This is a genomic window from Streptomyces tibetensis (assembly GCF_040647715.1).
Taxonomy (GTDB): Bacteria; Actinomycetota; Actinomycetes; order Streptomycetales; family Streptomycetaceae; genus Streptomyces; species Streptomyces tibetensis_A.
The window spans coordinates 1-55,903 of sequence record NZ_JBEZCR010000003.1; the positions used below are offsets into that span (position 1 = coordinate 1).

The following is a 55,903-nucleotide window of genomic DNA, read 5'->3' on the forward strand; positions in this document are numbered from 1 at the left end:
GGTACTGCAGGGGGGACCCTGTGGGAGAGTAGGACGCCGCCGAACAATTTTTGGGAAAACCCCCGCATCTTCGGATGCGGGGGTTTTCTGCGTTTCAGGGCCTTTTACGACGGCTGAACCAGCTTCGTGTCGTACGCCAGAATGACTGCCTGAATGCGGTCACGGGAACCGGTCTTCGCGAGAATGCGACCCACATGGGTCTTCACCGTCGACTCGGCGAGATGAAGACGCGTGGCTATCTCCGTGTTCGTCCAGCCCTGGCCGATGACCGTGAGGATTTCGCGCTCCCGGTCGGTGAGGGACGCGAGGCGGGCGTCCTCCCGTGTACCGGTCTCCGTGTCGGGGCCGGCCGGGAGGTGATGGACGTAGGCGTCCAGGAGGCGGCGGGTCAGGCTGGGGGCGACGACCGCGTCGCCGGTGGCCACCGCGCGGATGCCGGCGAGGAGCTCCTCGGGCTGGGCATCCTTGACGAGGAAACCGGAGGCGCCCGCACGGAGGCCGGCGTAGGCGTACTCGTCCAGGTCGAAGGTGGTGACGATCAGGATGCGGGTGCGGTCGCCGGCGGCGGTGATGCGACGGGTCGCCTCGATGCCGTCGAGGCCGGGCATGCGGATGTCCATGAGGACGACATCGGGGCTGAGCTCGGCGGCCATGCGGACCGCTTCGCTGCCGTTCGCCGCCTCGCCCACGACCGTCATGTCGTCCTGGCTCTCCAGCAGCATGCGGGAGCCGAAACGCTGAAGGGGCTGGTCGTCGGCGATCAGGACCGTGGTCACTGCGGGGATTCCTCCGGGAGGTGTAGACGGACGCGCCAGCCCTGCTCGGGGCGGGGGCGCGGGCCGGCCTCAAGTGTGCCGCCGTACAGGGCCGTTCGCTCGCGCATTCCGGGAAGTCCCCGGCCCCCTCGGTCGGGGCCGGGACCGGTGGCGGGGCCGTGGCCGGTGTCCGTGATCGTGACGGTGACGGAGGCCTTCTCCTCGTAGGAGAGCTCTATCGTGGCGGTGGCGTCGGGGCCGCCGTGCTTGAGGGTGTTCGTGAGGGCTTCCTGGATGACGCGGTAGACGGTGAGCTGGCGGCCCGCGGGGAGGTCGGGGACGCCGAGGGTGGTGATGCTGACGGGGAGGCCTGCGGAGCGGACGCCGTCGATGAGCCGGTCGAGGTCGGTGAGGCCCGGCTGGGGGGACAGGTCGGGCTGGTTCGTCTCCTGCTCGCGCAGGACGTCGAGGAGACGGCGGAGTTCGGTGAGGGCCTGGCGGCTGGTGCCGGCGATGGCGTCGAGGGCCTGGGCGGCGCGTTCCGGTGACTTGGCGGCGGCGTAGCGGCCGCCGTCGGCGAGGCCGGTGATGACGGAGAGGTTGTGGCCGATGATGTCGTGCATCTCACGGGCGATGCGGGCACGTTCGGCGGCGGTGGCCAGCTGGGCCTGCTGGTCGCGTTCGGTCTCCAGGCGGCGGGCCCGGTCCTCCAGCGCCTCGGTGTAGTTGCGGCGGGTGCGGACCGTGACGCCGATGAGGACGGCCACCGTGACGGACATCAGGTGGGAGCCGATCTGCTGGTCCCAGGTGCCCTCCCCGTGGCGGACGGCCGACACCAGGACGGGGGTGAGCACGAGGGCCGTCGCCCACCACAGGTCGCGCAGGGGGCGGCGCAGGGCGAGGTGGTAGACGAGGACCAGCTGCAGCAGGGCCGCTTGGAGGGCCGCGCCGGACCAGGCGTTGGCGACGGCGAAGGGGATCGTGACCGCCAGGGCGGCCCCGGGGTGCGTGCGGCGCCATAAGAGCGGGACCGAGAGGCCGAGGCTCATCGTCAGGAGCAGCCAGCCTGGGACGTCGAGGTTGTGGGCGTTGTGACGCCAGCCGCCGCCGGCGTAGTCGATCAGAGCGGCTGTCACCCAGAAGCCGGCGACGTGCAGGTCCCACAGGAGGGGGTGGCGTCGGTCGAAGGCGCGCACCCTGCGGGTGAAGCGGTGGGCGTACTCGGTGAGGGGCTCCGGCGCCCGGTCTTCCGTCACGGGGTCCATGGTGGGGGTTCCGGTGCCCGCGTCACACGTCCCGGCGGCGCAGGACCGCCGAGGCGAGCGTGAGGACGGCCGTCGTCCACAGGGCCATGGCCAGGAGGGCGGTGCCGGAGGTCACCGTGCCGGGCGTCGACTGTGCGGTGGTGAGGGCCTCCAGGGCCTTGCCGGGGAAGTAGCGGGCGGCGTCGTCGACGAACGCGTAGGGGAGTGCGGCCAGTACCTCCGGGAGGATCATGACGAGGCCGATGAAGGCGCCGACGGCCATCGGGACCGAGCGGGCCGGGGCGCCGATGCCGAGGGCGAGGACGCGGGCCTCCAACAGGGCGCCGACCTCGGTGAGGGGCGCGGGGTGGGTGGCGTAGGAGTGGCCGGCGACGGTGGCGTGGCCGCGGGTGGGGGCGTCGAGGCCGAGGAGCATGCGCATGGTCGTGGACTTGCCGGCGCCGTTCGGCCCGAGGAAGCCGGTGACGGTACCGGGGCGGACGGTGAAGGAGAGGTCGGTGACGACCGTCCGGTCGCCGTAGCGTTCGGTGAGTTCGTGTGCCGTCAGCATGCCTCGATGCTCGTGCGGGCGGGGGCGGCGGGCGTCGGACCGGCGGGGTAATCGGGGTGAGGGGTGTCGTACTCGGGTACTACCGTGGCCCGCATGAGCTATGTGATCCGGTCCGTGCGTGCGGATGAGTGGCCTGCGGCGAAGGAGCTGCGGCTGGTGGCGCTGCGGGACCCGGTGGCCCATCTGGCCTTCCTGGAGACGTACGAGGAGGCCGTGGCCCGGCCGGACTCCTTCTGGCAGGAGCGGACGGCGGGGGCCGCCGAGGGGGCGGACGCGGCGCAGCAGATCATCGCCGAGGGGCCGGACGGGCGGTGGGTGGCCACGCTGACCGTGCTCGTGGAGGAGCCCGGGACGACCGACTGGGCCGGGTTTCCGGTGGAGCGGAAGCAGGGGCATGTGGTCGGCGTGTTCGTGCGGCCGGAGGAGCGGGGGAGCGGGCTGACCGAGGTGCTGTTCGACGCGGCGCTGGAGTGGTCGTGGGCTCAGGGGCTCGAGCGGGTGCGGCTCATCGTGCACGAGGAGAACGGACGGGCGCAGCGGTTCTATCGGCGGGTGGGGTTCCTGCCGAGTGGAGTGATCGTGCCGCTCGGGGACGCGGGGGAGCGGGAGTTGGAGTTCGTGCTCGAGAGGGAGTGAGCCTGTCGGGGCGGGGCTTTTCGGGGTTGTTCGGGGTTGGCCTCTCCGCGGAGTCGGGTTGTTCGGGGTGCGCCTGTTCGGAGGCGGGCTGTTCGGGATGAGCCTGCGCGGGGTGGGCCTGTGCGGGGGTTGGCCTCAGGCCGGGAGTTCGTCGTGCGGCCAGCGGGCTCGGCCCTGTTCGCGGGACCGGAGCAGGGCCAGGGTCGGCATGCCCCGGTCCGCTCCGGTGGCCAGCAGCTCCGGTAGCTGGGGAAGCGGGGCCACGGCCGCGACGTCGTCCAGGACGAGCGTCATTGGTGGGTCGAGGCGACCGGCCGATGACCGTTCGGCCATGTGCCGGCCGCGCTCGACCACGCTCGAGACGAGGGCCGTCAGGAAGGGCATCGCGCCCGGGTTGGTCCTGGGGTCCTCGATGGATTCCCCCACCACATAAAGCGTGCCCCCTTCGTGGACGAAGGAATCCAAGGCGAGGGCATCATTTCGGTTGGGAGTGCAGGCTTCGCGGATGTTGACCGTGGAGAGGGCGGCGAGGGCACGGGTCGTCAGCTGCTGGGCCATGTCGCGGCGTTCGGGGTGGGCCGTGAGGGTGCCTTCGAGTTCGCCCGCGGAGCCGGGGGCCGCTTTGGGGTTGGTGCGGAGGATGCGTACGGCGTCCTGGATCTGAGTGCCCTGGGACCAGCGGTGGACGTGGCGGATGGTGCGGCCGTCGATCGCCGCGGCGTGCAGGTAGCTCCGCAGGAGGGTGGCGGCCGTGTCGCTGAGGGCCTGGTCGAGTTTGGCCGCGGGGCGGACGGGGGTGAGCAGGGCGGTGGCGCGTTCGGTTGCCGTCGCCTTGTCCTCGCAGCCGGTGGTGGGGGACCAGTGGAGGCGGGAAGGGGTGTCGCAGAGGTGGGTGGGGTCGTAGAGGTGGGTGGGGCCCAGTTTGGCCCTGGCGTCCTTGGTTTCCTGCCAGAGGGTGGGGTTCGATGTGACGACGAGGGCGGGGCCTTCCGCGTCGCGTACGGCCTGGGTGGCGGTGGCTTGGCGGGTTTCCCTCGGGGCTACGAGGATTTTTTCCCACCCGCCCACCCGTTCCCGCCCGAACACAGATGCCGGGGTCGTCGCTGGGACGATCGCCGGCTGGGGGGAGCCGGCCGGGCTCGCCGCGGAGACCAAGGGGCTTGTCGCGGAGTCCAACGGGCTCGTCGCGGAGTGCAGGGCGCTTGTCGCGGAGTCCAACGGGCTCGTCGTGGAGGCCAGGGGGCTCGCCGCCGGGTCGGAGGGCGAGCGGCGGGGGGTCGGGACCTCGTGTTGTGCCGCGGGGGAGCCGTGGTGCTGTCCCGGGGGCGGGGCCTCGTGTGGCGTCGACGTGGGGCCATGGTGTGGCGCCGGGGTCGGGGACGCGTGTCGTGCCGACGTGGGGGCATGGTTCTGGGCCGGGGACGGGACCTCATGCCGTACGGGTTCGTGTGTCTCGTACGCGGTGGCTCCCCGGGCCGGTGTGCCGTACGTCGTCGGCCCCTCCGGCGCCGCCGTCCTTCGCTCCCGGTTTCTCGACCGGACCGCCCGCCACCGGGCCAGGGTGCCCATCACGAACACGGCCAGGACGACGAGGATCATCAGCTGGCCGATGAGCAGGCCCCAGAACAGGCCGTAGCCGGAGAGTTCGCCGGGGGGTGTGTCGGGCCAGGCGCCGGGGATGTCGTGGGGCCGGGCGACGAGGTCGCGCATGGCCAGGGGCGTGCGGGTGAAGGTGACGCCGGACGGCCAGGATCCGTGGGCGAACCAGGCGGCGAGGCCGGTGGCCGTCCACACCAGCAGGGTCATGCCGAGGAGGAACGCGAGTATGCCGATCAGCAGGCCGTCGGGGATGCCTCCCTGGCCGTTCCGCTGGGTGTGGCGGTCGTCGTCCGGTCTCACGCGTCCTCCCTGCCGTCTACGCCACCGTTGATTCGGAGTCGCCCAGATGGTGCTCCACGAAGGCCGCGGCCCGTTCCTCCGCCTCGAGTTCGGCGGCGTGCAGGGCGTCGTCGGCGAGGTCGCGGGAGGACTCGGTCATCGCGCGGTCGGTGAAGACCAGGGGGCGTTCGGTCTCGGTGATCAGGTGTTTGACGACCTGGACGTTGCCGTTGACGTCCCAGACGGCGATGCCGGGGGTGAGGGTCGGGATGATCTCGACCGCCCAGCGGGGCAGGCCGAGGACCCGGCCGGTCGCCCTCGCCTCGTCGGCTTTCTGGGCGTAGATCGTCCTGGTGGAGGCCATCTTGAGGATCGCCGCCGCTTCCTTGGCGGCGGCCCCGTCCACGACGTCGGACAGGTGGTGGACGACCGCCACGAAGGACAGGCCCAGGCGTCGGCCGAACTTCAGCAGGCGCTGGAACAGCTGGGCGACGAAGGGGCTGTTGATGATGTGCCAGGCCTCCTCGACGAGGAAGATGCGCTTCTTCCGGTCGGGGCGGATCCAGGTGTGCTCCAGCCACACGCCGACGATCGCCATGAGGATGGGCATGGCGATGGAGTTGCGGTCGATGTGGGACAGGTCGAAGACGATGAGCGGGGCGTCGAGGTCGATGCCGACCGTGGTGGGGCCGTCGAACATGCCGCGCAGGTCACCGTCGACCAGGCGGTCCAGGACGAGGGCGACGTCGAGGCCCCAGGCCCGTACGTCGTCTATGGCGACGTTCATCGCCTCGGCCGACTCGGGTTCGGGGTGGCGCAGCTGCTCGACGATGTCGGTCAGGACCGGCTGGCGGTCGACGATGGTCTCGTTGACGTAGGCGTGGGCGACCTTGAGGGCGAAGCCGGCGCGTTCGTCGAGGCCGTGGCCCATCGCGACCTCGATGATCGTGCGGAGCAGCGCGAGCTGGCCCGTGGTGGTGATCGCGGGGTCGAGCGGGTTGAGGCGGATGCCCATGTCCAGGGCCGCCGTCGGGTCCAGGCGGATGGGGGTTATGCCCAGCTCCTGCGCGATGAGGTTCCACTCGCCCACGCCGTCCTCGCCCTGGGCGTCCAGGACGACGACCTGGCGGTCGCGGAAGCGGAGCTGGCGCAGCACGTACGTCTTCTCCAGCGCCGACTTGCCGTTGCCGGACTCGCCGAGGACGAGCCAGTGGGGGGCCGGGAGCTGCTGGCCGTAGAGCTGGAAGGGGTCGTAGATGTAGCCCTTTCCGGAGTACACCTCGCGGCCGATGATGACGCCGGAGTCGCCGAGGCCGGGGGCGGCGGTCGGGAGGTAGACCGCCTGCGCCTGGCCCGTGGACGTGCGCACCGGGAGCCTGGTCGTCTCCACCTTCCCGAAGAGGAAGGAGGTGAAGGCGTCGGTGAGGACGGACAGCGGATCCCGCATCAGGTCCTACCTCCGAATGCCGGTGGCGAAGGGAAGGGTGTTCACGAAGGCGCGGTGGTGCTCGCGGTCGCACCATTCCAGCTTGAGGTACGACTTTCCCGCCGAGGCCCTGATCGTCCGCTTGTCGCGGGCGAGGGCGTCGGGGGAGCGGGAGCTGACGGTGATGTAGCCGACGAGGTTGACGCCGGCGGCGCCGCTGGCGAGGTCCTCGCCGCGCTGGTCGAGCCGGGAGTGCGCGGCGACGTCGCGCGGGTCGACGGTGCGGTTCATCTTGGCGGCGCGGGACGCCTCGGCCTCGTCGTTGGTCTTCTCGGTGAGCATGCGCTCGATGGCGACCTCGGTGGGTTCGAGGTCCATGGTGACGGCGACCGTGCGGATGACGTCCGGGGTGTGGACGAGGAGCGGGGCGAGGAAGTTGACGCCGACGGGGGTCATCGGCCACTCCTTCACCCAGGCGGTGGCGTGGCACCAGGGGGCGCGGGTGGAGGACTCGCGGGTCTTGGCCTGGAGGTAGGTGGGCTCCATGGCGTCCAGTTCGGCCGGCCAGGCGTTGCGCTTGGTCATCGCCTGGATGTGGTCGATGGGGTGGTCCGGGTCGTACATGGAGTGGATCAGGGAGGACAGTCGTCCCTGGCCGAGGGGCTGGCGGACGCGGATGTCGGCTTCCTGCAGGCGTGAGCAGATGTCGGTGAGTTCGCGGGCCATGACGACGGCGAGTCCGGCGTCCCGGTCGACCTTGCCGCCGTGGGCGCGGGCGGCCCGGGCCATGGCGTTGGCCTCGGCGGCGAGTTCGCGGGTGTAGTGCATGCAGGCGACGAGGTAGGCGCGGTGCTGCTCGCTGCTGGTGGACACCATCGACTGGAGCTGGTCGTAGGACTCCTGGAGCCAGGGCAGGGCCTTGTCGTCGCCGCGGACGGCGACGTCCTTGGCGTGGGCGTCCGGGTCGGCCGGGAGGGTGCGGGCCAGCATCTGCAGGCGGGTGACGAAGCCGTCGCCGTTGGCCACGTGCTTGAGCAGGGTGCCGAAGCGGTCGACCAGTGCTTCCTGGTCCTCGCTGTCGCGCAGGCCGACGCCGGGGCCCTCGATCTCGATGGCGGCGGTGACGGTCTTGCGGTCGGCGTGCAGGAGCACGGCGATCTCGTCGGGGCCGAAGGGGGCGGCCAGCCAGGTGATGCGGCCGATGCCCGGGGGCGGGCCGACCTCGATCTCCTTGCCGTCCAGCCGGGTGCCGGCCTCGATCGCGGCGGAGCGGTAGGTGGTGCCCTGCTTCAGGGTCCGCTTGTAGCTGCGGTTGATCTCGAACCACTTGTAGAAGGTGCGGTGCTTGTACGGCACGTACACCGCGGCCAGCGCCAGCATCGGGAACCCGGCGAGCAGCACGATGCGCAGCGACAGGACCGGGACGAGGAGACCGCACATCATGCCGAGGAACGCGCCCACGACGATCAGGGCGATCTCGCCGGTCTCGCGGTTGCGGCCGATGATCGCGTTCGGCCTTGCGCGGCCGATCAGATACGTCCGGCGGGGCGTGACCGGATGGGACACGTGGGACTCGGTCGTCAACGCCCTTCACCTCCCGTGCGGTTGGTACTGCTGTTGCGGGTGTTGCTGGCGTGGGGAGTGTTGACGGGGCTGCTCGAACGGGGGGCGGGAGCGGCGGAGGGGACGGATCCGCCGCCGCCGTTCGAGGTGCGCGCGCTGTGCGCGGCGACTCCGCCGGAGGCGGGGTTGCTGGGCCGGGATGCGGAGGACTGGCCGCCTCCGCCGTTGTTGTCGGCGCGGGAGCTGTGGGTCTTGATGCCCTGCGCGACGAGGGTGGCGGGGGAGCTGATGACCGCGGCGGCCTTGCTCTCGGCGCCCTGCATGAGGCGGTTGTTGCGGGAGCCGGCGATCTCGTCGCCGAAGCCGGGGACGAAGCGGTAGATCATCGCGCTGGCGAAGATGGCGAGCAGGATGATGGCGAGGCCGGAGACGACGGCGGAGAAGGCGTTGGGTCCGTCGTCGGCGGAGAGTGCGCCGGCGAGGCCGAGGACGATGACGATCACCGGTTTGATGAGGATGACCGCGATCATGATGCCGGCCCAGCGGCGGACGTGGCCCCACAGGTTCTTGTCGACGAGGCCGGCGTAGACGACGGTGCCGAGGAGGGCGCCGACGTAGAGGAGCGCGGCGCGGATGACGAGCTCCAGCCAGAGGACTCCGGCGGCGAGGATGCTGACCAGGGAGACGACGATCAGCATGATCGGACCGCCGCCGATGTCCTCGCCCTTCTTGAGGGCTTCGGAGAACGTGCCGAAGAACGCGTCGGTCTGGTCGCCGGTGGCTTTGGCGAGGACCTCGGTGATGCCGTCGGTGGCGGACACGACGGTGTAGAGGATGAGCGGGGTGAAGGCGGAGGCCAGCACCGTGAGCCACAGGAAGCCGATGGCTTCGGACAGGGCGGTGGTCAGGGGGACGCCGCGGACGGCTCGCTTGGCGACGGCCAGGAGCCAGAGCAGGAGCGTGAGGATCGTCGAGGCGGCGAAGACGACGGCGTACTGCTGGAGGAACTTGGGGTTGGTGAAGTCGACGTTGGCGGTCTCCTTCACGGCGTCGCTGAGCTTGTCGACGGTCCAGGCGGCGGCGTCGGCGCAGCCCTTGGCGAGGGAGGAGAGGGGGTCGAGGGTGGAGGTGGGGTCGAGCCGGGAGGTACCGCTGCCGGTGCGGTCGCCGGTGTCGCCCTCGCAGATTTCCAGGGCCCGGCCGGAGAGCAGGGAGCAGTTGTCGTTGCTGGGGCTGGGCGAGGGCGTGGGAGCGGCTGTCGCCCGGGTGGCGAACAGGACCAGTGCGGTCTGCACGGCGGTGAGGGTTGCGGCGACCTTGACTGAGCGGTGCGGGCTACCGGGCATAAGTGAACCCTCCGAACTCCTCGACGGCCTTCGAGATGGCCTCCGACGTCGACACCCTGTTGTCGCCGTTGACCGGCGCGGGGCCTTCCTTCTGGGAGAAGCTGTCCACCTTCCAGTCGCCGTCGGTCCAGCGCAGCTGGAGGGTCATGGTGAACCAGTCGTTGGTGACCGGGTCCTGTGAGCTCTCCCCCGTCATCCCGAACACGCCCGTGCACCAGACCTCGACCGTGGCGGTGTTGCCCGAGTAGTCGGTGACCTTGGTGCCGACCGGCATCGTGCGGGAGACGTAGGTACTGCCCTTGGGTGCCTCGCCGTTCGCGTCGAGCCCGACCTTCTCCAGGAACGCCTTGCTGTAGACCTGGTCGAGGTTCCGCTCCAGCTCGGAGGCCTTGTCGGCGTCGAACACCTGGCGGACGATCTCGGGCCGCCGCGCCGGCTTGAGGATGTCGGCCGAGACCAGCGCGACGGCGTAGTTCGCCGCGGCGCTCTCGGCTCCCTCCTGGTCCTGGGCGAAGCCCGAGGGGATGCCGGCGGCGGACTTGGACTTGACGGGGCGCTGGCCGGAGGGGGCGGTCGCCGTCGAGTCCGGTTTGCCCGAGGAGCTGTCCGTCGAAGCGGACGAGCCGCCGTCCCCCCGGTTGGCGAAGGCGATCGCTGCGATCAGGAGGACCACCACGCCGACGACCGTGACGAGGCTGCGGGACGAGGAGCGGCGGCGGGGGTCGGCGAAGGCGTCGCCGGAGTCGGGCAGGCGGGTGCGGGTCTGGCCCGTGCCGGCGTAGCCGCCGGAGGCTTCGTGGTCGTCACCGAGACTCATGCCGCGTACGCCCCCTCGACGTCGTGCGGAAACACTTCGTACCGGTCGTACTTCTCATACTCCTCGTACGACGGTAGCCGTGCTGGTTCCCGCGCGGGCGCGGTGTGGTGACTCGACATCAGGGAAACGCAACCTCAGCCGGTGGGCACGACGGGCGGGTGGGATGGAGGAGAGGGAGAGCGAACCGGGCGTCCCGGCGGGCGTACGGGTGCGCCCGGGCTACACGGCCATGCCGTACACGATGGTGAAGAGGGTGCCGAGGGAGCCGATGATGAAGACTCCTGTGAGGCCGGCGATGATGAGGCCCTTGCCCTGTTCCGCGCTGAAGGTGTCGCGCAGGGCGGTGGCTCCGATGCGCTGCTTGGCGGCGCCCCAGATGGCGATGCCGAGGCAGAGCAGGATGGCCACCGCCATCACGACCTCGATCATCACCTTCGCCTCGTTGCCCAGGCTGCCGAAGGGGCCCCAGTCCGGAGCGATCCCGCCGATGATGGTGTTGATGTCTCCCTTGTCGGCCGCAAAGAGCATGTAAGTCACCGCCCCTGTTGGGTAGTTCCGCACCCTCTGCGGTCATGCAGAGGTCAGGCCTCATTGTCGCCGACAATGATGCTGTCGGATGTCGACTTGGCGTCATTGATTGGCGGGTTTCGTACGAATACCTTGCCACCGTTCCGCTCCGGGCCCTAGGGGAGGAGACGGGCGGTGCACGATGGATCGTATGGTCACTCTGTGTATCACGGCAGGTCACGCCGGGCAATGAGGCCTGAGCGGAACCTGGTGTGCGGTTCCGTCGTTGTGCCCTCTCGCGGCCTTTCCCACCTTTGGGGGCCGTTTCTGACGGCTGGTCGGGTGAGGGGTCGCGCCGGTGTTCCCCGGGTGAAGGCTACCTGGCACGGCGAAAGGGCCGCGGCTGGGATGCCGCGGCCCCTTCGTTTCCCCGCCGTCCCGGGCCCCCACGGCGCCGGGCGGCGTCCCCCGGTGACGGCCTGTCACCGGGGGGAGGTGCGTCAGCCGGTGAAGGCGCCGAGTCCCTCCGGGGTGCCCAGACCGGTCGGGCCGTCGTAGCCCGTCCGGGCGGTGCAGAAGTAGCTGGTGGTGCAGCTGCCGTTGCTGCCGCTGGTGACGTCGTTCAGGGCGGTGGTCTGCGCGTAGGGGAACTTGGCCGGGTAGGAGCCGGTGGACGGGGTGCCCGCGAGGGCGTAGACGCTCGCGATGATCGGGGCGGAGGCGCTGGTGCCGCCGTAGGTGGCCCAGCCCTGGCCGTCGGCGCCGTAGGTGTCGTAGACGGAGACGCCGGTCGCCGGGTCGGCGACGGCCGAGACGTCGGCGATCATGCGCTTGGTGCAGCCGGTGTCGGTCTGCCAGGTGGGCTTGGTGTCGTAGGCGGAGCAACCGGAGCCGGTGCCTTCGGTGCTGCTGGTCCGCCAGACGCTCTCGGTCCAGCCGCGGGGGGTGGAGGACGTGGAGAGCCTGGTGCCGCCGACGGCCGTCACGTACTTGGAGGCCGCCGGGTACTCGGCGCCGTAGCCCGCGTCGCCCGCGCTGACGGTGATGGCGACGCCCGGGTGGTTGAAGTAGGCGGAGTCGTAGGAGGCGTCGGAGGAGGACTCGCCGCCGCCGTAGCTGTTGGAGACGTACTTGGCGCCGAGGGCGACGGCCTCGTTGACGGCGGTGCCGAGGTTGGCCATGGACGCCGACTTCGCCTCGACGAGGGTGATGTGGCAGTTCGGGCAGACGGCGCTCGCCATGTCGAGGTCGAGGGATATCTCGCCGGCCCAGCCGCTGTCGGGGGCGGGGAGGGCGGTGGTGGAGCCGGTCTGGCTCACCTTCTTGAAGCAGCCGTTCGCGGTGGTGCAGGCGGGCAGGCCGTAGTGGGAGCGGTAGGCGGCGAGGTCGGACTCGGCGTTGGGGTCGTCGTAGGCGTCGACGATGGCGATGGTCCGGCCGGAGCCGTTGCTCGCGGCGGCGGAGGTCAGGCCGTAGGCGCTGCGGAGGTCGGAGGGGCCGTAGCCGGAGGGGGAGGAGGCGTCGGCGGCTTTGGCGGAGATGCCGTGCTGCTGCTGGAAGGCGGTGCGGCCGCCGGTGACGCGCAGGGCGTTGCAGGCCATCTCGCCCTGGTGGCGGGGCAGGGCGCAGGAGCGGGTCCAGGTGACCTTCGCGGTGCTCGGGTCCGCGGCCTGGGCGTGGGCGGCGGTGGTGAGGCCGGTGAGGAGGAGTGCGGCGGTGGCGGTGACGGCGGACGCCACGCGGTGCCATCTGAGACGGGACGTGGGGGAGTTGAGGGGTGTCGTGCGCAAGGTACAGCCTCCTGGCAGTGGTGGGCAGAGGCCTGCGGGTGGGGGAACCGCCGGTGTGTTTCCCGGCGGGGGCGGCGACCCGCGACGACGATCGCTTGTTGAGTACGTGACAACAAGACGGTGATCGGAACCCTGACTTCCGCCTTACTGAAGAGGGTGCGGGGCTTACCTGTCGCTGACGGCTCGATGGCCCTGTGATGGGGGCGGCTTGACTGATGCTCCTCTCACCTTCGTCGGGCACAGTCGCTCGGATGAAGCGCGTCCTGACCGTCGCCGTGGTCCTCGTCGCCCTCGTCACCGCGTCCACCGCGACCGCCGACGACGGGGCCGGGCCCTTCGGTGTGACCGTCACCGTGCGCGACGCGCGGGTCGGGGTGCTCCAGAGGGCCGCGGGGGGAGGGCACTTCTGTACGGCGTCCGTGGTGGACGCGCCGCACCGGAACCTGATCGTCACCGCGGCGCACTGCCTGGGCGGCGACGGGGGGCTGGTGTTCGTGCCGGGTTACCGGGACGGGCGTGCGCCCTACGGGGAGTGGAAGGTGGAGCGGCGGTTCCTGCCGCACGGGTGGGTCGAGGGACGGCACGAGGACAGTGACGTGGGATTCGCCGTGCTCGCGCCGCGGGGCGGCAGGGAGGTCCAGGACGTCGTCGGCGGGAACCGGTTCGTGACCGGTACGGCGACGGGGGCCACCGGAGTGACCGTCACCGGGTACCCCGACGCCCGCGAGACGCCCGTCCGCTGCACCGACAAGCCGTCCGCGCTCGGCCGCACCCAGCAGCGCATCGCGTGCCCCGGCTTCAGCGGGGGCACCAGCGGCAGCCCCTGGGTGAACGGGGACGGAGAGGTCGTCGGGGTCCTCGGCGGGCACGACCAGGGCGGGACGACTCCCGGGGTCTCCTACAGCGCGGTGCTCGGCGCGGAGGCCCGACGGCTGTACGGGCAAGCGGCGGGGCATCCGTGACGCGCCACGGTCCCGTGCGCCGGCCGGAGTACGGCAAGCGGCGGGGCATCCGTGACGCGGCGCGACGCCGTGCGCCGGGCGGAGTCGTCGTGCTCTCGCCGTGCTGCCCGTGCGCGCCCGGTTCGCCCGTCCGCTCCGACTCTTCTCCCCGTGATCATTCCCGGGCGTACCGGCCGCCTCTACACTGGCCCACGGACTCCTGGGCGGCGAGGGGCGGTTGACGGTGCGTAAGGCGTGGATCGTGGCGAGCGTTGCGATCAGCTCCGCCCTGGCCTTCGTGATGCTGCTCGTCGTCGGGGTCTATCTCGTCGCCGGGAACCTGGTCAACGGCGTGGGCGGCGGGGCGAAATCGCTGGCCAAGGGGTCGGTGCCCGCAGCGTACGCGGCCCTCGTGCAGAAGTGGGGCAACCACTGTCCCGCCATCAGCCCGGCCCTGCTCGCCGCGCAGCTCTACCAGGAGAGCGGCTTCAACCCCAGGGCCCAGAGCCAGGCCGCCGCGCAGGGCATAGCGCAGTTCATCCCCGGCACCTGGGCCAGTCACGGCATCGACGGTGACGGCGACGGCGACCGTGACGTGTGGGACCCGAAGGACGCGATCCCCTCGGCCGCCTCCTACGACTGCGAACTCGCCTCGTACGTGAGGAAGGTTGGCGGGAATCCGACCGAGAACATGCTGGCCGCCTACAACGCCGGGGCGTACGCGGTGATCAAGTACGGGGGCGTGCCGCCGTACACGGAGACCCGCAACTACGTGAAGCGGATCACGACGCTCGCCGAGAGCTTCGCCGCGCCGGTCGGGCGGGTCGACCCCTCCGAGCAGGCCGCGGCCGCGATCGAGTACGCGCAGAAGAAGCTCGGCACGCCCTATCTGTGGGGCGGCACCGGCACCGCTGAGCAGGGCGGACGCTTCGACTGCTCGGGACTGACCCAGGCCGCCTACGACACCGTGGGCATCAAGCTGCCGCGCGTGGCCAACGACCAGTACAACGCCGGCCCGCACCCCTCGCGGGACGAACTGCTCCCCGGCGACCTGGTGTTCTTCTCGGACGACCTCACCAATTCCCGTGCCATCCGGCATGTCGGCATTTATGTCGGAGGCGGGTACATGATCGACGCGCCCCGGACCGGTGCCGTCATCCGGTTCGACCCGATCGACACCCCTGACTACTTCGGTGCCACCCGTGTCACCGAAGATGGCGCGAAAGCACTGCCCACGACCGTGTGAACCGTGCGTGAACCCACCCCCTGAGCTGCGAAGACTTGTCTCTCTTAGATAACGTCTGCGTGATCATTCGGTGGAGTGTGGAACGTATCAACGGGGACCATGCGTTCCTGTTGACGTAGCCGAGCGGACGTCCATTCGGCACGCGTCACGCACGCGTGCGGCGGAAGCGGATCTACAACCACGGGGGTGGCAGCAGCGGCGCACGCACGGGTGCGCCGGGACAGACGACGAAGGGGCCGCAGCACCATGGCTGGACTCGCCGATTCCGGGTCGAACCCTGACGTCGACCTGCTCTACGACATCAATGGCCTGGCCAAGGACGCACCGCAGTGGTTCGACCGCGTCATGGAGTACGTCGGCGAGTACGGCCTGTTGCTCGCCATCGTCCTGCTCGTGGTGTGGTGCTGGTGGTCCGTCAGGCGGCGTGGCGACGAGGACGCGGCGTCCACCGTCGCGGCGCTGGTCTGGGCACCGCTGGCCGCCGGCGTCGCCGTCCTGGTCAACGTGCCCATCCGGGGGTTCGTGGAGCGGCCCCGGCCGTTCCTGGACCACCAGGGTCTCGAGGTGCTGGTCCAGGGCAAGACCGACTACTCGTTCGTCAGCGACCACGCGACGATCGTCATGGCTCTGGCGGTCGGACTGTTCGTCGCCAACCGGAAGTTCGGGCTCGTCGGGCTCGTGCTGGCGTTGTTCGGCGGGTTCATCCGCGTCTACATGGGTGTGCACTACCCGACGGACGTCGTGGGCGGGTTCGCGCTGGGCACCGCCGTGGCGCTGCTGCTGTCGCCGCTCGCCATGGCCCTGCTGACGCCACTGGTGAAGGCCGTCGAGCGCTCGCCCCGGCTGGGGTGGCTGGTGCGCAGCAGAGGGCGTGCCGAGGGGGAGGACACGGTGCTCCCCGAGGCCCGCAGCGAACGGGCCTCGGAGCGGGATCTCGCCGCGTAAAGGGCCTGAGTGAAAGGACCCCTCACAGCGCCTGGGGATACGTGAAGAAGCGGTCGGGGTCGTACTGCTTCTTCAGCTTCGCCAGGCGCGTCGCCGCATCCCCGTAGTACGCCTTGCGCCAGTCGGTCAGGGTCGGGTCCGTGTAGTTCTGGTAGGCCGCCCCCGAGGCGTGCGGACGCATGGCCTTGTGGGCCGAGGCCAGCCAGTCGCGGGCCGTCGCACCGCTCGTGCCGGCCCGCCAGGCGCCGATGTACTGGGCCAGCATGCGCGAGCGGCGGTGCACGAACGCCGTGGCGGTGGGGGAGACACGGTTCACCGCGCCGCCCAGGGCCGTGAGGGCGATGCTGCCGGTGCCGCCGCGCACCGAGGCGATCTGGGCCAGCAGGGTGCGGATTCCGGCCGTGGACAGGGAGCGGTCGAAGAAGTCCGACGCCGCGGCGTACGTCTCGCGGCCCAGCGCGCCCTTCGGCGACCGGCCCGGGGTCGAGCCGGGCAGATGGCACTGCGCGTCCGTCGGAAACGAGGAGCAGCCCGCGTACACCTCCATCGACTCCTCGTACGAACGGCGCTTCAGGGAGACGCTGCGGGCCGGGGCGCCGACGCGGTCGGCCAGGCGGTCGACGGCGTTCTTCAGCTCGCCGTAGGTGCCCAGGGAGAACGCCGAGACCGAGACGGTCGGGGTGCCGCCCGCGGCGTTCGCCAGGTGCAGGGACGACCAGATCTCGTCGGGCTGCGACGGGCCCCACTCCTGCCAGGCCTTCACCACCGCGGCCGCCTTCGACCAGGGCCAGGACAGGTACGCCGAGACACCCTGCGGCGCCGGGTGGGTCTTGAAGTGCAGCTCCGTGACGACGCCGAAGTTGCCGTTGCCGGCGCCGCGCAGGGCCCAGAAGAGGTCCTTGTTCTCGCGGGCGTCGGCGGTGAGCTGCTTGCCGTCGGCGGTGATCAGGGTGGCCCGGGTGAGGCTGTCGCAGGTCAGGCCGTAGGCACGGGAGACCACGCCGTGGCCGCCGCCGAGGGTGAGGCCCGAGACGCCGACGGTCGGGCAGGAGCCGGCCGGGATCGTGACGCCCTTCGCGGCGAGTGCCCGGTAGACGTCGATGAGTTTGGCGCCGGCGCCGACCACGGCGGTCGTGCCGGAGGCCCGGACGCGGTTGAGCTTCGAGACGTCGACGATGAGACGGCCGTCGCCGGAGGACCAGCCGGCGTAGGAGTGGCCGCCGTTGCGGATCGCCACGCGCAGGGCGTGGGCGCGGGCGTAGGACAGGGTGGTGCGGATGTCGTCCGCGTGGGAGACGTACGCGACCGCGGCGGGCTTCAGGTTGTCGAAGCGGGTGTTGTAGAGCTGCCGGGCCGCGGCCCAGTCGGCGTCGCCCGGGCGTATCAGGGGGCCGTCGAGGTCGCGGGCCAGCGCGGACCAGTTCGCGGCGGTGGTTCTCGAGGTGGTTCTCGAGGTGGTGGAGGTGCGCACGGCGTCGTCGGCTGTGGCCGTGGCCCCGGAGCGGCTGCCCGACGGGGTGCAGGCGGTGGTGAAGGGGGTCGCGGCCGCGGCGATCGCCGCCGTGCCGGCCGTGAGTATCGTGCGCCGTTCCATGGGGCCTCCCGGTGGTTCCGTCCTGGGAGACGGGGTGACGGGGGTGAGGGTTCCATGGCCGGGGCCCCGCCGGGAAGTGTCCGCCACGGTCTCAGCCCGTCGCGTGCCGTTCCGCGTCCGTACGCGCCTGGCTTCTCGCTCTTCGGGCCGGGCCACGCCAGCCACAGATGCAGTGGGCCACGCAGAAACGGCCCTTCTCCATGGTCGTCGTGCGGTGTTCCGGGAGGTTGGGGGGAAGTTCCAGCCCGTCCTGCTGCGCCACGCCGACAACGTTACCCAGCTCAGGTAAACGGTTCGTATGGCGGTCGGTGCGGGCTCGCGTGACGGGGGCACAAAGCCGTCGTTAACCGGAACGACGAGGGGGCCCGTGACGGACGTACCCGGCTGGGGGTAGGCAGGCGATGACTGGGCGGCAGCGGGAAGGGTGGCACAGGCGGACGGGTGCGACGGTCGTCGCCGCCGTGATCCTGGCCGGGGCGGGACTGGGGTCCGCGGGGTGCTCCGGGGATGACGCGGCCGCCGGGGACTCCCGCGGCGGGGAAGCGGTCACCGTGCTGCGGCAGTCCGCCGACCGGCTCGTCGGCGCGGGGAGCTCCAAGGCCCGTACGTCGATGGAGATGGCCGCCGGCGGGACCCGGGTGACCATCCGTGGCGCCGGGGTGTACGACTACCGCGAGCGGATGGGGCGGTTGAAGGTGCTGCTGCCGCAGGATCCCGCGGGGGTGGCCGAGCGCCGGCCGATCACCGAACTGCTCGCGCCGGGTGCGCTGTTCATGAAGAACCGGGGTGCCGGTGTGCCCGCCGACAAGTGGGTACGGGTGGACACCCGGACCCTGTCCGACGGGAACCTCGTCACCGGTGGGGCCACCGACCCGTTCACGGCGGCCGAGGTTCTGCTGGGGACGCGGACGGCGACCTACGTGGGCAGGACGGAGGTCGCGGGAACCGGAGTGCGCCACTACCGGGGGACGGCGGACCTCGCCGACGCGGCCCGGCGGGCGTCGAAGGGGAACGAGGAACCCTTGAAGGCGGCGGCCAAGGGGTTCGCCACCGCCGAAGTGCCGTTCGACGCCTACCTCGACGACGAGGGACGCATCCGCAAGGTCAGGCACCGTTTCAGCTTCCTCAACGGGCAGCAGAAGAGCCCGGTCGCCGTCGCCTCGACGACGCTGCTCTTCGATTTCGGGGCCTCGGTGCGCGTACGGTTGCCCCGGACCGAGGACATCTACGCGGGCCGGATCGCCGAGGAGTGACCGGCGTGAACTAGCCCGTCCGTGCCATGCGCGGTGTGTAGGCCGCTCCCTACTCTAGGAAGTCGGCAACGGCAGAGATGAGGTGATGCACGTGGCTCCGGTCGGCGGTACGGCAGTTCAGGACCACGTGGCCCTCGCCGAGATCGAGCTGTGCGGAGAGCTGATCATCGCGGCCTCGGCCGCCCGCGAGCGGCTCAGTCTGGAAAGCATCGACGAGGTGCTGAAAGTGGCCGAGGAGCGGGATACCTCCAGGGGCTGACCACGGGCCGAGGGGCCCGGCTCACGTCCGCAGCATGCGGGCGATCGCCTGGGTCGCCTCCTTCACCTTCGCGTCGATCTCGTCACCGCCCTTGAGGGCAGCGTCCGCGACGCAGTGCCGCAGGTGTTCCTCCAGCAGCTGCAGGGCGAAGGACTGCAGGGCCTTGGTGGAGGCGGAGACCTGCGTGAGTATGTCGATGCAGTAGACGTCCTCGTCGACCATGCGCTGCAGGCCGCGGATCTGGCCCTCGATGCGGCGCAGGCGTTTGAGGTGCTCGTCCTTCTGCTTGTGGTACCCGTGCACACCGTGGTCGTGATCGGTCGTCGCGTCCGCACCGGCGGTCTCGGCGCTGCCGGTGGTGACATGTACGACATCTGTTGTGTCGGTCACGTCCGTCATCGCTTCCTCCTGGTGGGCAGTGGGCCGACATATACCCCTGGTGGGTATATGGTACCGGAGTTTGCGGGGTATACGGCCCTGGGAACCGCCCCCGTGCTCACCACTGTGCCCGATGGGCGACACTGGTGGGCGGCCCGATAGCCGTGGCCGGATGTTGCGCCTAGCATCAGCCTGACCGAAACCGAAGCACCCCGAGGACCCCACGTGCGCTTTCGTCTGACCCCCAGGGAGACGAGCTTCTACGACATGTTCGCCGCCTCCGCGGACAACATCGTCACGGGCTCCAAGCTCCTGATGGAACTGCTCGGGGCGGACTCATCCGCCCGGGCCGAGATCGCAGAGCGTATGCGGGCAGCGGAACACGCCGGTGACGACGCCACGCACGCGATCTTCCACCAGCTGAACTCCTCGTTCATCACGCCGTTCGACCGCGAGGACATCTACTCCCTCGCCTCGTCGCTCGACGACATCATGGACTTCATGGAGGAGGCCGTCGACCTGGTCGTCCTCTACAACGTCGAGGAACTGCCCAAGGGCGTCGACCAGCAGATCGAGGTACTGGCGCGCGCTGCCGAGCTGACGGCCGAGGCGATGCCGCACCTGCGGACGATGGAGAACCTCACCGAGTACTGGATCGAGGTCAACCGGCTGGAGAACCAGGCCGACCAGATCCACCGCAAGCTGCTGGCACACCTCTTCAACGGCAAGTACGACGCCATGGACGTACTGAAGCTCAAGCAGATCGTGGACGTGCTCGAGGAAGCTGCGGACGCGTTCGAGCACGTGGCGAACACGGTGGAGACCATCGCCGTCAAGGAGTCCTGAGCCCTTCATGGACACCCTCGCTCTGATCGTGACCATCGCGGTCGCGCTCTTCTTCACGTACACCAACGGCTTCCACGATTCCGCGAACGCGATCGCCACGTCCGTCTCGACGCGGGCGCTGACGCCGAAGGCCGCGCTGGCCATGGCCGCGGTGATGAACCTCGCCGGTGCGTTCATGGGCTCCGGTGTCGCCAAGACCGTCAGTGAAGGGCTGATCCAGACACCGACCGGGTCGAAGGGGATGGGCATCCTCTTCGCCGCGCTGGTGGGCGCGATCGTCTGGAACCTCGTCACCTGGTACTTCGGGCTGCCGTCCTCCTCGTCCCACGCGCTGTTCGGTGGCATGGTCGGGGCGGCGCTGGCCGGCGGGACGACCGTCTACTGGAGCGGGGTGCTGGAGAAGGTCGTCATCCCCATGTTCATCTCCCCGGTGGTCGGTCTGCTGGCCGGCTATCTGGTGATGACCGCGATCCTGTGGATCTTCCGGAAGGCCAACCCGCACAAGGCCAAGCGCGGTTTCCGGATAGCGCAGACCGTCTCGGCGGCCGGCATGGCGCTGGGGCACGGTCTGCAGGACGCGCAGAAGACCATGGGCATCGTGGTGATGGCGCTCGTCATCGCCGATGTCGAGGACTACGGCGATCCGATCCCGGTGTGGGTCAAGATCGCGTGCGCCGTGATGCTGTCGCTGGGCACGTACGCCGGTGGCTGGCGGATCATGCGGACGCTGGGCCGGAAGATCATCGAGCTGGACCCGCCGCAGGGCTTCGCCGCGGAGACCACGGGCGCGTCGATCATGTTCACGACGGCGTTCCTCTTCAAGGCGCCGATCTCCACGACGCACGTCATCACCTCCGCGATCATGGGCGTGGGCGCCACGAAGCGCGTGAACGCCGTGCGGTGGGGTGTCGCCAAGAACATCATCCTGGGGTGGTTCATCACGATGCCGGCCGCGGCGATCGTGGCTGCGGCGTCCTTCTGGATCGTGAATCTGGCGTTCCTGTAGCGCGCCGGACGCAGACGAGAGGGCCCGCCCCCGGGAGCCGGGGGCGGGCCCTTTTTCGGCCTCGCGGTGGCACCGCCATGCAGCACCGCGAGGAGACTCGGCGGACCGGATGAGGCGGCGGCTCAGCCGAAGCGGCCGGAGATGTAGTCCTCCGTGGCCTGGACCGACGGGTTGGAGAAGATGCGCTCCGTGTCGTCTATCTCGATGAGCTTGCCGGGCTGGCCGACCGCCGCGAGGTTGAAGAACGCCGTGCGGTCGGAGACGCGGGCCGCCTGCTGCATGTTGTGCGTCACGATGACGATCGTGAAGCGCTCCTTCAGCTCACCGATCAGGTCCTCGATGGCGAGCGTGGAGATCGGGTCGAGTGCCGAGCAGGGCTCGTCCATGAGCAGGACGTTCGGCTCGACCGCGATCGCCCGCGCGATGCACAGACGCTGCTGCTGGCCGCCGGACAGCCCCGAGCCGGGCTTGTTCAGGCGGTCCTTGACCTCGTTCCAGAGGTTCGCGCCCTTGAGGGAGCGCTCGACGATGTCGGACAGCTCGCTCTTCTTGTAGTTGCCGTTCAGCCGCAGTCCCGCCGCCACGTTGTCGAAGATCGACATCGTGGGGAACGGGTTCGGACGCTGGAACACCATGCCGACCTCACGGCGGACCGACACCGGGTCGATGCCCGTGCCGTAGAGGTCCTCGTCGTCGAGGAGGACCTTGCCCTCGACGCGGCCGCCCGAGGTGACCTCGTGCATGCGGTTCAGGGTGCGCAGGAACGTCGACTTGCCGCAGCCCGAGGGGCCGATGAACGCCGTCACCGAGCGCGGCTCGACGGTCATCGAGATGTCCTCGATCGCCTTGTGGGAGCCGTAGTAGGCGGTCAGTCCGCTTACGTCGATTCGCTTGGCCATGACTACTTCACTTCCAAAAAGTCCGGGGGGTCGCTGTGTGGCCCCGCGCGGCGGTAGCCGCAGAGTGTCGCGTCAGCGACCGGTCTTCGGGGCCTTCCAGCGGGCGATCCCGCGGGCCACCAGGTTCAGGAGCATCACGAAGGCGATCAGGGTGAGCGACGCCGCCCAGGCACGGTCGTACGCCGCACCGGAGCCCGCGCTGTTCGCGTACTGCTGGTAGATGTACAGCGGCAGCGAGGCCTGCGCCCCCTCGAAGGGGTTGGCGTTGATGAACGCGTTGCCCCACACCAGCAGCAGGACCGGGGCGGTCTCACCGGTGATACGGGCGATCGAGAGCATGATGCCCGTGGTGATGCCGCCGATGGAGGTCGGCAGGACCACCTTCAGGATGGTGCGCCACTTGGGGACGCCGAGCGCCAGGGAGGCCTCGCGCAGCTCGTTCGGGACGAGCTTGAGCATCTCCTCCGTGGAGCGCACGACGACCGGCATCATCAGGATGGCCAGGGCCAGCGAGCCGGCGAAGCCGAAGGGCTGCATGTCGAACATCAGCATGAGGCTGAGGATGAACAGACCCGCGACGATCGACGGGATGCCGGTCATGACGTCGACGAAGAACGTGATGGCCTTGGAGAGGTTGCCCCGGCCGTATTCGACGAGGTAGATCGCGGTCAGCACGCCGACCGGCGCGGCGATGACCGTGGCGAGTCCGACCTGCTCCAGGGTGCCGAGGATGGCGTGGTAGATGCCGCCGCCGGGCTCGGTGTCGGCGACGACGCCCATGGAGTGGGTCAGGAAGTAGACGTCGAGGACCTTCACGCCGCGCGTGACGGTCGACCAGATCAGCGAGGCCAGCGGGACGACTGCGAGCAGGAACGCGACCCACACGAAGGAGGTCGCGATGCGGTCCTTGGCCTGCCGCCCGCCCTCGACGGCCGCGGCGACGGCGTAGGTGCCGGCCACGTAGAGGATCGCGGCGATCAGGCCCCACTGGACGCGGCTGTGCAGGCCGCCGGCCAGGCCGATGACGATCGCGAGGGCGATCGAGCCGGCGGCGATGGCGTACGGGGACCACTTGGGCAGGCGGGCGCCGCGCAGGGTGCTGGGGCCCTTCGGGGTGACGGTCGCGGTGCTCATGCGTTGGCCCCCGAGTACTCCTTGCGGCGGGCGATGATCGCGCGGGCCGCGCCGTTGACCAGCAGGGTGATGACGAACAGGACCAGGCCGGAGGCGATCAGCGCGTCGCGGCCGAACTCGGTGGCCTCACCGAACTTGCTGGCGATGTTCTGGGCGAACGTGCCGCCGCCCGGGTCGAGCAGGCTGGCCTGGATGTCGAAGGTCGGGGAGAGCACGGTCGCCACGGCCATGGTCTCGCCGAGGGCGCGGCCGAGGCCGAGCATCGACGCGGAGATGACGCCGGAGCGGCCGAAGGGGATGACCGCCATGCGGATAACCTCCCAGCGTGTGGCGCCGAGCGCCAGGGCCGCCTCCTCGTGCATCTGCGGGACCTGGCGGAAGACCTCGCGGCTCACGTTGGTGATGATCGGCAGGATCATGATCGCGAGCAGGATGCCGACGGTCAGCATCGACCGGGGGGCGCCGCCCTCCCAGGAGAAGACGCCGGTCCAGCCGAAGTAGTCGTTCAGCCAGCCGAGGAGGCCGGTCATGTGCGGCACGAGGACGAGGGCGCCCCACAGGCCGTAGACGATGGACGGCACGGCGGCGAGCAGGTCGATCACGTACGCGATGGGCCCGCGCATCCGGCGCGGGGCGTAGTGCGTGAGGAACAGCGCGATGGCGACGGCGACCGGGACCGCGATGACCATGGCGACGATCGAGGAGACGACCGTGCCGAAGGCCAGGACGGCGATGCCGAAGTTCGGCGGGACGAGGTTGGTGTCCCACTGGAAGGTCGTGAGGAAGTTGCCCTGGTCCTTGCTGATCGCGAGGGAGGCGCGGTAGGTGAGGAAGACCGCGATCGCGGCCATGATCACCAGCAGCAGGATGCCCGAACCGCGGGACAGACCGAGGAAGATCCGGTCTCCGGGCCGGGTGGCCCCGCGCGCGGCGCGCTTGTCGACGGTGGGCTGCGAGGCGGGGGGAGGTGCGTCGGTTATCTGTGTGGGTGTGCCCATCGGGTTCTCCGGTCTGCGGAGCCGTACGCGGGGTACGGCCACTGGCGGCGGTGCACCGGACGGTGCGGCCCGGCCCCGGGGAGGAGGCCGGGCCGCACGCGGGTCAGCTCAGGCCCTCGATGGTGGTGCGGACCTGGGAGATGATGTCGGCCGGGATCGGCGCGTAGTCGTTCTCGGAGAGGACCTTCTGGCCGTCCTCGGAGGCGATGTAGCGCAGGAACGCCTTGGTGCCGGGCAGGGTGTCGGACTTGTTGCCCTTGTCGCAGACGATCTCGTACGTGACGAGGACCATCGGGTAGGCGCCCTCGGCCTTGGTGCCGTAGTTCAGCTGCAGGGAGAGGTCCTTGCCCGTGCCGACGACCTTGGCCTCGGAGATCGCCTTGGTGGCGTTCTCGACGGTGGCCTTGACCGGCTGGGCGGCGCCCGTGTCGAGGTCGACCGTCTTCAGGCCGTCCTTGGCGTACGACAGCTCGAAGTAGCCGATGGCGCCGTTGGTCTGCTTCACCTGCTGGGCGACACCGGAGGAGCCGGAGGCGGACTGGCCGCCCTTGGCCTGCCAGGTCTTGCCGCCGTCGTAGGGCCAGTCGCTCTTGGCGGTGGCGATCAGGTACTTGGTGAAGTTGTCCGTGGTGCCGGAGTCGTCCGAGCGGTGGAAGGCCTGGATCTTGAGGTCCGGGAGCTTCGCGTCGGGGTTCAGCTTCTTGATCGCCGCGTCGTTCCAGTTGGTGATCTTGCCGTTGAAGATCTTCGCCAGGGTCGGGGCGTCCAGGACGAGGTTGTCCACGCCGTCGACGTTGTAGCCGACCGCGATCGGGCCGCCGACCATCGGCAGGTCGATGCCCTGGCCGCCCTTGCAGACCTTCTTGGACGCGGTGACCTCGTCGGGCTTCAGCGCGGAGTCGGAGCCGGCGAAGGCGACCTGACCCTGGGTGAACGCGGTGACGCCGGCGCCGGAGCCGCCGCCCTTGTAGTTGATCTGCAGGCCCTGGCAGGCCGCGGTGAACTGCTTCACCCAGGCGTCGATGGCGTTCTTCTGCGCGGAGGAGCCGTCGGCCAGCAGCTGGCCCTTGGCGTCGTCGCACTTGACGTTGCTCGGCGCGGCGGCGTTGGAGGAACCGCCGCCGTTGGAGGCGCCGCCGGTGTCGTCGGAGCCGCACGCCGTGAGGGCCAGGGCGCCGGAGACGGCGAGAGCACCGAGAGCGAGGGCCCGCCGGTTCATGCGCTGAAGCTTCACTTGAGTTCCTTCCAGGAGCCGCCGTCCTGATCGGCGGCGTGCGAAAGACGAGATGTCGCGGACGTGGCCGCACTCAGCAGGCGCGGCTCGCGTCGGTAAGGCCGAAATTAGGCAGATCAGGTGAAGGCGTCGATGGCCGCACATGAACGAGGGGTGAACCCCTGCCTAAGGCCTGGTGAGGTCACGGAATGCTCACGGGGAGAGAACGACGGCATTCCGCTTTTGCGGACGAAACGGTACCGTCCGGTCAACCACCCGCCCGGGGCAGGTGCAGAACGGCGAGCAGCTCCTCGACCAGGGGCCGGTCGTGGGGCTGCGTGAGACGGTCGCGGGCGGCGGCGGGCGTCAGCCACAGCACCCGGTCCACCTCGTCCGTCGGCGAGAACGCACAGCTCACCGCCTCGGCCGCCCAGTAGCGGACCCGCTTGGGGCGGCCGCCCGCCAGGTAGCGCTGGGCGGACAGCTCGGGGCCCGGCACGGCCCGGCAGCCCGTCTCCTCCGCCACCTCGCGCAGTGCTCCGGCCAGTGCGTCCTCGCCACGCTTCAGTTTCCCCTTCGGCCACGACCAGTCGTCGTATTTCGGCCGGTGGACGAGACAGAGCTCCGGCTCGCCGGTGGCCGGGGACCGGCGCCACAGGACGCAGCCCGCCGCCTGGACGGTGGTGTCCTTGGGGGTGTTCACCGTGTTTCACCGCCTCCTGGTGCCGGGCGCCCGGTCATGACGCGCCCACGGTCTCCTTCTGCCAGGCCTGCTGGAACGCGAAGCGCGCCGCCTCCACCTCGTGCCGCTGGTCGGCGTGGAGCACGCCGAGGGCGTACGCCGTGGCCGGGGCGATGCGCGGGGTACGGGCCGCCTGGGCCGCCGCTGCCGCCGCCTCCGAGGCGTCGCGGTGCCGGTTCAGCGCCTGGCCCGCGGAGAGCAGGCGCAGATCCACCACGGCGTTGCCCTTCGGGCCGCTGACGGCCTCGCGGGCGTAGCGGTGCAGGCGCAGCAGCAGCCGGACCTGGTGCCACGGGGCGTCCTGCGGGTGCGGGACCGTGTCCGGGGACAGGCCGTGGACGAGGGCCGTGGCGTTGTACGGGTGCCCCGCGGTGAGCAGGGGGAGGGCGGTCACGGCGTCGGCGAGGCGGTCCTGGGCGGCACGGGCCAGGGGGCGCAGGTCGGTGGTGCCGGCGGTCCTGGTCAGGGGGACCTCGCTGGCCAGGACGGCGACCTTGTCCGCGACGGCGTGGAAGCGGCTGCTGCCCAGGGCCTCCAGCGCCGTGGAGTGGGCCCGGGTGCGGGCGAGGGTCAGCTGGCGGTCGAGCAGGGCGCCCGCCTTCGCCGCACCCACGGTCAGGTTGCCGCGTTCCGGTGCGGAGGCCGGGGCGGTGCGCGGTCCGGCGTCGCGGGGCGCCGCCCTCGGGGGGGCGGGTGCCGCCCCTGCGGCACGACCGCCCGCAGCCGCAGCGGCCTGCGGGGACGGGAGGGCCGTGGAGCCCGACAACCGGTGCAGGGCCGCCAACAGGCGTTCCAGACGGGCCGTGTAGGCGTGCTCCATCGCCAGCGTCCCCGACACCCACGCCAGTTCGGGGCGCATCGTCTCGCACCAGTCCGTGTCGAGGAGGGACTGGAACGAGTGCAGGCTGGCGCTGATGCGGCGGGCCGAGCGGCGCAGGGCGCGGGCCGCCTCGGCGGACCCCTCCAGGCCGTTCGGCCCCGACCCCGTCTCCCGGTGCAGGCGCAGCGCCCGGAGGAACTCCGTGGCCTGGGCCCGCAGATAGCCCGCGAGGGCGTCTCCGGTGGGGACGGGCCCGTCGTGCCTGGACCGGGGGTCGGTGGGGTCAAGGTGTTGCTGTGCCACGCCGGCGCCTCCGGGCGTCTATGAGCATCTCCTGGACGTTGCGCAGGGGCTGTCCGTCCGCGTCGGTCGCATGCCGGGTCCAGCCGCCGTCCGGGCCGAGGTGCCAGGAGGCGGTGGAGTCGGACATGCCGGTCTCCAGCAGCCGGTTCAGGGCCGCCCGATGGGCCGGGTCGGTGACCCGGACCAGGGCCTCTATCCGGCGGTCGAGGTTGCGGTGCATCATGTCGGCGCTGCCGAACCACACCTCGGGCTCGCCGCCGTTGCCGAAGGCGAACACCCGGGAGTGCTCCAGGAAACGGCCGAGGATCGAGCGGACCCGGATGTTCTCCGACAGCCCCGCCACGCCCGGGCGTACCGCGCAGATGCCGCGCACCCAGATGTCCACCGGCACGCCCGCCTGGGCCGCGCGGTAGCAGGCGTCGATGACGGCCTCGTCGACCATCGAGTTGACCTTGATGCGGACGTAGGCGGGCCGCCCCGCGCGGTGGTGCTGGATCTCCTTGGTGATCCGCGAGACCAGGCCGTCGCGCAGCGACTTGGGCGCCACGAGCAGCCGGCGGTAGGTCTCCCGGCGGGAGTAGCCGGACAGGCGGTTGAAGAGGTCCGAGAGGTCCGCGCCGACCTGCGGGTCGGCCGTGAGCAGGCCGAGGTCCTCGTAGAGGCGGGCCGTCTTCGGGTGGTAGTTGCCGGTGCCGACGTGGCTGTAGCGGCGCAGCGTCTCGCCCTCCTGGCGGACCACCAGCGACAGCTTGCAGTGGGTCTTCAGCCCGACCAGGCCGTAGACCACGTGGCAGCCGGCCTCCTCCAGCTTGCGCGCCCACTTGATGTTGGCGTGCTCGTCGAAACGGGCCTTGATCTCCACCAGGACCAGGACCTGCTTGCCGGTCTCGGCGGCCTCGATGAGCGCGTCGACTATCGGGGAGTCGCCCGAAGTCCGGTACAGGGTCTGCTTGATGGCGAGGACGTCCGGGTCGCCGGCGGCCTGCTCCAGGAAGGCCTGGACGGACGTGGAGAACGAGTCGTACGGGTGGTGCAGCAGGACGTCCCGCTCGCGCAGCGCGGCGAAGATGTCCGGCGCGGACGCCGACTCGACCTCGGCCAGGTCGCGGTGGGTGCCGGCGACGAACTTGCGGTACTTCAGCTCCGGCCGGTCCAGGGAGGCGATCCGGAACAGGCCCGTCAGGTCCAGCGGGCCCGGCAGCGGGTAGACCTCGGCCTCGCTGATCTTCAGCTCGCGCACGAGGAGGTCCAGGACCTCGCGGTCGATGGACTCCTCGACCTCCAGGCGCACCGGCGGCCCGAAGCGGCGCCGCATGAGCTCCTTCTCCAGGGCCTGGAGGAGGTTCTCGGCGTCGTCCTCCTCGACCTCCAGGTCCTCGTTGCGGGTGAGGCGGAAGGCGTGGTGCTCCAGGACCTCCATGCCCGGGAACAGCTCTTCCAGGTGCGCGGCGATGACGTCCTCGATGGGGACGTAGCGGCCCGGGGAGCTCTCCAGGAACCGCGACAGCAGCGGCGGCACCTTCACGCGGGCGAAGTGCTTGTGGCCGGTGACCGGGTTGCGCACGACGACGGCCAGGTTCAGGGACAGGCCGGAGATGTACGGGAAGGGGTGCGCCGGGTCGACCGCCAGGGGGGTCAGCACGGGGAAGATCTGGTGCCGGAACAGGGTGAACAGGCGGGCCTGCTCCTTCTCCTGCAGCTCGCTCCAGCGGACCAGGTGGATGCCCTCCTCCGCGAGTGCGGGGGCGACGTCCTCGTGGTAGCAGGCGGCGTGCCGGGCCATGAGTTCGCGCGAGCGGGCCCAGATCATCTCCAGCACCTCGCGCGGCTGGAGGCCGGAGGCGGAGCGGGTGGCGACGCCGGTGGCGATGCGGCGCTTCAGTCCGGCGACCCGGACCATGAAGAACTCGTCCAGGTTGCTGGCGAAGATCGCGAGGAAGTTGGCCCGCTCCAGCAGGGGGGTGTCGGGGTCCTCGGCGAGCTCGAGCACCCGCTCGTTGAACGCGAGCCAGCTGCGCTCCCGGTCGAGGAAACGACCCTGCGGCAGCTGGGGCCCGTCGTACGGCGACTCCTCGTACGCGTCGAGGTCCGCGTCGATGTCGGGTTCCAGATCGGAGACGACGGCCGCCACCGTGTGGGGGCGGTGGGCTGCTATGGAGCCCACGGAGGGCTGCGCGTGCTGGACCTGTGCCTGGGTGTTCGGCTGGCTCATGGACCCATTCTTCCGCGCCGCGAGCATCACGGGCGCGTCGGACAGCACGGGCGGGAGCGAAGACGTCACATCAGTGCTCCCGTTTCCCTCGGGACCCTCGCGGGACGGGGGAGGCTCGGGCACGGCGGGATTCATTGGCCGAGCTTCGCAAGCTCGTCTGAATCGATGGTTACGGAGACATGACGTGCGGGACACCGGGGGGCGGCCCGCGGGCGTCCACAGGGCCGCATGAGGCGCCCGGGGTGCTGCCCACAGGCTGTGGACGGTTCTGGGAGCCTGCGGACCACACGGAGTGTCACCAGAGGTCGGGCCGCGCGTCCATCCCCCCGTGGAAGGACGCGCGGACCGGGTTCAGGGGAGGCGGCGGGCCAGCAGGAGGAAGGCGGCGGCCGTCGCGGTGCCGGCCACGGCCAGCAGCAGGCCGGTCTCCACCCACTGGAGCGGCCAGAAGTGGGACTGCGGGTGGAACGTGGCGTGGCTGATCTGGACGCCGTGGGGGGCGGGGGTGTCCCAGGTGACCTGGAAGGCCGAGCGGGGCAGCTCGATGCTGCCGGGCGCGATGCGGCTGACGGTCGGCCAGAGGTCCTCGCGGTGCCGTTCCAGGAGGTTGTGGAGGAGCAGGGAGGCGGCGAGGGCCACGCCCGCGGCGGGCAGGGCGCGGCGCCACACCAGTGCCGCGAGGGCGCCGAGGGCGAGTCCGGCCAGGGCGTAGGCGACGGCCACCGGGCCCGTCGACACGAACGCGTCCGGGTAGTACCAGTCGCCGACCAGGTCGGGATCGGCGTTCCCGCGCGCCCAGACGTTCAGCAGCACGAGCGCGCCGGTGCCGGCGGTGAGCAGCGCGGCCGGGGCGGCCAGTTTCGCGGCCAGCCAGTGCAAGGGGCGGACGGACTGGGTCCAGGCCAGCTGGGCGGTGCCGCTCTCCAGTTCGCGGCCGATGAGCGCGCCGCCCGCCCAGGCGGCCACGGGGAACATCACCCAGGACAGGGCGGTGGCGAGCACGGCGATGCCGTTCGCGTACACCTCGTCGACGGTGATCGCCTCGACCGCCGCGCAGGAGGGGAGCCGGTCCGTGGGGGGCGTGGCGCAGGCGCTCACGCCCGCCCGGGCCTCGTCCCCCAGGGAGTGCAGCCAGACCAGGGCGGCGGTCGCGGCGGCCAGGGCCAGCAGCGACAGGACCAGGGCCGTGCGGTGGGTCCGCAGTACCGCCCGCAGCAGGCCGCCCCGCTGGGCTCCGGGCTCGGCGGCGGGTGCGGCGGCCGTCGTGTCGAGGACCGTCATACGGCGGCTCCCGTGCGGCGGCGCGGCAGGACGAAGCTGGTCATGCGGCGGCTCCCGTGCGGCGGCGCAGCAGGACGAAGGCGGTCGCGGCGGCCAGGGCGGCGACGGCGAGGAGGAGGCCGGTCTCCATGAGCTGGAGGGGCCAGAAGTGGGAGGCCGGGTGGTAGTCGGTGTAGTAGTCGGCGATGCCGGTCCTGGCCTCGCAGCCGGGCTCGCCCGCGCACGACGGGACCGGGACGCGGGCGCCGGAAGCGGTCAGGGCGCCGGTCTCGACGATCATGCTGTCGAGGCCGGGGGTGCCGTCCTCCAGGCCCGTCACGACCGTCTTCACCGGCCACAGGTGCGGACGCAGTTCGTCGAGGACGTAGACGAGCGACACGACGGCCACGACCGCGACGCCGAGGGCGGGCAGCGCCCGGCGCAGCAGCAGCCCCACCAGGGCGCCGAGGGCCAGGGCGGCCAGGGCCTGGGCGGCGGCGATGGTGCCGTTGATCTCGAAGATGCCGTCGTCGTGCCACGCGCGCCAGCCCATGCCGTTGAGCGGGGCACGGTCCGACGACCACAGCACGCGGTGCAGCAACGTCAGCGTGAGCGTGCCCGTCACGAGCAGCAGGGCCGGGACCGCGAGCTTGGCGGCCAGCCAGCGCAGGGGGCCCACCGACTGGGTCCAGGCGAGCTGGGCCGTGCCGTTCTCCAGTTCGCGGCCGATGAGGGCGCCGCCCGCCCAGGCACCGGTGAGCAGTGGGAGGAGCCTGACGAGGCCGATGGCGACCGCGACGGCCGTCTGGTACCGGCTGTTCGCGGGGCCGGGGAAGTCGCAGCCCAGGTCGGGGCCGCCCTGGTGGCAGCCCATGTTCGTGTACTCGGCCCAGGCGGCGTCCGCGCCCGGTCCCATCGCCCACAGCAGCGCCCCGGCGGCCACCGCCACCAACCCCAGCCAGAACAGCAGCGCCGTGCGGTGCAGCCGGAGCATGGCCAGGAGCAGGCCGCGCGACGGCGAGGTGCGCCGAGTGACGGCCGGTGTGGTCACGGTGCCGAGGGCGGTCATACGGCGGCCTCCCGCGCGTCGAGCAGGAGCGGCGGGGCTTCGGGGGAGCGCAGGTGGGCCAGGACGACTTCCTCCAGGGACGCGCGGTCGCCCTGGAATCCGTCGCCGAGGGGGCCCGTGGGCCGGACCAGGGCGGTCAGCTGGCGGCCGGTGGTGCGCGACTCGACCACCGTGTGCGGGTCGAGGGCCTCGCCCGCCCGGCCGGTGACCAGGGTGTGCGCGGCGAGCAGGTCGTCGAGCGGCCCGGCGAGCCGGACGCGGCCCGAGCCGAGCAGCAGCAGGTGGTCGCAGGAGCCCTCGAGCTCCGCGACGACGTGCGAGGACATGACAACCGTGGTGCCGTGGTCGGCGGCGTCGGCCATGAGCGTGGCCGTCAGCTGGTGGCGGGCGAGAGGGTCGAGGTCGGCCATCGGCTCGTCGAGCAGCAGCAGTTCGGGGCGTTTGCCGAGGGCGAGGGCGAGCGCGACGCGGGTGCGCTGGCCGCCGGAGAGCGTCCGGATCTTCGTGCCGGGGTCGAGGTCGCCCTCGGCGACGATCCGCTCGGCGACCCGGGCGTCCCAGCGCCGGGGGTTGAGGTCGCGGCCCAGCCGCAGGGTCCCGGCGATGGTGAGCTGGGGATACAGCGGCTTGTTCTGCGCGACGTAGGCGAGGCGCTCGCGGGCCGCGGCCGGGGTCGTGCCGAGCACGGAGACGGTGCCCTCGGTGGGGCGGATCAGCCCGGCGGCCAGGGCGAGCAGGGTGGACTTGCCGGCGCCGTTCGGGCCGGTGAGGGCGCAGACGCGGCCCGCGGGGAGCCGGAAGGTGCAGCCGTCCAGGGCCGGGGCGCGGCGTCGCCCGAACCTCCTGCCCAGCCCGGCCGCCTCGATGGCGGTGTCGGTCATGCGTCCCCCTTGAAGTCTGCGAAATGCGCGTCGAGTACGGAAGTGAAGAGGGCGGCCACGTCCTCGCGCTCCAGGCCTGCCTCGCGGGCCCGGACCGCCCAGGCGTCCAGGTCGGCGCGCAGCGGGGAGTCGGCGGGGGCGGTGCTCAGGGCCTTGCGGACGAACGTGCCCAGTCCGCGGCGGGCCTCGACCAGGCCCTCGCGCTCCAGCTCCCGGTAGGCCTTGAGGACCGTGTTCGGGTTGATGGCGGTGGCCTCCACCACCTCACGGGCCGTCGGGAGCTTGTCGCCCGGCTCCAGCAGGCCCAGGCGCAGGGCCTGTTTGGTCTGCTGGACGATCTGGACGTAGGTGGCGACACCACTGCGCCGGTCGATGCGGTACTCGACCACTGCTGCACCACCCTTTCACTAATTGAGTAGTGAAAGGGTGGTGCAGAGGGGCGGGGAAAGTCAAGGTGCTTTCGTGAACCGTTCCGGCCGGGTCGTCCGATGAGGAGACGTGAGCGATACGAGAAGCGACGGGGAGCTGCTGCGGGCCATAGCCGCGGACGCCGACCGGCGAGCCTTCGAGGAGCTGTACCGGCGCTACGCGCCGTGGCTCCGGGCCCGGTTGCGGGGGCGGTGCGCCGATCCCGGGGTCGTCGACGACGTGGTGCAGGAGACGTTCCTCGCGGTGTGGCGGGGTACGGCCCGCCACCGGCAGGAGGGCCACTCCCCGGACGCGGCCGGATGGCTGTGGCGCATCGCCTCGCGGCGGCTGGTGGACGCGCTGCGGGGTGACGGGGCGCGGGGGCGGCTGCGGCAGGCCCTGGCGCGACTGCGGCACCGGGACGAGGCGTCGGCGGAGGAACGCGTGCTCGCGGGGGTGGAGCACGGGGACCTCGCCGGGGCGCTGGTCCGGCTGTCGCCGGAGCTGCGGGCGGTGCTGCAGGCGACCGTCATCGACGGGCTGACCACCCGTGAGGCGGCCGTGCTGCTCGGCATACCGCCCGGCACGGTCAAGACACGGGCGATGCGGGCCCGGAAGCAGTTGCGGGAGGCCCTGGCATGAGCTGGCACGTGTCCGAAGAGGAACTGCGCGCGTACGCGCAGGGGGAGTTGCGGGCCCCCGCGCTCTGGTCCGCCGACACGCATCTGACGTCCTGCGCGCAGTGCCGCGCGGTGCTCGCCGAGGTCAGCGATCCCGTCGCTCTGGACGCCGGCTGGGACCGGCTCGACGCCGAACTCGACGCGCCCCGGACGGGGTTGCTGGAGAGGCTGCTGGTGCGGGCCGGGGTGGCCGGGCACACCGCGCGGCTGCTGGCGGCGACGCCGGTGCTGCGGCGCTCCTGGCTGGGGGCGGTCGTCGCCGTGCTGCTGCTGAGCGTGGCGGCCGGGCATGCCGTCGGCGGCGGGGAGTTCCCCACGCTGTTCCTGGCCCTCGCGCCGCTGCTGCCGCTGGCCGGGGTGGCGCTGTCGTACGGGCCCGCGCTGGATCCGACGTACGAGATGGCGGTCGTCGCGCCGATGCACGGGTTCCGGCTGCTGATGATCCGGACCGTGGCCGTACTGGCCGTCGTGCTCGCGCTGAACGGGCTGGCGACCCTCGCCCTGCCCGCCTACGGGCTGCGGGCGCTGGCCTGGTTGTTGCCCGGACTGGCGCTGACGGCGACCGGACTCGCGCTGATGCCCCGTCTCGGGCCGGTGCTCGCACCGTGTCTGGTGGGCGGGGCATGGGCCGGGCTGCTGCTGGCGGCCGACGCGCTGCGGGCCGGGGCGGACGTACCGCTCGCGCCGTTCACCGTGGCCGGACAGGGCGTGGCGGCGGTGGTCGCCGCGCTCGCCGCCGGGCTGCTCTTCCTGCTCCGTGACCGATTCGACCTCTTCCAGGGACGTGCCGCATGACCACGACCGTGTCCGCCTCCGGGCTGAGCCTCCGCTACGGCGGTACCCGGGCCCTCGACGACGTGTCGCTGCGGCTGACCGCCGGCGTCACCGGGCTGCTCGGCCCCAACGGCGCCGGCAAGACCACCCTGCTGAGGGTGCTCGCCACCGCCCTGCCCGCCGACCGGGGGGCCTTCACCGTGCTCGGGCACGACCCGGGCACCACCCGCGGCCGCCAGGAGGTGCGTCGCCGACTGGGTTACCTGCCGCAGACCCCGGGCTTCCACCCGGGCTTCACCGCCTTCGAGTTCGTCGACTACGTGGCGATCCTGAAGGAGATGACCGACCGGACCGTCCGGCACCGCGAGGTGCGGCGGGTGCTCGACGAGGTCGGCCTGGCGGAGGTGCGCGGCAAGCGGATCCGCAAGCTGTCCGGCGGGATGCGGCAGCGCGTCGCCCTGGGAGCGGCCCTCGTCGGCGATCCCGGGTTCCTGGTGCTCGACGAGCCGACCGTCGGACTGGACCCCGAACAGCGCATGCGCTTCAGGGAGCTGATCGCGGAAGCCGGTGAGGGCCGGACGGTGCTGCTGTCCACCCACCAGACGGAGGACGTGGCGATGCTCTGCCACCGCGTGATCGTCATGGCCGGTGGCCGCGTGCGCTTCGAGGGCACTCCGGCCGAACTGACCGCACGGGCCACGGGGCGCGTGTGGAGCAGCACCGAACGGGCCCCCGGCGCGAAGGCGGGGTGGCGCACCGGGACCGGCACCTTCCGCAACGTGGGCGACCCGCCGCCCGGGGCCGAGCTGCTCGAACCCACCCTGGAGGACGGCTACCTGCTCACGCTCGACGGCACCGGAGCGGAGGTGGCGGCGTGACCACGCTCGTGGAGAAGCCCGTCGCGTCCGCGATAGGGAACGCGCCCGGCGGTTCCTTCAAGGCCGTGCTCGCTCTGGCCCTGTTCGAGTCCCGCCGGCTGCTGACCCGGGTCCCGGTGCTGCTGGCCTTCGCCGTGTACCTCGGCTGGACCGTGTGGCGCGCCGGCAAGGCCTGGGGCGACTACCCGGCCCTCCAGGACGCCGACCGGGCCACCCAGAGCGCGCCGATGCTCGTCGGCCTCGCGGTCCTGCTGTCCGTCAACCAGGCCGCGCTGCGCTCCCGACGGCACGGCACGGAGCGGCACTTCGCGGTGCTGGTGCTCCCGCACTGGTGCCGTACGGCCGCACACGCCCTGTCGGTCGTGGCAGTGGCCCTGCTCACTGCCGTGTTCGTGGCCGGGCAGTTCGGCCGGGAGGCCCTGCGGCCCGGCGCGATCGGGCACGGGTCTGTGGGCGAACTGCTCGTCGGCCCGCTGACCGTGCTGCTGTTCGGGCTGTTCGGGCTGCTCCTGGCAGGGCTGGTGCGGTCCGCTCTGGCCGGGCCGCTGCTGGTGGTGCTCTTCCTGTTCTTCTTCCTCTTCCTCTCGGGCATGGACTACGGGGCGAGGTGGCTCCTGCCGGCGGTCGAGGAGGCGTCCCCCAACACCCTGCCGTCGGACCTGATGGGCCGGCCGGCCGCCTGGCACGCCCTGTACCTGACCGGGCTGTGCCTGTGCCTCGGACTGCTGGCGGTGCTTCTGGCCGGTGCCCGCAAGCCGGTCGTGTTCGCCGGTGTCGCCGGGGCGCTCGCCATGACGCTGGTCGGCGCGGTGGCCCAGTCGGCGGGCGACTCCCCCGAGCTGGTCAAGGCACGCGAACGCGCTACCGTGCACCCCGAGCAGGCGCAGACCTGCGTCCGCCGGGACGGATCGACGTACTGCGCGTTCCCAGAGTGGGGGCCGCGGGTGGCGGACTGGGCCGGGGTGCTGGACCGGGTCCGGTCCCTGGCCGGGGGCAGCGCCCACGCGCAGGACCTCGTCGTACGGCAGCGGATCGACGCGCGCTACGGCCTCTCCGGTGATGCCGCTCTGACCCCGCTGGAGCGTCCGCACGAGGTGACGGTGGGCACCCGGTGGGGCGGCAGCCGCGTCCCCGAGTTCTCCGCGGCCGTGGCCGGTGTGCTGATCGCGGGTGACGAGAAGGCCGCGACCTCGATCTGCGACGGCCGCATGGTCCCCCTGATGTGGCTGGCCGTGGGCTGGGAGTCCGAGCCGCTCGACGCGCTGCGCCGCGTCCGCCTCGACGACAGCGTCACCGGCTCCGCCTACGTGCTCCAGCCCACGGACGGGCTGTACATGACCGCGGCCCAGACCGAGGTGCTGCGCGCACTGCTCGACCTGCCCCGCGCCGAGGCCGGCGCACGCGTCAAGGACCACTGGGGCGAACTGACCGCACCGAAGATCACCGCGGCCCGGGCCGCCGAACTGCTGGACCTGCCCGCGCCCGAAGGGGAGGACAAGTGCGCCTGAACCGGCAACTGGTGCTGCCCGTCCACCGGACGGTGCCATGGGGTGCCCTCGGCGCGGCCGGGGCTGCGGGGCTGCTGCTCGCGGCGCTGGCCCGGACCGGCGAGACGGCGGAACGCCTCTCCCTGTACCTGCTGCGGGCGGCGATCCTCTCCTTCGCGGTGGGCCTGGCCTTCCTTCTGGACGACCCGGCCCGGCACACCACGTCCACGGTGCCGACCCGGCGCCCGGTCCGTGTCGCCCTGCGGACGGCCCTCGTCGTCCCGGCCGCGGCGGCCTGGTGGACGGTGGCCCTGCTGCTCGTGCCGCCGGAGGTACGGCCCCCGATCGCCGACATCACGCTGGAGGCGGGGGCGGCCTTCGTCCTGGCGGTGGCCGGAGCTGCGGCAGCGGTGCGCTTCAGCGAGGCCACCCGGCCCGGACTGCCGGTCACCGGCGCGCTGTTGACCACCGCCGTCCTGACCGTGCTGCTCTGGCCCGGCCGCTGGGCGCTGTTCGTGCAGGTGCAGGACGAACGGTGGGCGGCGGCACACGAGCGGTGGGCCTTGGTGCTGGGCGGGGCCGTGCTCCTCGGTGCGGCGTGCACGGCGGAGCCACTGCGGCGGCGGGTCCGGCTCTAGGAAGCCGTGTATGGCTGCGGGTGCCGTACTCGGGGCGATCTGCACGGGTGGCTGGCGCACTACTGGTGCAGGGGGCTCTACCTTGCTGTCCAGGTGCTGCGGGTCATGACGTTGTCGACGGCGCCACGTGCTCGTTCTCCTGAAGGGGGACGCTGGTGGCGTATCTCGTGCACCTCTCACATCTTGTGAGTAGATCGTGCTCGCAGTCGATCACGTGCACGAGGAATCGTTCGGCATCCTCGAGTTGAGATCGTTGCGCCCGGATCCGGTGGAGTTGCCGCTCGATCGCCCCGGCTCTCTCGGCTTCACCTCGGTGTAGAACCTGCCGGATCTCCGGCAGGCTCATGCCGACGCTCTGGCAGGCACGCAGGACCCGCAAGCGGTAGAGATGCTCCTTGCTGTAGTCGCGCTGGCCGGACGGCGTGCGGTCAGGCACCACGACACCGACATCGTCCCAGTGCCTCAGCACATGCACCGCGACTCCAAGAAGGCGAGCGGCCTCTCCGATCTTCATGCGGCCATTATCCCCGCTTGACCTCAGGTCGACCTGAGGTTCTAGCTTCATCGGATGAGCACAAAGGGATCGCAGCTTCCGGGCCCCGTCCACGTCACCGTCGACGGGGCAAGCGTCGCAACATACGTACTGGCCCCCGAGCGTCGGGCTCCGGCGGGGGACGTGGTGTTCTGCCACGGAACACCATGGTCGTCACAGGTGTGGGCGGAGGCTGCACGGCACCTGAGCAGCAGTCACCGGGTGTTCTTGTGGGACATGCCTGGCTACGGCCGATCGACGAAGGATCCAGCAGTAGCGGTCGATCTTGCCTCCCAGATGTCCCGCTTCGCCCAACTGCTCACATACTGGCGTCTGGACAGGCCGTACCTCGTCGCACACGACATCGGAGGAGCCGTGGCACTCGGGTCCCACCTGCTTCACGGCAGTGAGTACGCGGGTCTGTTTCTCTGGGACGCGGTGACACTCGATCCGTGGGGGTCGCCGTTCTTCCGTCTGGTCGCCGACCACGCCGACGTGTTCGCTGAACTCCCCGCCGCACTCCACACGGCCCTGGTCCAGGAGTACATCGCCGGTGCGGCACGTCACCGATTGACCACCGGTTGGGTGGACGCATTGAGTCAGCCGTGGTTGGGCGCATCGGGCCAGCCGGCCTTCTACCGTCAGATCGCTTCACTCCGGCCTGAACACACTCGGCCGGTCGCGGAACGCCTGCAGCAGGTGAACTGCGAGGTGGCGATCGGCTGGGGCGAGCAGGACCCTTGGATACCTGTCGACCAGGCAGCTCAGTTGCAGGATCTGCTCCCCGGAAGCCCACCCGTGATCACACTGGGCGAGGTAGGGCACCTCGCCCCTGTCGAAACGCCGTCGCGCGTGCATCGCGCTCTCGCCGACTGGCTCGCCCGATCCGGGTCGTGCGACGGCAAGGGCACGGACAGGTGAGAACTCATGCCGGCGCACCGCCGGCGATCCCACAACCTGCGGTTGTGGAAATACCCTGCCTTCGTGGACCTCAAAGCCGTACGTGCCTTCGTCGCCATCGCCGACTCCGGGCAGTTCCAGAAGGCCGCCGTGGACCTGGCCCTCACCCAGCAGGCCGTGTCCAAGCGGATCGCCGCGCTGGAGAAGGACCTCGGTGTGCGGCTGCTCGTCCGCACGCCGCGCGGGGCGGAGCTCACCATCGACGGGCAGGCGCTCCTGCCACATGCCCGCGCCCTGCTCCAGGCGGAGGAACGGGCGGTGGCCGCCGTACGGCCCGGCGACCGGGTGCTGCGGGTCGACGTCGTGGGGCGCCGGGCCGCCACGGCGGGACTGGTACGGGACTTCCACCGGGCCCATCCGGAGATCAGGCTGGACGTCGTCACCCTGTTCGGGGTCGACGCGGCGGTCGCCGCCGTGCGGGACGGGGCCGTCGATGCCACGTTCCGGGCCGTCACCATGCCCGGGCACCGGATCCCCGACGGCATCACGGCGACCCCGGTCCTCGACGAGCCGCTCCGGCTGTGCGTCGGCCCCGACCACGAGTTCGCCCGGGCCGAGTGGGTGACGCCGGCGCAACTCGCGGGGCAGCGCATCTGGATGCCGGGCAACGAGCCCGGCACGGAGTGGGCCGCCTACTACGACGAACTCGCCGCCACCTTCGGCCCGGCCATCGACACCATCGGCCCCAACTTCGGCGTCGAGGCCCTCCTCGACACCGTCGCGGACTCCCCGACCCTGGCGACGTTCCTCAGCGAACGCACCCCGCTGGTCTGGCCGACCGACCACGACCTGCGCCTCGTACCGCTGCGCGACCCGACCCCGGTCTACCCGCACTCACTGCTGTGGCGTACGGACAACCCCCACCCGGGCCTGGCAGCCCTGCGCGCCCACCTCGCGGCACAGCCCCGGCTCACAGAGGACAGGACCTGGCGCCCTTCGTGGGCGGAGTGACCGAGCCCGAGTCCTGAGTACTGCTCCGCCCTCGGCCTGTCGGACTGAAACTCTCGGGGCCGCTCGCTCGCTTCTTCCTCGTGCTGGAGCGGACTGGGTCAAGGGGCGGCCGCAGGCCGATCGGCGCAGCCGACGCGAAGCGCCCTTGAGGCAGGCCGTGGAAGCACGACACTGACAAGGAAGCGGGCGGCCCCGACAGTCAGTCGGTGACGTACGTGAGGAACGATGCCCAAGGGCTCGCGCCGAACACGAGTACCGGGCCCTGCGGCTGCTTGCTGTCGCGGACCGGGATCACGCCGGGGCAGTTGTCGGCGACCTCGACGCAGTCGTTGGCTCCCCCTTCGCTGTAGCTCGACTTGCGCCACTCGGCGGTGCTGAGGTCGGGGGTGGCCGTCATGGTCAGTGCTCCTTCACTAGGTCCCTGATGAAGGCGAGCGAGTCCGACGGGGACAGCGCCAGATCGCGGAGCCGATCGTAGGACAACCGCTGCCGCATGACTTCGTCCGGATCTTCGATCAACCGGCTGCAACCGTTGCCTTCCTTGTAGGCAACGGCAAGCCCGTCCCTCTGCCAGAGGAGCGTCAGCGACCCGCTCATATGGTGGTGCGCTCCCGCCGAGAACGGCAGTACCTGCAGCGCCACGTTCGGCCACAACGCCGCTGCCTCAAGGTGAAGCAGCTGGTCCTGCCAGGTCTTGCCCCGGGCTGCGGGGCGTCGGAGTGCGAACTCGTCGATGATGAACCGGACCTCGGGCTCCGGCTTCTGCCTCAGCAGGTACTGGCGCCCGAGCCGGGCCGCCACCTGCTCCTCGACCACTTCGTCACCGTCGGCCGTTGTCTGAGCGCCAGACAACACCTCACGGGCGAAATCCTCGGTTTGGAGCAGTCCTGGAATGCCCAGCGAGAACACGCGCATGATCCGGGCCGTCGCCTCCAGGGCCATGTATGCCTTGTACTGATCCTTGAACGCATCCAGCCGAGCCGCCTTCCAGTGGCTCAACAGCAGGTCACCCGTGCCGTAGTACCCGTCCAGGTCCTCCATGACGGTCACCTTGGAGAGCCGCTCCCCCGACTCCAGCCGGCTCAGATAGCTCTTCTCGTAGCCGGTCTCGTCGGCCAGCTGCCCCAGTGACTTCCCGGTCTTCTCCCGCAGGACCCTCAGCGTCTGCCCGAGCATCACCCGCCCGGAAACCGGCTCCGCGTCAACCTTCTCGCCCACGTCACCCCTCCCCGTTGTCTGCGCGCCAGACAACACCGGACCTCTTCCGCAGCGTACGTGCGATCAGTGACGATCGAGACACGAACGGTGATCACCGCTCGTCAGCCCCGCCTTCCCTCCCCCTACCCTGAGAAGGGACGCCTCCGTGCGCCTGCGTATCGCCGAACTCTGCGAGTCCCTGTTGCTCGCCCTCCTGCGGAGCCTGCTGCCCGCGCGGGGGCGTCATCGAGCGGTGTCGGTCCGGCGGCCGGCAGTGCCGACCCACTCCTCGCTGGTCCCCAGCCCTCGGCCCCCGGAACCGCTGCTCGTGGACAGTCCGCTCGGCCGGCCGTACCTGCGCGCCGAGGAGGTGTTCGTATGAGGCTGCTCCCCTGGACCGGGATCGACGGACGGCCCTGTTACCTCAGCACCGACGACCCCGACAGCCTCCTCTCCCGACTCGCCGATGACATCGAGGCCGCTCAACTGGCCTCCGCCGAGCAGGTGCTCGCCGGCGCCAAGGCCGTACTCGGTGATGCCGGAGCCGGTGAGCGCGCGCTGCGTTTCGCGCTGGTCAGGGCGGTGGAGTCGCTGGGCGAGGTGTTGCGCGTCGCGACGAGCCGGGGCGAGCGCATCGCCCACCGGCGACGCCCTGACCCGGAAGCTCCCGACGAGTCCGTCACGTCTCCGTGCGGTACATGAGGTCCACCTCGTGCGTGACGAACCCGAGGCGCTCGTAGACGGACACCGCCGCGGAGTTGTCGGCGTCGACGTACAGCATGGCGGTCGGCAGCCCCTGCTCCGCCAGGTGCCGCAGGCCGATCGTGGTGAGGGACTTGCCGAGGCCGCCGCCCTGCGCACCGGGGCCGACGCCGAGGACGTACACCTCGCCCAGGCCTTCCTCGGCGTGCACCTTGGTCCAGTGGAAGCCGACCAGTTCGTCGCCGCGGAAGGCGAGGAAGAAGCCCGCCGGGTCGAACCACGGCTCGGCCTTGCGGTCGTCGAGGTCGCGCTGGGTGAGGGAGCCCTGCTCGGGGTGGTGTGAGAAGGCGGCGGCGTTCACCGCGAGCCAGGCCGCGTCGTCCTTGCCCGGGACGAACGGGCGGACCGTGACGCCCTCGGGGAGTACCGGCTCGGGCGTGTCGAAGTCGGTCAACGAGCGTCGCATCTGGCGCAGTTCACGGAAGAGAGTGAGGCCGAGGACCTGCGCGAGGTGCCGGGCGGCGGAGTGCCCGCCATGTGCCCACACCCGCAGCCGCTTGCCGGAGGCGGCCAGCAGGGCCGAGCCGAGCGCCCGCCCGTGCCCGTGTCCGCGGTGCCCGGGATGTACCACCAGCTCGGCGGCCGGCGGCTCCACCGGGTCCGTGTCCTCCAGCTGGGCGTACCCGACCAGTTCCCCGCCGGCGGTGAGCAGCAGATGGGACACGCCCTCCCGCTCTCCGCCGCGCAGCTGCAACCGGCCCTGTTCGGACACCGCCTGCTGCCCGTCCGTCCGGGCCGCCTCGTCGAGCAGTCCGAGCACGGCCTCGGTCTGCTCCGCGGAGAGCGCGGCAAGGGTCTCGATCGAGCGGGGGTGGCCCGGCTTCACGGTGTCGTCGCTGGTCATGCGTACGAGGGTACGGGGCACCACCGGCAAATCGGCGGCAAAGAAGCAACCAGGCCGTAACCATGAAACACCTGTTGCGCTACGCGCGTTGACTCTAGGCTGCGCCGGACGACATCACTGTCCCAGCAGACCCAAAGGGGGGCGTATGCCAGCCACTTCACCGGCGGACCCGGACCGCCGCAGACGTCGTACGAACCGTTTCGCCGCTCTCGCCGCCGGTGTCGTCACCGTCGGCGCGCTGGCCGCCACCGGGCTGCCGGGCTCGGCCTCGGCCGGGGAGGAGCACGACAAGGGCGGGTACGGTCACGGCCGCTACCAGGACATCCAGCTGCTGTCCTTCAACGACCTGCACGGCAACCTGGAGCCGCCCGCCGGTTCCTCCGGCCGCGTCACCGAGACGCAGCCCGACGGGACGACCAAGACCATCGACGCCGGTGGTGTCGAGTACCTCGCCACGCATCTGCGGCAGGCCCGCAAGGGCGAGAAATACTCCATCACGGCCGCCGGCGGCGACATGGTCGGCGCCTCCCCGCTGCTGTCCGGGCTGTTCCACGACGAGCCGACCATCGAGGCGCTGAACAAGCTCGACCTCGACGTCACCTCCGTCGGCAACCACGAGTTCGACGAGGGCGCCAAGGAGCTGGGCCGCCTGCAGAACGGCGGCTGCCACCCGAAGGACGGCTGCTACGCGGACAAGAAGTTCAAGGGCGCCGACTTCCCCTACCTCGCGGCCAACGTCCTCGACGAGAAGACGAAGAAGCCGATCCTCAAGCCCTACTGGGTGTGGAAGAAGAACGGCGTCAAGGTCGGCTTCATCGGCGTGACCCTGGAGGGCACCCCGGACATCGTCTCCGCCGACGGCGTCAAGGGCCTGGCCTTCAAGGACGAGGTCGAGACGATCAACAAGTACGCCAAGGTGCTGCAGAAGCAGGGCGTGAAGTCGATCGTCGCGCTCATCCACGAGGGCGGCTTCCCGGCGTCGGCGTCGTACAACTACGACTGTGACTCCCCGGGCGCGGGCGACGGCATCTCCGGCCCGATCGTCGACATCGCCAAGAACGTCACGCCGCAGGTGGACGCGCTGGTCACCGGCCACACCCACAACGCGTACGTGTGCAGCATCGCCGACCCGGCGGGCAAGCCCCGCATGGTCACCTCGGCCGCCTCCTTCGGGCGCCTCTACACCGACACGACGCTGACCTACGACCGCAGGACCGGCGACATCGCCCGTACGGCCGTGAAGTCCGCGAACCGCGTGGTCACCCGGGACGTCCCCAAGGCGCCCGACATGACCGAGCTGATCGGCAAGTGGAACACCCTGGCCGCGCCCATCGGCAACCGCGCGATCGGCTACATCTCCGGCGACATCGGCAACACCGGCACCGAGTCCCCGCTCGGCGACCTCATCGCGGACGCCCAGCTCGCCCACGGCAAGCAGCTCGACCCGGAGACCGACCTGGCGCTGATGAACCCGGGTGGTATCCGCGCGCCGCTGACGTACACGGCCAAGGGCGCCGAGGGCGACGGTGTCGTCACCTATGCCGAGGGCTTCACGGTCCAGCCGTTCGCCAACACGGTGAATCTGCAGGACTTCACGGGCGCGCAGGTGATCCAGGCGCTCAAGGAGCAGGTGTCCGGCCCGAACGCGGCGGCGCCGAAGATCCTCCAGGTGTCGTCCGGCCTGACCTACACCCTGGACCTCACCAAGTCCGGTGCCGACCGGGTGGTCACGGACAGCATCAAGCTGAACGGCTCGGCCATCGACCCGGCGGCCACCTACCGCGTCGCGACGAACAGCTTCCTCGCGGGCGGCGGCGACGGCTTCCCGACCCTCGGCCAGGGCACGAACGACGTCGTCGGCAGCGACGACCTGACCGCGCTGGAGCAGTACCTGACGGCCAACTCCTCGGCGTCGAACCCGATCGCGCCGCCGAAGGCGGACCGGATCACGATCGTGAAGTAGGTCGCATACCGGGGGTTCGAGTTGCGGGTGGGGGCGGTGCGCATGGTCGGATGGATCGATGCGTACCCCCCACCACCTCGATGCGCATCCCCGTCCGAACCCGTACGAGGAGCTCGCCGCCCTCGACGACGGGCCTCTGGAGGAGACCCCTCTGGAGGAGTTCCTCCCTGAGGAACGCACTGCGGGCGCCGAGGACGCCTGGGCCCCGCCGGACCATCGCCGCGGCGGCAAGCGGCGTCGGAAGAATCGTTTCGCTGGCTTGCCGTTCGCGGTGAAGGCCGTCGTCGGCCTGGTCGTCCTCGCCTCGTTCGCCGCCCTCGGCGACCGCTGGGCGGTGCTGTACGCCGAGCACCGGGCCGCCGACACCCTCAAGGACCGCCTCGACCTGGCCGCCGCGCCCGAGGTGGAGATCGGCGGCTTCCCCTTCCTCACCCAGCTCGCCGGCAAGCGGCTGGAGTCGGTGAAGCTGACCGTCCCGGACGTCGCCGCCGACCGCGTCTCGCTCGCGAAGGTGTCGGCCACGGCCCATGACGTGCGGCTCGACGCCGACGGGCTGACGTCCGTGCGCGGCGCCGACGTCCCCCGGTTCGACGGCGACGTCATGCTGTCCTTCGAGGACCTCAACCGCGAACTCGGCGCCTCCCAGGTGACCTTCACCGGTGAGGACCGGGACCGGGTGCGGGCGCGCGGCACCCTGCCGGTCGCCGGGCACGACCTGAAGCTGCGGGCCGAGGCCCGGATCCAGCGGCAGGGGGAGCGGGGCATCGCCACCGAGATCGGCGGCATGCGCCTGGACATCGGGGACCTGGCGACCTACCGCCCCGGCAAGCGCGCCTCGGAAGGGCTGCACCTGACGCCCAAGGCGAGCGCCGACCTGGCCCGGGAGACCCGGAAGGCCAAGGCCCTGCTGTCGGTCCCGGCCATCGTGAAGCGGATGGGCGTGCCCGAGGCGACCGTGAACCAGGCCCTGGCCGACGACGGCAAGCTCGCCGAGCTGACCGGCTCCCCGCGCTTCGCCCGCCAGGCCGAGAGCCTGAACCTCATCGACCTCGCCCTGGACAACCCCGACGTGCTCAGGAGCCTGGGCCTCGACCCCGGCCTCCTCGGGGAGCTGTCGCGCCTGACCCGCCCGGTCCTGGCCGACCGGCTCGCCCTGGCCTTCGAACTGCCGAAGCCGGAGCAGGGGGACGTGAAGCTGGAGGACGTACGGGTGGAGAAGGACGGCATCCGGGTGCGGCTGTCGGGCTCGGGGCTGACGGTGGGCGGCTGAGACCTCCCTCGATGAAACTTTGTGTGCTGATGTGTTGACCTCTGTTCGAGTCTCCTTCTAGTTTCGTGCTCCACTGGGCGGTCCGACTGTGGGCTGCTCACCTTCGCACATGCTCAGAAGGGGATGTCGTGCCTCAAAAGAACCATCGCGGGACAGCTTGCGCGGGGGCGCTCCTGGCCTGCGTCACGGCATTCGGTGGAGCGTTCGCCTCCCCCGCGGCCGCCTCTCCCGCCCACCGTCCCACCCCGCCGCCCGTCAGCGACTTCAAGGGCGTCAACTGGGCGGACCCGCGCGACAACTACGCACACGACGCCGTCGTGCCCTCGGGTCTGTCCACCTCCGACAGCTACGCCACCACCTACGCCAAGTCCAAGGCGATCATCGGCGGGTTCTCCAAGCTCGGCGCCAACACCGTCCGCCTCCCGGTCAACCCGACCTCGGTGAACGGGCCGTTCTGGAAGTCGTACCGGGGCGCGATCGACGCCGCCACCGCCAAGGGCTTCAAGGTCATCCTGGGCTACTGGGAGGCCGACAACGCCAAGGACGGCAAGATCGACGACCAGGCGTCCTGGGACCGGATGTGGGCGCGGATCACCTCCGCCTACGCCCGCAACTCCAAGGTGTACTTCGAGCCGATGAACGAGCCGTTCGGCTACACCGCGCAGGAGTGGACCGACATCGCCGCGAAGTGGGTGCAGACCCACGGCAACGTGCCCCGCGACCGGATCCTCATCGGCGGCTACAAGTACAGCGAGGACGTCAAGCCGGTCTGCGCCGACCCGCGCCTCAAGGGTGTCCGCCTGGCCCTGCACAACTACGGCTTCTGGCACACCGACTGGACCAGCGTCGACCAGTGGAAGGCCGACTTCAAGAGCCGCATCGGTGACTGTGCGTCCCGCACGATCCTCGACGAGTTCGGCGCCTCGATGACCACCGGCCTGGACTACAACGGCCCGGCCGGCACCTCCAACGAGATCGCCTACATACAGGCCGCGACCGACACCATCCGGGAACTGGGCCTCGGCTCGGTCTACTGGCCCGGCCTGCGCAACGGTGACACCTACTCCCTCACCACGCTCCAGGGCACGGGGACGAACCTCAGCCTGACGGTGAACAACCAGAGCGGCCTGGACCGGCTGCACTACGCCTGGAAGCAGTAGGAACCCTCGAGGTGGTGGCCCTTCCGGGTCCGGCGCCGCTCGTCAGCCGGACCCGGAAGGGAGTCGTTCAGGACGCCGAAGGCGTCCAGCCCGCGAGCCAGTCCGCGACCTCCTGGTTCGCGGCCTGCGCGTCGGTCAGGTGGGGCCGGTTCGTGCTCGCCGGCCCTGCCCCGGCGCCGTAGTTGCCGTACTCGGCGAACCGGTCGTCCTTCCAGGAGAACCCGCTCATGTCGGTCCACGGGGTCGACTTGATCGCGTTGCTCAGGTTGGTGTTGCGGACGGTGGCCTGGGGGTCGAGGGACGCGTCCCCGCCGGCGTGCCAGGGCCGTCCGAGGTAGAAGGTGCCGGCCGACACGTCGCCGTTCACCGTGGAGTTGGCGATCAGGAAGCCCCTGCGGTTCGCTGCGGTGCTCGGTGCGGCGATGTACCCGGCCGTGCTGCCGTCCCAGCGCTTCTTCAGCGTGATCACTGACTTGTCGACGACGGCCGTGGCCCGGCCGAAGATGAAGTCGACGTTGCCGATGACGTAGGAGTTGCTCACGTACACCCGGCCCAGCCGGTCCTTCGACGCGGTGTCGAGCAGCAGGGTGTCCTGGTCCCCGCTGACGATGATCCCGTCCAAGAACACCTTGTCGGCGGCCGTGCGCAGGGCGACGGCCTGCTGGTCCTTGATGTGCTGGTTGGCCTTCTCGTCGAAGTCGTTGGAGATGGTCAGGTTGCGCGCCTGGAAGTCGTCCGCCTCGACGGCGACGGTGGCGCTGCCGCCCGTGCCGTAGGTGCCGCCGCCGGGCTTGGGGGTTCCCGACGCGTTGTTGTAGACGATCGTGGTGTCCTTGCGGCTGCCGCCGGTGCCCTGGAGGGTGACGTGCGGCTTGTTGGAGGGCACCTTCACCAGTTCCCGGTACGTCCCCGGCTTCACGGCGATCACCACGCGCGAGGGGTTGTTCGCCGGTACGGCGTTCACGGCGGCCTGGACGGTCGTGTACTGACCGCTGCCGTCCTTGGCGACGGTGAGGGTGGTGACCGCGGCGGCCTTGGTGGAGGCGGCGGTCGTACCGATGGAGGCACGGGGGCCGGCACCGGCCTTGAGGATCGACGGGAGGTCGGTTGCCTTGTCGAGGCTGTACGGGTAGTACGTCTTCGGATCGAAGGCGCTCCCGCCGCTCTCGTTGCGTCCGCTGGTGCCGGAGAAGGAGTTGCCGCGCTGGACGATGGATGCGCCACTGTCCTTGATGACAGGGTTGTTGACGCCCTGGAAGAGGGAGTTCTCCAGGACCATCCGCGTGCCGCCGCGTGAGTAGTTCCCGTACGCCGACTTGATGGCGGTGCCCGGTGCATCCTCCAGGAAGTTGTTGTACAGGTGCGCGTGGGCGGCGTTGTCCGTGGAGGGGTTGCGCTGCTCGGTCTCACGGATCCAGTTGTGGTGGATCGTGATGTCGGTCTTGACGTTCTCGGTCCAGCCGATGCCGAAGGTCTTGTTGTTGTCGCTCAGCTTGTTCCAGGAGACGGTGACGTTCGTCGAGTCCTTGCGGACGTCGATGAGCCCGTCGGCCATGTGCCGCAGATCGTTGTGGTCGATCCAGACGTGATGGGCGCCGTCCATCTGGATCGCGTCGAAGTCGTGGTCCTTGTCGTTCCAGATGCCCTGGTACGCGTCCCGGATGGTCAGGTTCCGGATGATCACGTTGTGCACGCCCTGGCCGAGGAAGAACCCGCCGCCGACGATGTGCCCGGCGGTCCCCTGACCCACGATGGTCTTGTCGGACTGCACCTTGATCTCTTTGCCGACCGGGTTCATGGCGATGGCCCCGGCGACGACGATGACGTACGGCTGGGTCGCGGTGGCGTACTTCTCCAGCTCGGCCTGCGTCCTCACGGTGACGACCTGGCCACCGCGCCCGCCGTACGTCCCGTTCTGCCCGAGGGAGTTGACGGAGGCGAACCCGTCGGCGGTGTCGGCGGCCCAGGAGGGGGCGGCGGGGGTGGCGGCGGAGGCCTGCAGTGCGGTGGAGCCCAGTACGCCGAAGTCGCCGCCGTAGGCGAAGGCACCGGCGGCGGTCAGGGCCAGGGGGACCCCGGCCGCCAGGGCGGTGCGGCTTCTGCGGTGACGGGGGCGGGCCTTGCTACGCGGCTCACTCATACGGCGATCCGTTCCGTGTGGGGGGAATGACCGCTGACCAGTCGCCACCCCACACGGAAAGGTTGCCGCCCCAACGGACTTAGTTCGTGCAGGACTTGGGGTCGAGCTTCTCCTCGATCTTGTCCTCGCGTCCGTCGGGCCGGCCGCTCGGGAGGAGCTTGTCGGAGATGCCGTCGATGTAGTAGCCGTGCGAGTAGATGGTCTGGTAGCCCCGGTCACGCCAGCTGTGCACGGTCCGGTCGCCGTCGCCCTTGTTCCACTCGTAGTCCTCGACGTGGAAGACCGGGTTCACGCGCACCACGCGCTGGTACGGCGTCCAGGTCACGGCGACCTGCCGGCACGGCGGGATGGTCTTCTCGCTGCGGGTCTCGAACCTGGACTCCTTCTCCCAGCCCCACTCGTAGCCGGCGCTGCCGCCCACGGTCCCGCTGAAGATGCTCTTGGCGAGGGAGAGGCTGATGCTGCCGCCGACGCTCTTCTTCGCGAACGTCTTGGTGCTGTAGCTGCTGACGAAGGTCTCCTTGTCGTCGGCGGACCCCTTGTTGCCGATCCACCGGGACGTGCGGACGGTGTCGCCCTTGATGGACCAGGTGGAGGCCTCGGCGTACCCGCACCAGCCGCGGAACAGCTCCCACGGCCCGGCCGGCTTCCACAGCCCGAAGACGTCCCGCAGGTACTCGTCCCGGGTCTTGAACTCACCGGTGTCGACATTCAGGGCGCCGTACACGCCCGTGAGGCTCGTTTCCTGGCTGCAGAGCCGCTCGATCATCCGGTCGGTGTCCCCGGGGTCGACACCCCGGATGTTGGTCGCCCCGGCGGGCCCGGCCGAGGCGGTCCCCGCGCCGGCCAGCAGACCGGTCACGACGAGGGCGGTGGACGTGGCAACTGTGCCGATTTTCCTGGCAGTTGACGTGCGAATGAGACGCATGTGGGGGGCTCACTCCTGCTTGTCGTTCTGTGACGGCGATGAAGATGTCAGAACAGCGGCAGGAGTTTTGCGCTACTGATGGGTATGACAGGACATCGACAGCTGGACGGGTGAGATGTCGTTCTTTGTCGGGTGGGCTGTCGTCCGGAGCGGGAATGGGGTCAGCTCGAGGCGGGAGGTTCCTCCGGTGGGGGAACCGGTGCCCCGGGCAGTCGTACCGTCGCCACCGTGCCGTCGCCCTCCGCCCGGGACAAGGAGACCTCGCCCCCCGCCTGCTGCACCGTACGCGCCACGATCGACAGGCCGAGACCGGAGCCCGGCAATGACCGTGCGCTCGGGGAGCGCCAGAAGCGGTCGAAGACGTGGGGGAGTTCGTCGGCGGGGATGCCCGGGCCGTGGTCGCGGACCGTGAGGGTGCCCGAGGTGAGGCGTACCTCGATCGTGCCGCCCTCCGGGCTGAACTTCACCGCGTTGTCCAGGATGTTGACCATCGCCCGTTCCAGGGCCGAGGGTTCCGCGCGGACGAACCAGGGCTCGAGGTCCGCCGTGATCGTCAGCTCCGGGCCCCGCAGCCGGGCCCGCCGCAGCGCCGACTCGACCGTGTCCTGCCAGGCGACGATCTGGGTCCGGCCCCCGTGCTGGCCCGTGTCGGGGCGGGACAGTTCCTGGAGGTCGCCGATGAGCGCGGCCAGTTCCGTCATCTGCGCTTTCACCGATGCGAGCAGCGCCTTGCGGTCCGCCTCGGGGATGGGCCGGCCCGTCTCCTCGCTGCGGGTGAGCAGTTCGATGTTGGTGCGCAGGGAGGTGAGGGGCGTGCGCAGTTCGTGGCCCGCGTCGGCGATCAGCTGCTGCTGCAGCTCCTGGGAGCTGGCCAGTGCCGAGGTCATCGAGTTGAAGGACCGGGACAGGCGGGCGATCTCGTCCTCGCTGTCGTCCTCCACGGGGATGCGGATGTTCAGGTCCTCCGTGCGGGCCACGTGCTCGACGGCCTCGGTCAGCTTGTCGACCGGGCGCAGGCCGGCCCGGGCGACGGCCAGGCCGGCGGCTCCCGCACCGAGGACTCCCACGCCGGAGACCAGGAGCAGGATCAGGGCCAGCTCGTTGAGCGTGGACTGGGTGCCCTTGAGCGGCAGGGCGATGACGAGGGAGTAGTCGGCGGCGACGCCCCGGGTCACGGGCCCGTCCTTGATGACGACCGCCGTCGTCAGGACGCGCAGCTTGTTGCCGTGGTCGTCCGTGCCGTCGCGGATGTGACCCTGGTTCGGGTCGGGGTCCCTGGCCACGGCCTTGTCGTCGCCGGTGATGCGCACCTGGGTCGTGGAGGTCGGGAAGAGACACAGCTTGCCGTCGGCGCGGACCAGCTGCCCGTAGGTCTTGGGCCGCGACCCCATGCCCAGCGAATCGGAAGGGCTCTGAAGGCACTCGTCGGTGAGCGCCTGGAACTCGTCCGAACGCAGCGGCGCGACCGACGACTTCAGGTCGTTGTCGATCTCGTCGTACAGCTTCCCCTGTACGATGAACCAGCAGGTCACCGACACCGCCGCCACCGCGAACGCGACCGCCGCCGCCACCAGCAGCGCCAGCCGGGAGCGGATCGGCAGCGCGCGGAACCGCCGTACGACCGTCCGCGAACTCACTCAGCGCCGCCCTGCCGCAGTACGTAGCCCACACCCCGCACCGTGTGGACGAGGCGCGGCTCGCCACCCGCCTCGGTCTTGCGGCGCAGGTACATCACGTACACGTCGAGTGAGTTCGACGACGGCTCGAAGTCGAAGCCCCAGACGGCCTTGAGGATCTGCTCCCGCGTGAGGACCTGGCGCGGGTGCGCCATGAACATCTCCAGGAGCGTGAACTCGGTGCGTGTCAGCTCCACTGGGCGCCCGGCCCGGGTGACCTCGCGGGTGGACAGGTCCATGCGCAGGTCGGCGAAGGTGAGCGCGTCCTCGTCGGCCGGGTCGGCCGCGCCCACGGCCGCCGCGTAGGAGCTGCGGCGCAGCAGGGCGCGGATACGGGCGAAGAGTTCGTCCAGCTCGAAGGGTTTGACCAGGTAGTCGTCGGCGCCCGCGTCGAGGCCGGTGACGCGGTCGCCGACCGTGTCACGGGCCGTGAGCATCAGGATCGGCGTGGTGTCGCCGGTGGCGCGGATGCGGCGTGCTGCGGTCAGGCCGTCCATGCGCGGCATCTGGATGTCGAGGACCACGAGGTCGGGCCGGTAGGCGGCCGCCTTGTCCAGGGCGTCCGCGCCGTCGACGGCGACCTCGGTCCCGTACCCCTCGAATGCGAGGCTGCGCTGGAGTGCTTCGCGTACGGCCGGCTCGTCGTCGACGATCAGGATGCGCTGGGAGTCACGGTCGCCGTCTGCGGGGCTCATGGGTCGGGGTCCTCGGGGGTGAAGGGGCACGGGGGCGCTGCTGCTCTGACGCTCTCAGCGTCGCACGCCGACGGGCGGTGCCGGGAGGAGCGCCGGCCCGGTGGTGGGCGGTGGCGGGGGAAGCGCCCTGCCCGGTGGCCGGGGGGCCGGGGAAGCGCCCCGCCGGGTGGCGGGCGGTGCACGGAGGCGTGTCAGCCCCGTGCCGCCCCGCGCCGGGCGCGCACCGACCTGCTCGTCCGGCGCGCCGCCGTGGGTGCCGCCACCTCCGCCGCCCGGCCCGTCGGCGCGTGCAGGGCGTGTGCCACTGCCAGGGCCAGCCCGACCGCCGCCGGGTCGTCGCCCGGCTCCGTGTGCACCATCCGCTGGATCATCGCCGTACTCCTCGCTGTCGGGTGCTCGGACTCAGTCGGTGGAACCCGCCCGCAGCTTCGCGAGGTCGGCCTTGACGGTGTTGATCGGGATGGCGAAGCCCAGGCCGACGCTGCCCGCGTCGGAGGACGAGGAGGCCTGGCCGGCCGGCGAGTACATCGCGGAGTTGATTCCGATGATGTTGCCGTTCATGTCGATCAGCGCGCCGCCGGAGTTGCCCGGGTTGAGGGATGCATCGGTCTGGAGCGCCTTGTACGTCGTGGTGTCGTTGCCGGTGTCGCCATTGAACTGGCGTCCGCCGAACTCGAACGGCCACTGGTCGCCCTGCCCCTGCCCCTGCCCCTGTCCCCACTGCTGCTGGCCCTGGTCCTGGCCCTCCTCGGTCGGGACGGTGACGTCACGGTCGAGGGCCGAGATGATGCCGCTGGTGACGGTGCCGGACAGCCCCTCGGGGGAGCCGATCGCCACGACCTGGTCGCCGACCTGGAGCCCGGCCGAGTCGCCGAGCGTGGCCGGCTTCAGGCCGGAGGCGTTCTCCAGCTTGATCAGCGCGAGGTCCTTCTTGCTGTCGGTGCCGACGATCTTCGCGGTGTACGACTTGCCGTCGCTGGTCGTGGCCTTGATCTGGGAGGCCCCGGCGACGACGTGGTTGTTGGTGACGATCTCGCCGCCGCTCGTGATGATCACGCCCGAGCCGGTGGAGGACCCGGCGTTGGAGTCGGCGCTGATCTCGACGATGCTCGGGCTGACCGCCTTCGCGACCCCGGCGACCGTGCCCCTCTGGCTGGAGGGGACCACGTCGGTGCTGGTGGAGCTGGAGGCGACGGTGTCGTTGCCGGTCAGTTCCTGGATGCCGTAGGCGGTGCCGCCGCCTATCGCGGCCGCGACGATCGCCACGGCGGCGATCAGGGCCAGGGGGCCGCGGTTGCGCTTCTTCGGATGCGGAGCATGTGCCGGGGCGTACGCCGGCGGGGGCGGCCACTCGGGGTTCACCGGGGCCTGGTGCTGACCCTCGTAAGGGTTCTCGTGTTCGCCGCTGCGGTGGAAGCTCTCGGTCATGGAACAGAGCTTGTCGCCCGACCATGAGAGCTTCCTGAGTGCTCCCTGAGAAGCCCGACAGAACCTCGTATGCCCGATATAAAGAGGCCGACCGGCCCGGAGCCACCGGAGTCCGGGGCCTACGGGCAGCCGCAGGACTGCCGGGTGACCAGGCGCGAGGGGAACACCTTCAGCCGCTCGCGCCGGGTACCCGCGACCCGCAGCCCGTCGTCGAGGACGAGGTCCACCGCCGCCCGGGCCATCGCCGGACGGTCGGAGGCGACCGTCGTCAGGGGCGGGTCCGCGAGGGCCGCCTCCTTGATGTCGTCGAAGCCCGCCACCGCCAGCTCGCCGGGGACGTCGATGCGCAGTTCGCGCGCCGCGCGCAGCAGGCCGATCGCCTGGTCGTCGGTGGAGCAGAAGATGGCCGGCGGGCGGTCGGGTCCGGAGAGGATCTTCAGGGCGGCCTGGTAGGCGTCGTAGCGGTTGTAGAGGGCCTCGAAGAGCCGGCCCTCCGTGGAGATCCCGGCGTCGTCCATCGCGCGGCGCCAGCCCTCGACGTGGTCGGAGACCGGGTCGCCGACCGCGGGCGTCTCGGCTATGCCGCCCATGCACGCGACGTACTCGTAGCCGTGTTCCAGCAGGTGGCGGACGGCGAGCTCGGCGCCGCCCAGGTCGTCGGTGGTGACGGCGACGTCGTCGATGGCCTCGGGCCGCTCGTGCAGCAGCACGACGCGGGCGTCCCAGGCATCGATCTCGGCGGCGGCCAGGTCGTTGAGCGCGTGGCTGACGAGGATCAGGCCGGAGACCCGCATCCCGAGGAAGGCGCGCAGGTAGTGGACCTCGCGTTCGGCCACGTAGTCCGTGTTGCCGACGAGGACCATCTTTCCGCGTTCGGAGGCGGCCTGCTCGACCGCGTGGGCCATCTCCCCGAAGAAGGGCTGGCGGGCGTCCGGGATGATCAGGCCTATGAGGTCCGTGCGCCGGGAGGCCATCGCCTGGGCCACCCGGTCGGGCCGGTACCCCAGCTCCTTGATCGCGGCGAGGACACGCTCGCGCGTGGCCGGGGCGACCGGCCGGGGTCCGTTGTTGATGACATAGCTGACCACGGCAGTGGAAGTCCCTGCCAGTCGCGCCACATCATCCCGAGTCACCTTGGCCACGCGCGGAGTCTACGCGGATATACCGGCTCCGGGCAGGGCGTAAAGGAGGTTCCGTACGATATCCCGACCGGTGTCCGGGGTGCCTGTGCGGGGAGCGATGCCCGGGTGGGCGCCGCATTACGCCTCTTTACGCCTTGGCGCGGGCGTCGGCGGCCTCAGGGGTGGCCGACTTGTCCGCACTGTCCTTCTTTGCCGTGGCCGCTTTGGCCTTCGCCTCCTCGGTGACGCGCTCCATCTTCTCCGGCTTCTCCGGCGTAACGAATCGATAACCGACGTTCCGGACGGTGCCGATCAGCGACTCGTGCTCCGGGCCGAGCTTGGCGCGCAGCCGTCGTACGTGCACGTCGACCGTGCGCGTACCGCCGAAGTAGTCGTAGCCCCAGACCTCCTGGAGCAGCTGGGCGCGGGTGAAGACCCGGCCGGGGTGCTGCGCGAGGTACTTCAGGAGCTCGAACTCCTTGAAGGTGAGGTCGAGGACGCGGCCCTTGAGCTTGGCCGAGTACGTCGCCTCGTCCACCGAGAGGTCGCCGTTGCGGATCTCCATCGGGGAGTCGTCGCTGACGATCTGCTGCCGTCCCATGGCCAGCCGCAGCCGTGCCTCGACCTCCGCCGGGCCGGCGGTGTCGAGCAGGACGTCGTCGATGCCCCAGTCGGCGGTGACGGCGGCGAGACCGCCCTCGGTGACGACCAGGACGAGCGGGCAGCCCGGTCCGGTGGAGCGCAGCAGCTGGCAGAGGCTGCGGACCTGGGGCAGATCACGCCGGCCGTCGACGAGGATGACGTCGGCGCCGGGGGTGTCGACGAGGGCGGGGCCCTCGGCGGGGGCCACACGCACGTTGTGCAGGAGCAGGCCGAGGG

General features: G+C 70.9%; 55 protein-coding genes and 1 pseudogene (1 of these 56 cut by a window edge). 20 read left to right on the forward strand and 36 right to left on the reverse strand.

The genetic code is table 11. The features are described 5' to 3' along the window. Nucleotides 1-104 precede the first annotated feature (104 nt). The 3 genes and pseudogenes from AB0B29_RS08495 to AB0B29_RS08505 all read right to left on the reverse strand — a co-directional run. Nucleotides 105-776, reverse strand: a complete 672-nt coding sequence (locus AB0B29_RS08495) for a response regulator transcription factor (protein ID WP_362235721.1) — start codon at nt 774-776, stop codon at nt 105-107. Next, nucleotides 773-2,020: a sensor histidine kinase gene (locus AB0B29_RS08500; protein ID WP_362235724.1), complete on the reverse strand. Its 1,248-nt coding sequence runs from the start codon at nt 2,018-2,020 to the stop codon at nt 773-775. The genes AB0B29_RS08495 and AB0B29_RS08500 overlap by 4 nt, the downstream gene beginning before the upstream one ends. Nucleotides 2,021-2,300: 280 nt before the next feature. After that, nucleotides 2,301-2,570: pseudogene (locus AB0B29_RS08505) on the reverse strand (ATP-binding cassette domain-containing protein); the annotation flags it as partial. A gap of 93 nt (nt 2,571-2,663) precedes the next feature. Between AB0B29_RS08505 and AB0B29_RS08510 the strand changes: the two are divergent. Further along, nucleotides 2,664-3,206 carry a GNAT family N-acetyltransferase gene (locus AB0B29_RS08510; RefSeq protein ID WP_362235727.1) on the forward strand — a complete coding sequence of 181 codons (543 nt, stop codon included), beginning with the start codon at nt 2,664-2,666 and terminating at the stop codon, nt 3,204-3,206. Nucleotides 3,207-3,341: 135 nt separating this feature from the next. On the opposite strand, the gene AB0B29_RS08515 is transcribed toward AB0B29_RS08510, so the two are convergent. The 7 genes from AB0B29_RS08515 to AB0B29_RS08545 all read right to left on the reverse strand — a co-directional run bounded on the left by AB0B29_RS08515 (nt 3,342) and on the right by AB0B29_RS08545 (nt 12,533). Further along, nucleotides 3,342-5,105 (reverse strand): TraM recognition domain-containing protein, encoded by a 1,764-nt coding sequence (locus tag AB0B29_RS08515; protein ID WP_362235729.1) that lies wholly within the window; start codon nt 5,103-5,105, stop codon nt 3,342-3,344. A 16-nt stretch (nt 5,106-5,121) separates the two neighbouring features. Continuing rightward, nucleotides 5,122-6,531, reverse strand: a complete 1,410-nt coding sequence (locus AB0B29_RS08520; RefSeq protein WP_362235732.1) for an ATP-binding protein — start codon at nt 6,529-6,531, stop codon at nt 5,122-5,124. Between the two features lie 6 nt (nt 6,532-6,537). Continuing rightward, nucleotides 6,538-8,094 carry an SCO6880 family protein gene (locus tag AB0B29_RS08525; protein ID WP_362235735.1) on the reverse strand — a complete coding sequence of 519 codons (1,557 nt, stop codon included), beginning with the start codon at nt 8,092-8,094 and terminating at the stop codon, nt 6,538-6,540. Continuing rightward, nucleotides 8,091-9,419, reverse strand: a complete 1,329-nt coding sequence (locus AB0B29_RS08530) for a hypothetical protein (protein ID WP_362235737.1) — start codon at nt 9,417-9,419, stop codon at nt 8,091-8,093. Before AB0B29_RS08530 ends, AB0B29_RS08525 begins: the two co-directional genes overlap by 4 nt. Then, entirely contained in the window at nt 9,409-10,236 is an 828-nt protein-coding gene (locus AB0B29_RS08535) for a hypothetical protein (RefSeq protein ID WP_362235740.1), read from the reverse strand. Before AB0B29_RS08535 ends, AB0B29_RS08530 begins: the two co-directional genes overlap by 11 nt. A 219-nt stretch (nt 10,237-10,455) precedes the next feature. After that, entirely contained in the window at nt 10,456-10,764 is a 309-nt protein-coding gene (locus AB0B29_RS08540) for a hypothetical protein (protein ID WP_003991275.1), read from the reverse strand. Between the two features lie 479 nt (nt 10,765-11,243). Beyond that, nucleotides 11,244-12,533: a S53 family peptidase gene (locus AB0B29_RS08545; protein WP_362235743.1), complete on the reverse strand. Its 1,290-nt coding sequence runs from the start codon at nt 12,531-12,533 to the stop codon at nt 11,244-11,246. A gap of 251 nt (nt 12,534-12,784) precedes the next feature. Between AB0B29_RS08545 and AB0B29_RS08550 the strand changes: the two genes are divergently transcribed. The 3 genes from AB0B29_RS08550 (at nt 12,785) to AB0B29_RS08560 (ending at nt 15,665) form a co-directional block, all read left to right on the forward strand. Further along, nucleotides 12,785-13,495: a trypsin-like serine peptidase gene (locus AB0B29_RS08550; RefSeq protein WP_362235746.1), complete on the forward strand. Its 711-nt coding sequence runs from the start codon at nt 12,785-12,787 to the stop codon at nt 13,493-13,495. 223 nt (nt 13,496-13,718) lie between these two features. Further along, on the forward strand, nt 13,719-14,720 hold the full coding sequence (locus tag AB0B29_RS08555; RefSeq protein WP_362235749.1) for a bifunctional lytic transglycosylase/C40 family peptidase: 1,002 nt from the start codon (nt 13,719-13,721) through the stop codon (nt 14,718-14,720). Between the two features lie 246 nt (nt 14,721-14,966). After that, nucleotides 14,967-15,665, forward strand: a complete 699-nt coding sequence (locus tag AB0B29_RS08560) for a phosphatase PAP2 family protein (protein ID WP_362235752.1) — start codon at nt 14,967-14,969, stop codon at nt 15,663-15,665. A 22-nt stretch (nt 15,666-15,687) separates the two neighbouring features. Here the strand turns inward: AB0B29_RS08560 and AB0B29_RS08565 are convergent, their stop codons facing one another. Both AB0B29_RS08565 and AB0B29_RS08570 read right to left on the reverse strand, forming a co-directional pair. Continuing rightward, the gene (locus AB0B29_RS08565) at nt 15,688-17,259 is read right to left on the reverse strand and encodes an FAD-binding oxidoreductase (RefSeq protein ID WP_362235754.1); all 1,572 of its coding nucleotides are present in this window, start codon (nt 17,257-17,259) and stop codon (nt 15,688-15,690) included. 91 nt (nt 17,260-17,350) lie between these two features. Continuing rightward, the gene (locus AB0B29_RS08570) at nt 17,351-17,521 is read right to left on the reverse strand and encodes a hypothetical protein (protein WP_362235756.1); all 171 of its coding nucleotides are present in this window, start codon (nt 17,519-17,521) and stop codon (nt 17,351-17,353) included. A gap of 139 nt (nt 17,522-17,660) precedes the next feature. Between AB0B29_RS08570 and AB0B29_RS08575 the strand changes: the two genes are divergently transcribed. Further along, nucleotides 17,661-18,512 (forward strand): hypothetical protein, encoded by an 852-nt coding sequence (locus tag AB0B29_RS08575; protein ID WP_362235759.1) that lies wholly within the window; start codon nt 17,661-17,663, stop codon nt 18,510-18,512. 85 nt (nt 18,513-18,597) lie between these two features. Then, nucleotides 18,598-18,771 (forward strand): hypothetical protein, encoded by a 174-nt coding sequence (locus AB0B29_RS08580; protein WP_362235762.1) that lies wholly within the window; start codon nt 18,598-18,600, stop codon nt 18,769-18,771. Nucleotides 18,772-18,792: 21 nt separating this feature from the next. Here the strand turns inward: AB0B29_RS08580 and AB0B29_RS08585 are convergent, their stop codons facing one another. Next, nucleotides 18,793-19,170, reverse strand: coding sequence for a metal-sensitive transcriptional regulator (locus tag AB0B29_RS08585; RefSeq protein ID WP_362235765.1), 378 nt, complete (start codon nt 19,168-19,170; stop codon nt 18,793-18,795). A 204-nt stretch (nt 19,171-19,374) separates the two neighbouring features. Between AB0B29_RS08585 and AB0B29_RS08590 the strand changes: the two genes are divergently transcribed. Then, nucleotides 19,375-19,995, forward strand: a complete 621-nt coding sequence (locus AB0B29_RS08590) for a DUF47 domain-containing protein (protein WP_362235767.1) — start codon at nt 19,375-19,377, stop codon at nt 19,993-19,995. 7 nt (nt 19,996-20,002) lie between these two features. Next, nucleotides 20,003-21,001, forward strand: coding sequence for an inorganic phosphate transporter (locus tag AB0B29_RS08595; RefSeq protein WP_362235770.1), 999 nt, complete (start codon nt 20,003-20,005; stop codon nt 20,999-21,001). A gap of 122 nt (nt 21,002-21,123) precedes the next feature. On the opposite strand, the gene pstB is transcribed toward AB0B29_RS08595, so the two are convergent. The 11 genes from pstB to AB0B29_RS08650 form a co-directional block, all read right to left on the reverse strand. Next, nucleotides 21,124-21,900, reverse strand: a complete 777-nt coding sequence (gene pstB, locus AB0B29_RS08600) for a phosphate ABC transporter ATP-binding protein PstB (protein ID WP_020269923.1) — start codon at nt 21,898-21,900, stop codon at nt 21,124-21,126. Nucleotides 21,901-21,972: 72 nt separating this feature from the next. After that, complete coding sequence (pstA, locus tag AB0B29_RS08605) at nt 21,973-23,034, reverse strand: phosphate ABC transporter permease PstA (RefSeq protein ID WP_362235772.1); 1,062 nt, start codon at nt 23,032-23,034, stop codon at nt 21,973-21,975. Beyond that, nucleotides 23,031-24,032, reverse strand: coding sequence for a phosphate ABC transporter permease subunit PstC (gene pstC, locus AB0B29_RS08610; protein ID WP_362235777.1), 1,002 nt, complete (start codon nt 24,030-24,032; stop codon nt 23,031-23,033). The genes pstA and pstC overlap by 4 nt, the downstream gene beginning before the upstream one ends. Before the next feature lie 103 nt (nt 24,033-24,135). Further along, nucleotides 24,136-25,266 carry a phosphate ABC transporter substrate-binding protein PstS gene (pstS, locus tag AB0B29_RS08615; protein WP_362235780.1) on the reverse strand — a complete coding sequence of 377 codons (1,131 nt, stop codon included), beginning with the start codon at nt 25,264-25,266 and terminating at the stop codon, nt 24,136-24,138. Nucleotides 25,267-25,513: 247 nt separating this feature from the next. Then, nucleotides 25,514-25,948, reverse strand: coding sequence for an NUDIX hydrolase (locus AB0B29_RS08620; RefSeq protein ID WP_362235783.1), 435 nt, complete (start codon nt 25,946-25,948; stop codon nt 25,514-25,516). A 34-nt stretch (nt 25,949-25,982) separates the two neighbouring features. After that, on the reverse strand, nt 25,983-27,110 hold the full coding sequence (locus AB0B29_RS08625; RefSeq protein WP_362235785.1) for a CHAD domain-containing protein: 1,128 nt from the start codon (nt 27,108-27,110) through the stop codon (nt 25,983-25,985). Then, complete coding sequence (locus tag AB0B29_RS08630; RefSeq protein ID WP_436845810.1) at nt 27,091-29,457, reverse strand: RNA degradosome polyphosphate kinase; 2,367 nt, start codon at nt 29,455-29,457, stop codon at nt 27,091-27,093. Before AB0B29_RS08630 ends, AB0B29_RS08625 begins: the two co-directional genes overlap by 20 nt. Before the next feature lie 216 nt (nt 29,458-29,673). Then, nucleotides 29,674-30,603 carry a hypothetical protein gene (locus AB0B29_RS08635; protein ID WP_362235790.1) on the reverse strand — a complete coding sequence of 310 codons (930 nt, stop codon included), beginning with the start codon at nt 30,601-30,603 and terminating at the stop codon, nt 29,674-29,676. 40 nt (nt 30,604-30,643) lie between these two features. After that, a complete protein-coding gene (locus AB0B29_RS08640; RefSeq protein WP_362235792.1) occupies nt 30,644-31,651 on the reverse strand; it encodes an ABC transporter permease in 1,008 nt (335 codons plus the stop codon). Then, nucleotides 31,648-32,532 carry an ABC transporter ATP-binding protein gene (locus tag AB0B29_RS08645; protein ID WP_362235795.1) on the reverse strand — a complete coding sequence of 295 codons (885 nt, stop codon included), beginning with the start codon at nt 32,530-32,532 and terminating at the stop codon, nt 31,648-31,650. The genes AB0B29_RS08640 and AB0B29_RS08645 overlap by 4 nt, the downstream gene beginning before the upstream one ends. Continuing rightward, nucleotides 32,529-32,921 (reverse strand): GntR family transcriptional regulator, encoded by a 393-nt coding sequence (locus AB0B29_RS08650; protein ID WP_104787686.1) that lies wholly within the window; start codon nt 32,919-32,921, stop codon nt 32,529-32,531. Before AB0B29_RS08650 ends, AB0B29_RS08645 begins: the two co-directional genes overlap by 4 nt. 109 nt (nt 32,922-33,030) lie before the next feature. On the opposite strand from AB0B29_RS08650, the gene AB0B29_RS08655 reads away from it, so the two are divergent. From AB0B29_RS08655 to AB0B29_RS08675, 5 genes are read left to right on the forward strand one after another with little or no spacing between them, the layout of a single operon-like run. Continuing rightward, entirely contained in the window at nt 33,031-33,582 is a 552-nt protein-coding gene (locus AB0B29_RS08655; RefSeq protein ID WP_362235798.1) for an RNA polymerase sigma factor, read from the forward strand. Further along, nucleotides 33,579-34,415 carry a zf-HC2 domain-containing protein gene (locus AB0B29_RS08660; protein ID WP_362235801.1) on the forward strand — a complete coding sequence of 279 codons (837 nt, stop codon included), beginning with the start codon at nt 33,579-33,581 and terminating at the stop codon, nt 34,413-34,415. The genes AB0B29_RS08655 and AB0B29_RS08660 overlap by 4 nt, the downstream gene beginning before the upstream one ends. After that, a complete protein-coding gene (locus tag AB0B29_RS08665) occupies nt 34,412-35,272 on the forward strand; it encodes an ABC transporter ATP-binding protein (protein WP_362235803.1) in 861 nt (286 codons plus the stop codon). The genes AB0B29_RS08660 and AB0B29_RS08665 overlap by 4 nt, the downstream gene beginning before the upstream one ends. Next, entirely contained in the window at nt 35,269-36,780 is a 1,512-nt protein-coding gene (locus tag AB0B29_RS08670; protein ID WP_362235806.1) for an ABC transporter permease, read from the forward strand. The genes AB0B29_RS08665 and AB0B29_RS08670 overlap by 4 nt, the downstream gene beginning before the upstream one ends. Then, the gene (locus AB0B29_RS08675; RefSeq protein ID WP_362235809.1) at nt 36,771-37,397 is read left to right on the forward strand and encodes an ABC transporter; all 627 of its coding nucleotides are present in this window, start codon (nt 36,771-36,773) and stop codon (nt 37,395-37,397) included. The genes AB0B29_RS08670 and AB0B29_RS08675 overlap by 10 nt, the downstream gene beginning before the upstream one ends. A gap of 103 nt (nt 37,398-37,500) precedes the next feature. Here the strand turns inward: AB0B29_RS08675 and AB0B29_RS08680 are convergent, their stop codons facing one another. Then, on the reverse strand, nt 37,501-37,911 hold the full coding sequence (locus AB0B29_RS08680) for a MerR family transcriptional regulator (RefSeq protein ID WP_362235812.1): 411 nt from the start codon (nt 37,909-37,911) through the stop codon (nt 37,501-37,503). A 54-nt stretch (nt 37,912-37,965) separates the two neighbouring features. On the opposite strand from AB0B29_RS08680, the gene AB0B29_RS08685 reads away from it, so the two are divergent. Together AB0B29_RS08685 and AB0B29_RS08690 are read left to right on the forward strand one after the other, a co-directional pair. Next, a complete protein-coding gene (locus AB0B29_RS08685) occupies nt 37,966-38,850 on the forward strand; it encodes an alpha/beta fold hydrolase (RefSeq protein ID WP_362235815.1) in 885 nt (294 codons plus the stop codon). A gap of 63 nt (nt 38,851-38,913) precedes the next feature. Continuing rightward, nucleotides 38,914-39,840 carry a LysR family transcriptional regulator gene (locus AB0B29_RS08690; protein ID WP_362235818.1) on the forward strand — a complete coding sequence of 309 codons (927 nt, stop codon included), beginning with the start codon at nt 38,914-38,916 and terminating at the stop codon, nt 39,838-39,840. A gap of 199 nt (nt 39,841-40,039) precedes the next feature. On the opposite strand, the gene AB0B29_RS08695 is transcribed toward AB0B29_RS08690, so the two are convergent. Beyond that, a complete protein-coding gene (locus AB0B29_RS08695; RefSeq protein WP_362235821.1) occupies nt 40,040-40,237 on the reverse strand; it encodes a DUF397 domain-containing protein in 198 nt (65 codons plus the stop codon). 2 nt (nt 40,238-40,239) lie between these two features. Continuing rightward, on the reverse strand, nt 40,240-41,058 hold the full coding sequence (locus AB0B29_RS08700) for a helix-turn-helix domain-containing protein (RefSeq protein ID WP_362235824.1): 819 nt from the start codon (nt 41,056-41,058) through the stop codon (nt 40,240-40,242). A gap of 145 nt (nt 41,059-41,203) precedes the next feature. On the opposite strand from AB0B29_RS08700, the gene AB0B29_RS08705 reads away from it, so the two are divergent. Beyond that, complete coding sequence (locus tag AB0B29_RS08705) at nt 41,204-41,419, forward strand: hypothetical protein (protein ID WP_362235827.1); 216 nt, start codon at nt 41,204-41,206, stop codon at nt 41,417-41,419. Continuing rightward, entirely contained in the window at nt 41,416-41,739 is a 324-nt protein-coding gene (locus AB0B29_RS08710; protein ID WP_362235830.1) for a hypothetical protein, read from the forward strand. Before AB0B29_RS08705 ends, AB0B29_RS08710 begins: the two co-directional genes overlap by 4 nt. On the opposite strand, the gene mshD is transcribed toward AB0B29_RS08710, so the two are convergent. Further along, nucleotides 41,717-42,643 (reverse strand): mycothiol synthase, encoded by a 927-nt coding sequence (gene mshD, locus AB0B29_RS08715; RefSeq protein WP_362235833.1) that lies wholly within the window; start codon nt 42,641-42,643, stop codon nt 41,717-41,719. The two genes, AB0B29_RS08710 and mshD, sit on opposite strands and share 23 nt — an antisense overlap. Nucleotides 42,644-42,788: 145 nt before the next feature. Here mshD and AB0B29_RS08720 point away from each other — a divergent pair, with 145 nt between their 5' ends. The 3 genes from AB0B29_RS08720 to AB0B29_RS08730 all read left to right on the forward strand — a co-directional run bounded on the left by AB0B29_RS08720 (nt 42,789) and on the right by AB0B29_RS08730 (nt 47,036). Beyond that, nucleotides 42,789-44,606, forward strand: coding sequence for a bifunctional metallophosphatase/5'-nucleotidase (locus AB0B29_RS08720; protein WP_362235836.1), 1,818 nt, complete (start codon nt 42,789-42,791; stop codon nt 44,604-44,606). Between the two features lie 58 nt (nt 44,607-44,664). Continuing rightward, a complete protein-coding gene (locus tag AB0B29_RS08725; RefSeq protein WP_362235839.1) occupies nt 44,665-45,876 on the forward strand; it encodes an LmeA family phospholipid-binding protein in 1,212 nt (403 codons plus the stop codon). A 128-nt stretch (nt 45,877-46,004) separates the two neighbouring features. After that, nucleotides 46,005-47,036 (forward strand): glycoside hydrolase family 5 protein, encoded by a 1,032-nt coding sequence (locus tag AB0B29_RS08730; RefSeq protein WP_362235842.1) that lies wholly within the window; start codon nt 46,005-46,007, stop codon nt 47,034-47,036. 67 nt (nt 47,037-47,103) lie between these two features. On the opposite strand, the gene AB0B29_RS08735 is transcribed toward AB0B29_RS08730, so the two are convergent. The 8 genes from AB0B29_RS08735 to AB0B29_RS08770 form a co-directional block, all read right to left on the reverse strand. Then, on the reverse strand, nt 47,104-49,176 hold the full coding sequence (locus AB0B29_RS08735) for a pectinesterase family protein (protein ID WP_362235845.1): 2,073 nt from the start codon (nt 49,174-49,176) through the stop codon (nt 47,104-47,106). Nucleotides 49,177-49,255: 79 nt separating this feature from the next. Continuing rightward, nucleotides 49,256-50,038 (reverse strand): hypothetical protein, encoded by a 783-nt coding sequence (locus AB0B29_RS08740; RefSeq protein WP_362235848.1) that lies wholly within the window; start codon nt 50,036-50,038, stop codon nt 49,256-49,258. A gap of 227 nt (nt 50,039-50,265) precedes the next feature. Further along, nucleotides 50,266-51,741: a sensor histidine kinase gene (locus AB0B29_RS08745; RefSeq protein WP_362235851.1), complete on the reverse strand. Its 1,476-nt coding sequence runs from the start codon at nt 51,739-51,741 to the stop codon at nt 50,266-50,268. After that, a complete protein-coding gene (locus AB0B29_RS08750) occupies nt 51,738-52,475 on the reverse strand; it encodes a response regulator transcription factor (protein ID WP_362235854.1) in 738 nt (245 codons plus the stop codon). The genes AB0B29_RS08745 and AB0B29_RS08750 overlap by 4 nt, the downstream gene beginning before the upstream one ends. Nucleotides 52,476-52,666: 191 nt before the next feature. Next, the gene (locus AB0B29_RS08755; RefSeq protein ID WP_362235857.1) at nt 52,667-52,846 is read right to left on the reverse strand and encodes a hypothetical protein; all 180 of its coding nucleotides are present in this window, start codon (nt 52,844-52,846) and stop codon (nt 52,667-52,669) included. Between the two features lie 31 nt (nt 52,847-52,877). Next, nucleotides 52,878-53,903, reverse strand: coding sequence for a S1C family serine protease (locus tag AB0B29_RS08760; protein ID WP_362235860.1), 1,026 nt, complete (start codon nt 53,901-53,903; stop codon nt 52,878-52,880). Between the two features lie 119 nt (nt 53,904-54,022). Continuing rightward, nucleotides 54,023-55,045, reverse strand: coding sequence for a LacI family DNA-binding transcriptional regulator (locus AB0B29_RS08765; protein ID WP_362235863.1), 1,023 nt, complete (start codon nt 55,043-55,045; stop codon nt 54,023-54,025). Nucleotides 55,046-55,172: 127 nt separating this feature from the next. Continuing rightward, nucleotides 55,173-55,903, reverse strand: partial view of a winged helix-turn-helix transcriptional regulator gene (locus tag AB0B29_RS08770; protein ID WP_362235865.1) — the 3' portion only. It continues 58 nt past the right edge of the window; the window shows 731 of its 789 coding nt (coding positions 59-789); the start codon falls outside the window, past its right edge; its stop codon occupies nt 55,173-55,175.

Bases quoted from the DNA above. Each gene is read 5' to 3' on its own strand.
- AB0B29_RS08500 (WP_362235724.1), bottom strand. From the start codon at position 2,020: ATGGACCCCGTGACGGAAGACCGGGCGCCGGAGCCCCTCACCGAGTAC.
- AB0B29_RS08510 (WP_362235727.1), top strand. From the start codon at position 2,664: ATGAGCTATGTGATCCGGTCCGTGCGTGCGGATGAGTGGCCTGCGGCG.
- AB0B29_RS08520 (WP_362235732.1), bottom strand. From the start codon at position 6,531: ATGCGGGATCCGCTGTCCGTCCTCACCGACGCCTTCACCTCCTTCCTC.
- AB0B29_RS08530 (WP_362235737.1), bottom strand. From the start codon at position 9,419: ATGCCCGGTAGCCCGCACCGCTCAGTCAAGGTCGCCGCAACCCTCACC.
- AB0B29_RS08535 (WP_362235740.1), bottom strand. From the start codon at position 10,236: ATGAGTCTCGGTGACGACCACGAAGCCTCCGGCGGCTACGCCGGCACG.
- AB0B29_RS08540 (WP_003991275.1), bottom strand. From the start codon at position 10,764: ATGCTCTTTGCGGCCGACAAGGGAGACATCAACACCATCATCGGCGGG.
- AB0B29_RS08550 (WP_362235746.1), top strand. From the start codon at position 12,785: ATGAAGCGCGTCCTGACCGTCGCCGTGGTCCTCGTCGCCCTCGTCACC.
- AB0B29_RS08560 (WP_362235752.1), top strand. From the start codon at position 14,967: ATGGCTGGACTCGCCGATTCCGGGTCGAACCCTGACGTCGACCTGCTC.
- AB0B29_RS08565 (WP_362235754.1), bottom strand. From the start codon at position 17,259: ATGGAACGGCGCACGATACTCACGGCCGGCACGGCGGCGATCGCCGCG.
- AB0B29_RS08575 (WP_362235759.1), top strand. From the start codon at position 17,661: ATGACTGGGCGGCAGCGGGAAGGGTGGCACAGGCGGACGGGTGCGACG.
- AB0B29_RS08580 (WP_362235762.1), top strand. From the start codon at position 18,598: ATGCACGTGGCTCCGGTCGGCGGTACGGCAGTTCAGGACCACGTGGCC.
- AB0B29_RS08585 (WP_362235765.1), bottom strand. From the start codon at position 19,170: ATGACGGACGTGACCGACACAACAGATGTCGTACATGTCACCACCGGC.
- AB0B29_RS08595 (WP_362235770.1), top strand. From the start codon at position 20,003: ATGGACACCCTCGCTCTGATCGTGACCATCGCGGTCGCGCTCTTCTTC.
- pstB (WP_020269923.1), bottom strand. From the start codon at position 21,900: ATGGCCAAGCGAATCGACGTAAGCGGACTGACCGCCTACTACGGCTCC.
- pstA (WP_362235772.1), bottom strand. From the start codon at position 23,034: ATGAGCACCGCGACCGTCACCCCGAAGGGCCCCAGCACCCTGCGCGGC.
- pstC (WP_362235777.1), bottom strand. From the start codon at position 24,032: ATGGGCACACCCACACAGATAACCGACGCACCTCCCCCCGCCTCGCAG.
- AB0B29_RS08630 (WP_436845810.1), bottom strand. From the start codon at position 29,457: ATGAATCCCGCCGTGCCCGAGCCTCCCCCGTCCCGCGAGGGTCCCGAG.
- AB0B29_RS08635 (WP_362235790.1), bottom strand. From the start codon at position 30,603: ATGACGGTCCTCGACACGACGGCCGCCGCACCCGCCGCCGAGCCCGGA.
- AB0B29_RS08640 (WP_362235792.1), bottom strand. From the start codon at position 31,651: ATGACCGCCCTCGGCACCGTGACCACACCGGCCGTCACTCGGCGCACC.
- AB0B29_RS08645 (WP_362235795.1), bottom strand. From the start codon at position 32,532: ATGACCGACACCGCCATCGAGGCGGCCGGGCTGGGCAGGAGGTTCGGG.
- AB0B29_RS08660 (WP_362235801.1), top strand. From the start codon at position 33,579: ATGAGCTGGCACGTGTCCGAAGAGGAACTGCGCGCGTACGCGCAGGGG.
- AB0B29_RS08665 (WP_362235803.1), top strand. From the start codon at position 34,412: ATGACCACGACCGTGTCCGCCTCCGGGCTGAGCCTCCGCTACGGCGGT.
- AB0B29_RS08680 (WP_362235812.1), bottom strand. From the start codon at position 37,911: ATGAAGATCGGAGAGGCCGCTCGCCTTCTTGGAGTCGCGGTGCATGTG.
- AB0B29_RS08685 (WP_362235815.1), top strand. From the start codon at position 37,966: ATGAGCACAAAGGGATCGCAGCTTCCGGGCCCCGTCCACGTCACCGTC.
- AB0B29_RS08695 (WP_362235821.1), bottom strand. From the start codon at position 40,237: ATGACGGCCACCCCCGACCTCAGCACCGCCGAGTGGCGCAAGTCGAGC.
- AB0B29_RS08710 (WP_362235830.1), top strand. From the start codon at position 41,416: ATGAGGCTGCTCCCCTGGACCGGGATCGACGGACGGCCCTGTTACCTC.
- mshD (WP_362235833.1), bottom strand. From the start codon at position 42,643: ATGACCAGCGACGACACCGTGAAGCCGGGCCACCCCCGCTCGATCGAG.
- AB0B29_RS08720 (WP_362235836.1), top strand. From the start codon at position 42,789: ATGCCAGCCACTTCACCGGCGGACCCGGACCGCCGCAGACGTCGTACG.
- AB0B29_RS08725 (WP_362235839.1), top strand. From the start codon at position 44,665: ATGCGTACCCCCCACCACCTCGATGCGCATCCCCGTCCGAACCCGTAC.
- AB0B29_RS08735 (WP_362235845.1), bottom strand. From the start codon at position 49,176: ATGAGTGAGCCGCGTAGCAAGGCCCGCCCCCGTCACCGCAGAAGCCGC.
- AB0B29_RS08750 (WP_362235854.1), bottom strand. From the start codon at position 52,475: ATGAGCCCCGCAGACGGCGACCGTGACTCCCAGCGCATCCTGATCGTC.
- AB0B29_RS08755 (WP_362235857.1), bottom strand. From the start codon at position 52,846: ATGATCCAGCGGATGGTGCACACGGAGCCGGGCGACGACCCGGCGGCG.
- AB0B29_RS08760 (WP_362235860.1), bottom strand. From the start codon at position 53,903: ATGACCGAGAGCTTCCACCGCAGCGGCGAACACGAGAACCCTTACGAG.